Here is a 50,913-nt window from a genome sequence, read left to right on the forward strand (position 1 = left end):
TGATATTTTAGTTGAACAATATTTGCAAAATGATATTGCTAAAAGTGAGGAGAACACGTTACAGGATTACAAGCAGAGATTACTTGAGAAAAAGGATAATTTGTTAGAACTATTGGTAAATAAGACATATAAGACCGATCCTTTAGAAAAAGGTGAATTTGAACGTACTGATGACTTTAATAATCGAGTAAGTATGAAACTTGAAGAAATAAAGGCAGAGATTTCAAGTGGTTTACCTGAATTGGAGAAAGATGTAGAAAGAAAATTGGCCAAAATAGACGCTGCTACAGCAATTGCAAAAAGAAAAGCAGAATATTTATTATCTGACAAAAGTGCAGAAAAATTAAAATGGATAATATTTAAAAATCAATTGCAACAAGTAAATTTAGGTAGATATGATGCCGATGAATCTACATTCGAGTATACCTATGGTGAAGAGAATGTGGAGAACAATGTTGAAGTTCCAATAGAAGTCGCTCAAGAATTTAGGGAAAAATTTTCTTCAGATAATTTTACAGATATTATACTAAGTAAGCCAGCATCTGGAGAATCTAATTCAAAGAAAATAACTGTTGAAGCCAAGTATAATTTTGATGGTAAAGATTATGTATTTAAAATTTGGTCTATTTAGTGCAACTAAATATTTTGTTATTGGATAATTCGAAAATAGTTAAACTAAGTCCTATATGATTGATTAAAGAGCTCTATGCAAATGGCGTAAGTTATTTGTATAGAGCTTTTTTGGTTTGGATTTGTGAAATAACGTATTTTATTTGGAGATATAATGCTAATAGAGACTGGAAAAATCTAAGTGTGAAATTTTAATAGATACATTTAGAGTGAATTTTAGTTATATTGTTGGATAAAACTTATATGCTTTCCGTAAAAAATTTCTATTACAAGGCTTTTAAAGTATTTTTTATGTGCAAATGATATCTTTTTTAGGTAGAATTGCTCAAAAAATTGTAAGAAAATTAAGCAGATATTGAGAATTAAAAAATAAGATGGTGCGTGCTGGCAACATATACTTAAACAGGTCAAAAAAACACCAGTTATAACTATTTAAGTATCAGCAAAAAATTGCTGATACTTTTTTATTTGTACTTTTACAAGGAAAAACACATGTAATTAATCTTGTATATGTACAATATCAAATGAATTTAGTTTTAAATATAATAAACCTAAAACGATTTTACATATATAGGAGGGTATTCAAATGAATTATGAAGATTTATTAGATGTTGATCAAGGCGACGATTTAATGGGTGAAATGTACAATCAGACCAAAGAGCAAAATAAGCAAGTCGTCAAAAGTGCTGATGAAGTAGCAAGTGTGGTCGCTAAACCTGTCACGACAAATGCACCAGCGCCATCAGCAGGTAATGACGTATCGGATCTGTTGGGCAATGATACTGCCAATGTCTCCGTACAAGCAAAGACACCAAAAGTTGAAAAGACGATCTACAACAAGCTAGATGAAAATGATCAAAAATTGGCTGAAAAGCAATCTAAACAGCTCAACTATGCGGAACGTATCACATTGACGAATTACGGTCAAAAAGCCGCTGATAGTATTGATGCCTTTTCCAAGAAATATATGGAAAAAGGTCTTGATGACAGCAATCGTAAATCTGTCAGTGATGATTTGAATATGTTAGCTAATGTAATCAAGAGCATCAACTTACAAGAAGTTGCTGAACAAGTCGAGCGCGAGGAAACACAACAAGAAGATCGTGGAGGATTCTTTGGTCTATTCAAGAAAAAGCCAAGCAAGTTAGTTCCAGAAAAGAAACAAGATATCTTTAAAGCTACTTCTGATCGAATCGATGCTTTGAAAAATAAACTCGGTGTCGATCAACAGATCCTGGTTGAAGATAATAAGCAATTAGATGCCTTTTATACAGAAAATTTGAACTTATTTAGAGTTACCAATATCTTGATCGCAGGTTTAGAAATTTATGAAGAAGAGCTTGTGACTAAGATCATCCCTGAATTAAACGAAGCAAAAAAAGATCCAATGCAAGATGAAGCTAAGATCCAAGAACAGCTGGAAGTCGCTAATAAATACGTTGCAGCGATCGATCGACGGAAATATGATTTTAGGGTCAACCGCCAAATGATCATTCAACGAGCACCGTCAATTCGTTTGATCGAAGAAAATAACGTCAACTTAGCTGAAAAGATCCAAACTACGATCATGACTACCTTACCAGCTTGGCGTACGAACTTTGTGGTCATCATGAGTACATTACGTCAAAAACAAGTTACGGCTACAGAAAAAGGTATCAGTGACCTGACAAATGATTTGTTAGTTCAAGGGGCAGATGCTTTGCATCAAACAAGTGTGGAAACGGCGCGGGAAAATGAAAGAGCGATCGTTGATATCGAATCACTTGAATATGCTCAAAATAAATTGATCCAAACTTTGGATGAAACGATGCAGATCCAAGAAGAAGGTCGACGGATCCGTGAAATTTCGACGCAAAAGCTCAACGAAATGGAAGAAAAAATGAAGCAAAAGGTCAAAGAATATGCAGAAAAAGGACGTTAATGAAAAATGAAGAAAGTAGTATATTGGATAATTGCAATCTTACTGGTTTTATTTTTACCTTGGTACATTGGCATTCCTGGTGCAGTGATCGCATATTTTATTTACAAAGCAAGAAAAAATTCGGTACGTCAAGTTCCCCAACCAAGTGTTCAAGAGCTAGAACGCCAACGAGTAATGCAAAGAAACCGTGCGATCATCAATGGTTATTTAGCTGACCGAACTAAATTTGCCAAAAATGTAAAACGACGCTTTGATTACAATAATGATGATATCGAAAAGTGGCGCACAAGTGTGGATCAGTATTTTGCCCAAGCAAATGCTGTGATGGTCGCGATCACGAACAATCCTACTTTGCGCTACATTGATCCTAAGTACAAATTGCAAAGTTATTTTGATGATATTGCAGTGAAGATCTTAAATGATCCACCCAAGATCTTCACTTTTGAAGGTATGGTAGTAAATATTTTGCCAGAGATGAACAAGACACTCAGTTACTACAATCGTATCTATGACAATAATTTGATCGCCAATGATCCTGAAGTGCAAAAGACTTTATCAAGTACTAAATCCCAGATCGAAGGCTTTGCGCAAAAGATCCAGGTAGAGTATAAGCGCGTCTTGATGGGACAAGTTGCTGATATGCAAAGTCAAACTGCACTTGGTGGAGCAATGGTAAGTGATGTGGCCCAAAATACCACAACCATGCCTAAGAAAGAAATGCCCCAAGTTAACAGCAAAAATGATATCGAAGACATGTTGAAGTAGTATGAATTAAAAGGTGATCGTGAGGGATTAAGATGGGATTCTTTGATGGTATTAAGAAGTTTGCTAATGAGATGGTCGATGATGAGATTTGTCCGCTTGGTGAAAATGCTCAAAGGCGTGAATTAAAGAATAGGATCGCTAAGCAACTAAAACAAAAAAAAATTCCGAATGCATCTACTAAAAAGATCGAGCACAAAAAGATCGATAATTTACGTGAAGTATTCAATGTTGACTATCGAGATCTACTATTCTTTGTAGACACAACAATGATGCGTAATAATGGGACTTTAGGGATCGGTGCGATCGATGAATGGGTATTTTGGAAGTTCAATGATGAACAACGCTTAGCCATGCCTTTAAATGACCTATTATTAGGTTATACTAGTGATGATAAACTTGTACTTGTTAAGTTTGAAAATGAGCAACTTATGTTCAATTCGTTACCAATAGGCGATAAAGCCGAAATGTTTGAGGCAGTTATTACTGCTCTTAACAAGGAACAAAATGCAGTAATGGCCTATCAAAATATGCTAGAGCCACTAGTAGAACGTGACTTAACGATCAATGATGCATTTAGGGTCGATTTATTGAAAGTTTTGAGTCCTGCACAACATGTTCGCTTAGAGAAGTTGCTTATTGAAAAAGCAATCACAGAAAATGATCCAACATTTTGGAGCTATGCAGTACATCAGTTATCTTCCCATGATAGCGATAAATTTGAAACTTTCCGTGGAAAAATCTTAGAACATACAGTCTCGTTATTACAAGAAGACCTACCTAAAGAAAAGATCAATGAATACTTGGATATTGTAAACGAGTTTGATATTGATGGAAAATATACAACGTTAAAACTAGAATGTATGTTGAATTTAGATCGAGTCACTGAAGCTAAAATGTTAGCTTATAAAGAATTACCTGAAGCAGAACGGGAAGAATTTCTTACAAAACAAGAACAAAAAGAAAAAGAGTTACGCTTGAAGATCGAACAAGCTATTGATAAGGGTGAAGATATTTTTGAGGATAACCCCCAATATGTTTATACTTATCTTACTGGTGGGTTGTTGCCAGCGGAGTATGCTGTAACTGTCGGGCAAAGTGTTGAGTATGTGGATGGGATAATCTCTAAGATGGAACATGGAACGCAAATAATCAACAGATATCAGTTCACATTGAATGAATTAGCTGCTAAAAATCATCGCTTCAATTACTTTGCAGAGATCAATCATGAAGAATTACCAACTGAAGGAAGTTGGGCTAAAATCAATAAGTTTATTCTAGGTTATGATACTATAGAGCTTCAAAGAAAGATCGATTATGGGATTGCAAAGGTTGATGAAGTTAAAAGCTATGTAAGACAGTATGAAGAAGTAAGACTTGAAGACGAACAATTAGCGGAAGATCAGCGAAAATGGCGTGAACAAATGAATAAAGCCTTGAAAGAGAATTATACAACATTTTATATGAAAATGTTGGATCCAGTAAAGGCTGAATATATTCATAAAAAATTGATGATAATATATCTAGGTGATGAATTAGAAGGTAACGATATTGAAGACTTAGATCGTTATGTGGCAAAAGTGAGTGCTAAAAATGATGATCTGCTAAATGAGTTAGTCAAAGATAAGTATGCTAAATCTCCATTGGTTCGTGGTGAGTTTGAACGCGCAGAAGATTTTGACAAACGGGTGGCTGATAGGATCGAAGAACTTAAAAATGAGTTCCAAGGCCGGTTGTCGTTAGAAGAAAATCACTTGGATAACAAAATTTCAAAATTAGATGCTGCCGATAAATTAGCTACTAGAGAAATGCAACAATTGATGTCAGATGATCGTGTTGCCAAATTAAATGTCCTATTATTTATGGATCAATTAAAAAATATTAAAATCAAGCAATATGACCCAGATGAATTTAAATTTAAATATATCTATGGTAATGGACAAAAAGGCTTCTTAGAGGTCCCAATAGAAGTCGCACCAAAATTCAGAGATAACTTTAAACCAGAAAAGTGTTCAGATGTAGCTGTTATTCTTGATGAAGATAATGCAGGTAAGCCTTTAGCTGTTACCAAATATCGCTTTATGGATGAAGAATATTATTTTAGAGTTTGTTATATGTAATTAAATTTTCTCTATATGGCAGGGATATATCTCCTAAATTGGATCTTTATCTGATTTGGGAGTTTTTTATAGGATTTTGGTTATAACAGAGTACTTTAAGATTGATTTTTATTGAATTCTTCACAATTTTTTCAGTGTGTGACAGAGTATGTCTGTGTGATGTAGGAAAATAATATAAAAATTTATAATTTTCATTTCACAAGGAGAGTCACAATGAAAAAAGAAGCAAAAAAGATCGTTACTTGGAAGCTAAAAGATCCAGCTGCGCCAATGGTCACGTTATCCCAACCGGCTGGTACGCTATTTGCCAGACGATACTCACAGATGATCATTGCGCTTTATAAATATTATGATCAAGCGATATCTAAGAAGAAAGTTTTTGAGCTGGTGACTAAAGCTATCAACCAAAATTATAGCCCCAGCGTATCTGATCATATCTATAATTTAATACCCATAGTCAATATTTTTCAGAGAAAAGAAACTTTTAACGAACTACTTACAATAGGCGAAAAACTCGGAGATAGCTTGAGCGATGAATTCGAATGCTACGGTAAAGTTGAACTTTCGACTCTCCAAAGTCTTATTGACCAAGCATTTAGATTATCTTAAAAAGAATTTATCTAAAAATGCCAAAAATATTTTAATTGGCTGCAATTTATAGTAAGATATAGCTGATTTTAAAGAATTTCAGCGTGGCATTTGTGCTCTTTGGTGCGGTAGCTTATCTATTTTCGTAGTAAGAAAATAGATAAAGACTACAAATATATAGTAATCATTAATTATTAGTAAAGAGGAGAATTATTATGCAAGGGAGAAAAAAGTGGATCTTGATCGCAGCTTGCATTTTGATCGTTAGCTGTATTGGGCTGACCTTTTTTTACGGTAATGGTCAAAAAAGTGATGTTGTCAAATTCCAAGATGGGACCGTCTATCGGGGAAAGACTGAAAAAGGCAAACTCGTTTCCGGTGAATTACGCTTTAAAAATGGTGATACCTATACGGGGACCTTTAAAGACGGACATTTTGAAGGGCGCGGAGTATATCGCTCACATGAAGGTTGGACTTTTAAAGGGGTCTTTCACCGTGGAGTTGCCCAAGGCCAAGGTAAGTTGGTAAAAGATGGCAAAGTGATCCAGTCTGGAAATTATGATAAAGGAGTGTATCAAGAAAAATGAGAATCAAATGGTTTAGCTTGATCCGGATCACGGGACTGATCTGTGTATTACTTTATCACTTCTTTCAGATGCGTTACACGGGTGGCTTTATCGGGGTCGATATCTTCTTTACCTTTTCAGGGTATTTGATCACCGCCTTAGCCTTAGATGAATTTAGTCGGTCGAATAAATTTGCGTTGCGAGATTTTTATTATCGGCGTGTGATGCGGATCTTACCGCCTTTGATCTTGATGATCTGTCTTGTTTTACCCTTTACGCTTCTGGTCGGAAAAGACTATATTACCGATCTTTTTCATCAAATCGCAGCAGCATTAGGCTTTGTGACTAATCTCTTTGAGATCAACACGGGTGGGACCTACGAATCACGCTTTATCCCCCATTTATTCGTGCATACCTGGTCGTTAGCGATCGAAGTACAATTTTACTTGATCTGGGGCTTTGTGCTCTACTTACTGACAAAGGTCACCGCAACGGTAAAACAATTTCGCAAACGAGTATTTCTAAGTTCAACTGCTTTGGCTATCAGTAGTGCGTTAGTTATGTACCTACGCGCTCAACAACTGACGGAATTTTCGCCGATCTATTTTTCAAGCATTGCCCATATCTTCCCCTTTTTTGTCGGGAGTATGTTAGGGGCACTTGCAGGTATCCAAGATCTGATGCCAGCTTTTAGTGAGAACCTGGCCAAACATTGGACCAAGACCCGGGCTTTGCTCTTTATGAGTGCAAATCTGATCTGTTTGTTCATTTTGGCATATTGCTTGCGCTTTGATCAGCGTGAAACGTACATGTTTGGCTTTTTATTAGCTAGTTTATTTGCAGCAGGAGCGATCTTAGGGGCTAACATCTTACACCGCAAGACCCCAGATACAAAAGAACCCTTTATCTTTGGTTATCTAGCTGATATCAGCTATAGTGTGTATCTTTTCCATTGGCCGCTATTTGTGATCTTTTCCAAACTTTATAGCAACTGGGTCGCAGCTTTGATCACGACGATCTTGTCGGTCCTATTTGCTAGTGTTTCCTATTACTTCATAGAACCACTATTGCGCGGAAAGTCAGTTGAAGTTTTGGATAAAAAGCTTGAATTCAAACACATTATGGCTCCTTTAGGTGGATTTTTAACATTAGCGATCGGTTTTGGTGTATTTCTTTGTTTACAAGCGCCAAAGATCTCTTCGTTGGAACAAAGTCTGCTGCTAGGTGGGATCCAACAAGATGTCGGTAAGCTCGATATGGCGTATGCTAAAGCGACGGCACCTAAAAATGAGCCGTCAGTAGCGCCCGCTCAAAATACAGATATTCCAGCTGGAACAACGATCATTGGAGATAGTGTTACGCTAGGGAGTCGTAGCTATTTGTTAGAACACATGCAAGATGTAGATATCGATGCTGAAGGAAATCGCACGATGAATTTAGCTTATGACATCTTGATGAATTTACAAAATACGGGGCAGTTACGCAAAAATGTCGTGATGTGTATCGGGACTAATTCGCTTGATGATTATCAAGAACAGACGCAAAAAGTCATCGATGATCTAAAACCGGGGCATCACTTGATCTTTATCACGCCACACGATGGACATGCAGATTCTTCGTATAATTCATATAAATTAGGGGTTTGGGAACGGACCTTACCTAAGAAATATGACTTTATCACGATCGGCGACTGGGATGAAGTTGCAAGAGCCCATCCTGAAGTATTTGAGGGGACTGACGGAACGCATTTTGGTGGACGTGAAAATGCCAGTCAACTCTACCTAGAATGTATCCAAGATGCACTCAAGCGAGCTGAGAAGACGCCGGTTAAAAAATAAGAAGCTAAAGATCTGGGCAATGGTCTGTCCAGATCTTTTTAGTTGCTGTTTTTTTGTAGCAGCGCTATGCTTTTTTGGAGGTGAAGAGATGAAAGGTATACCAGAATATGTGATAAAGATGCGACAAAAGATCGGACATGAGCGTTTATTGTTAGTCGGAGCATGTGTTATTTTAGAAAATTCTACAGGAAAGATCTTGTTACAGCAGCGAACTTCAGGTGAATGGGGCTTGCCAGGAGGATTGTTGGAATTAGGCGAAAGTTTAGCGCAGACTGCGATCCGAGAAGTTAAAGAAGAGACGGGTCTAAGCGTAACAGAGCTAAGACAGCTCCATACTTTTTCTGGTGAATATTCGTATGCGACATTAAAGAACCAAGATAAGATCTATATGGTGACGACACTTTATCAAGTGACTAAATATCACGGCACATTGGTAACTGATCGTGATGAAAGTCTCCAATTCAAGTATTTTTCGTATGACAAACTACCTAAAAACTTTGCTGGCAACTATAAAAGATATCTCAACTATTATCTTGAAAATGTCAAAGGCCAAGAATCTAAGGGATCCCCCAAACAATAGATATAAAGCTCCTAATAAATAAACGTTACTGCACTATCCAATTATTCAAGTAATCTTTCTTTGTGAGCCAAATTATAAAAGTAATCAACTAAAGTGTAAAGCTATGATTGCATTAAACATAACTGATCCTTTTGTAAGTCAAGCAAAATAAATGATTACAGCTAACTTTTAGTTATACTATAAAAGAGAAGAAAAAGTAGGAGGTATTATTATGGATAAAAAAGATGAGCAAACAGTTGAAACGCCAAAACAAAAAGCTAACAAAGCTGTGCATACAGCAGCACTTGGGGCAGCTACGGTCGCAGCTACTCCGATCCCATTTGCTGATGCCGTCGCTTTGATGCCGATCCAGACTGCGATGATCGTTCAGATCTACCGTGCCTATGGTAAAAAAGTATCCAAGGGCATGGTCCAAGGTGTACTCAAATCGACTTTTGCAACGACGCTTGGGCGCAGTTTGGCGGGGAATTTATTTAAGCTCGTTCCTGGAGCTGGGAGCATATTGGGTGGTGCGATCAGTGCGGGGGTCGCTGTTTCAGTCACAGAAGCGATCGGGCAAGTGTTGATCAAGGAATTTGAAGATGGAAATGCGATCGATCTTGAAAGTCTGAGTTCTATTATCTTAACAGCCATCGCACTTGCTACTAAGAAAAAATAAAAGGATGTATAATATGAAACGCTATAAGACGCTGCTTTTTGATGTTGATGATACGTTACTTGATTTTCATGCTGCGCAAGACCAAGCCCTCGACCAACTATTTACTTCAGTCGATATCGAGCCGACCGCTACGGTAAAATATGCCTATGCGACGTATAATCAAGGTTTGTGGGAAAAGCTAGAACGAAATGAGATCACACGTGATGAGTTGATGGCGACACGGTTTCCGACTTTTTTTAAGGAGTATTTTGGCAAAGAATTAGCTAACAATAGCTTAAATGATCGTTACTTACAGTTTTTAGCCAATGGTCACCAAGCACTTCCAGGGGCACGGGAATTGTTGGAAGAGCTAGCTGCGCGTGATTATGAGCTGTATATCGTGACTAACGGTGTTAAATTCATCCAAGAAAAACGGCTAAGGGAATCTAAGTTTGAGCAATATTTCAAACAGATCTTTATCTCAGAGACGTTAGGTGCCCAAAAGCCGTCGCAACTCTTTTTTAAACGTGCTTTTGAGCAAATAGCTGGTTTTGATAAAGCTAAAACTTTGATCATTGGTGACTCTTTGAGCTCAGATATGTTAGGCGGACAAAATGCGGGGATCGATACGCTATGGTTGAATCGTAAGCACCAGGTGGCTGACCCTAAGATCAAGATCGATCTGGAAGCTAGTTCGCTTGAGCAGATCAGTGATATTTTAAGCTAAATAAATGAAGTTGTAATCTCTTTGTACGAATGCTATGCTTTGGAAAAAGAAGCAAGAGGGGAAAAATCATGAATTGCATAGTAGAACTATACCATTGTAATTATGAAAGCCGTGTGGAAAGTTTTTTAAAGCATAAAGAGTTACGGATCAGCCACCATAAAGATGACAGTGAGTGGGGCGGAACGGGGATGTATTTTTGGGATAACGAAGGTAATGCAGAATATTGGAAAAAACAAAAAGATGGTAAGGCAGATATTTTTCGTTGTTACGTTAAGTTTGATGCTAGAAATGATTTACTCGATCTGACTGATTTAAATGTTGAAAAGAGATTAGATCAATTTATACGGCTTGCTAGTAAAGAACCAAAACTACAATATTTAAAGAAAGCTTCTATTGGGGATAAAATTGATTTCTTTTGTGAAAAATGTAATGTTAAATTAGTGAAGTTTTTTGGTAAGTATCCTAAAACCCCTCAAACTGAATTGCTTGATTCAGAAAATAGGGTGCAGAAATTAACTAATCAGGTAAAGGTTATATATTGCGTAAAAGAAGGAAATGGTGGAATTTTTACTGGAAACATAGAAAAGAGTTGAATGACATGTCATTGCTTAACAGAATGGATAAGCTGATCGAAGGATTAGAGTCAGGAGATACTAAGTTCCTAGAATCCTTAGATGCTGATTTTTATGAATATGCTCAGCAACAAAAAGAAAAACGGAATAAACAGATAAAAACTAGTATTTTATTAGATACGGTCGTTTCTGCAACATCTAATTCACTTAAAAAGGAAAAAGGTGTTCAACAGGGGATCAAAAAATATACTACAATTAAAGTAGATCTTGATAATTTAACCTATGAAGTAGATGTGGCTTAAGGGAGTAGACTATGAAACCAGCGATAGAATTAGAAAGATATGAAATTGAAGAGTTATCTTATGTTAGAAGTGTAGATAATGAAGACTTAGGATCGGATAATTTGAAGTTGGCAATAGAATCGGGAATGACTGAGGATAGGAAAAACGGCAAGGTCACATTAAAGGCAAAATTTGTTGATCAAGGCGAAAATAAGACGATAGTGGCTCGAGTGAGTGGGTACTTCACGATCAATTCAGAGAGTGAGCAAGAAAATTATTTGGTAGTTAATGGAGCTGCAATCATTTTTCCTTATCTACGAAGTGCCATCTCAATGGTTTCATCTTTAGATAGTTCAGATGCTGTGTTGATCCCCACGGTAAATATACTATCCTTATTAGAAGAACAGGCGAAAGATAAGTGATAAAAAGGTATGTCCAACAATAACGAATTAGTTTTCAGAAAACGCCCAAAAAGTATTGACAGTGTCATCTTTTCTTGCTACACTATATAGATGCAAAAACTGTGAATTTAGTTGTTTGATACGATCTATTGTCCGGATCAGACAAACGAAGAAGCAAAAATAGTGAGGTTTATTTTATTAAACATGATCTGTTTTTGCTTTTTTTTGTCAAAATTCACTGAAAATTTTTGCAAGAAGTTATTTGTAACATAATTGTAATATTAATTTTCAGTTGTAGCAGCGATTTACAGTAAATATTTTGAGAGGTGAACAACTTGGCAGGACATTTAGTAAAATACGGCAAACACCGTGAACGCAGAAGTTATTCTCGAATCAAAGAAGTTCTAGATCTGCCTAACTTGATCGAGATCCAAACAGACTCTTACAAATGGTTCTTAGACGAAGGTTTGCGTGAGATGTTTGAAGACATCATGCCGATCGAAGACTTCGCGGGGAACTTATCACTTGAATTTGTCGATTATCAATTGTTAGAACCAAAGTACACAGTCGATGAAGCACGTGAGCACGACGCTAACTACTCAGCACCATTACACGTTACTTTGCGTTTGATCAACAAAGAAACGGGAGAGATCAAGTCACAAGACGTTTTCTTTGGCGATTTCCCATTAATGACAAAGCAAGGTACATTCATCATCAACGGTGCTGAACGTGTTATTGTCTCACAATTAGTTCGTTCACCCGGCGTATACTTTAACTCTGAATTAGATAAAAATGGCCGTGAAAACTACGGTACAACGGTGATCCCTAACCGTGGTGCTTGGTTGGAATACGAAACAGATGCTAAAAATGTCGCTTATGTACGTATCGACCGCACACGTAAGATCCCATTGACAGAATTGATCCGTGCTTTGGGTTACGAATCAGATTCTCAAATTCTTGAAATGCTCGGTGAAACTGATGCATTGATGAATACTTTGGAAAAAGATATCCACAAGAACATGGAAGATTCCCGTGTTGAAGAATCCTTAAAAGATATCTACGAACGCCTACGTCCAGGTGAACCAAAGACAGCTGATTCTGCCCGTAGTCTTTTGACAGCTCGTTTCTTTGATCCAAAGCGTTACGATCTAGCCGCTGTTGGTCGTTACAAGATCAACAAGAAGCTTGATTTGAAGACACGTTTGTTGAACACACGTGTAGCTGAAACTTTAGCTGATCCAGAAACAGGTGAGATCATCGTCAATAAGGGTGATCTTTTAGATAAGGTCGCTATGGAAAAATTAGCTCCTTACCTCAAGCGTGATGACTTCAAGATGGTAACATTCCATCCATCTGAAGAAGGTGTGGTCCAAGAACCAATGACCTTACAGATCATCAAGGTCTACTCTGAAACAGATCCAGAACGCGTGATCAACGTGATCGGTAACGGCAATGTGCCTTTGGAATACAAGCACATTACACCAGCTGATATCTTGGCTTCTATGAACTACTTCTTCAACTTGCAAGAAGGTCTAGGTAGCGTTGACGATATCGACCACTTGGGTAACCGTCGTATCCGTTCTGTGGGTGAATTATTACAAAACCAATTCCGTATCGGTTTGACACGGATGGAACGTGTGGTTCGTGAAAGAATGTCGATCCAAGACATCGCAACGGTAACACCACAACAATTGATCAATATCCGTCCAGTTGTTGCTTCGATCAAGGAATTCTTTGGTAGTTCCCAGTTATCCCAGTTCATGGATCAAACAAACCCACTTGGCGAACTTACTCATAAACGTCGTCTTTCAGCCTTAGGGCCTGGTGGTTTGACACGTGACCGTGCTGGCTATGAAGTTCGTGACGTTCACTATACGCACTATGGCCGTATGTGTCCGATCGAAACGCCTGAAGGTCCTAACATCGGTTTGATCAACAGTTTGTCCACTTATGCTCGTGTTAACAAATATGGTTTCGTGGAAACACCATATCGTCGTGTTTCTTGGGATACACATAAAGTTACTGATAAGATCGACTACTTGACAGCTGATGAAGAAGATAACTATGTCGTAGCTCAAGCTAACTCACCATTAAACGATGATGGTTCATTCGTTGATAATGTTGTTATGGCGCGTCATAAAGATGAAAACATCGAAATTTCCGTTGATAAAGTCGACTACATGGACGTGTCACCAAAACAAGTTGTTGCGGTCGCTACAGCATGTATTCCTTTCTTGGAAAACGATGACTCTAACCGTGCTTTGATGGGTGCTAACATGCAGCGTCAGGCTGTTCCTTTGATCAAGCCACATGCTCCATTAGTTGGTACTGGTATTGAATATAAAGCCGCTCATGACTCCGGTGATGCTTTGATCGCTGACCATGATGGTACAGTTGAATACGTTGATGCCCGTGAGATCCGCGTGCGTCGTGAAGATGGTTCTTTAGATACTTACAAGCTAATGAAATTCCGTCGTTCTAACGGTGGTAAGAACTACAACCAAACACCGATCGTACGTGTTGGGGACCATGTTGATGCTGATGATGTGTTAGCCGATGGTCCATCAATGGAAGAAGGGGAATTAGCTTTAGGGCAAAACCCACTTATCGCTTTCATGACTTGGGATGGTTACAACTTCGAAGATGCTATCGCTATCAACGAACGTTTAGTTAAAGAAGATGTTTATACTTCGATCCACATTGAAGAACATGAATCCGAAGCTCGTGATACAAAACTTGGACCTGAAGAAATGACACGTGAGATCCCTAACGTTGGTGAAGATGCGTTGAAGAACTTGGATGAGTTCGGTATCGTACGTATCGGGGCTGAAGTTAAGGATGGCGATATCTTAGTTGGTAAAGTTACGCCTAAAGGTATGACTGAATTATCAGCTGAAGAACGCCTATTGCATGCGATCTTTGGTGAAAAAGCACGTGAAGTTCGTGATACTTCCTTACGTGTGCCTCACGGTGGTGGCGGTATCGTCCAAGACGTGAAGATCTTCACGCGAGAAGCTGGCGATGAACTAGCACCTGGTGTTAACATGATGGTTCGTGTTTATATTGCACAAAAACGTAAATTGCAAGTCGGCGATAAGATGGCTGGTCGTCACGGTAACAAGGGTACAGTCTCAGTCGTTATCCCTGAAGAAGATATGCCATTTATGCCAGATGGTACACCGATCGACATCATGCTTTCTCCAATGGGTGTGCCTTCCCGTATGAACATCGGGCAAGTATTAGACTTGCACTTGGGTATGGCTGCACGCAAACTCGGTATCCACGTAACTTCACCAGTTTTCGATGGTGCACGTGACGAAGATATCTGGGCAGCATTGAAAGAAGCTGGTCTTCCATCCGACGGTAAGACAGTTCTTTACGATGGTCGGACAGGTGAAGCCTTTGATAACCGTGTTGCTGTTGGTGTCATGTACTACATGAAACTCGCTCACATGGTCGATGATAAGATCCACGCTCGTTCAATTGGACCTTACTCCTTGGTCACACAACAACCTCTTGGTGGTAAAGCACAATTTGGTGGTCAAAGATTTGGGGAAATGGAAGTTTGGGCCCTTGAAGCTTATGGGGCAGCTTACACCTTACAAGAAATCTTGACTTACAAGTCTGATGACGTGGTCGGTCGTGTTAAGACTTACGAAGCTATCGTTAAGGGTGAACAAATTCCACAACCAGGCGTGCCTGAATCATTCCGCGTTTTAGTTAAGGAATTACAATCACTTGGTCTTGATATGAAAGTGCTTGACGCTCAAAAACAAGAGATCGAATTGCGCGACATGGACGAAGATGATGATGACATCATGAAAGTCGATGCACTAGCTAAAGTTTCTGAAGCAGAAAAAGCTAAGCGCGAAAAAGCAGCAGCTGAAAAAGAAGCAGCAGAAGGCTCAAAACCAGCCGAAGAAGAAACAAAAGTTGAAAAGTAGTAAACACTCGTATTTCAAAATAAGAAAGGGAGGTCGGTCCTTTGATCGATGTCAATAAATTCGATAGCATGCAAATCGGCCTTGCTTCATCCGATAAGATCAGAAGCTGGTCTTATGGTGAAGTCAAGAAGCCAGAAACGATCAACTATCGTACGTTGAAACCAGAAAAAGACGGTCTGTTTGATGAACGGATTTTCGGACCTACAAAAGACTGGGAATGTGCCTGTGGAAAATACAAGAAAGTTAGTTATAAGGGCGTTGTGTGTGACCGCTGTGGCGTTGAAGTCACACGTGCCAAAGTTCGTCGTGAACGGATGGGTCACATCGAACTTGCTGCCCCTGTAACACATATCTGGTATTTCAAAGGTATCCCTAGCCGTATGGGTCTTGTGCTTGACATGAGCCCTCGTGCCCTTGAAGAGATCATCTACTTTGCATCTTATGTGGTTACTGATGGTGGGGACACGCCTTTAGAAAGAAAACAACTCTTAACAGAACGTGAATATCGTGAAAAACGTGAAGAATACGGTGACGGCTTTAAAGCAGCAATGGGTGCTGAAGCTATTCGGACACTTTTACGCGATGTAGATCTAGAAAGAGAATGTGCTGAATTAAAAGAAGAATTAAAAGAAGCCACCGGTCAAAAACGGACACGTGCCGTTCGCCGTTTGGATATTTTAGAAGCCTTCTTGAACTCTGGCAATCATGCTGACTGGATGGTAATGGATGCAATTCCTGTTATTCCACCAGATCTACGTCCAATGGTCCAACTTGAAGGTGGCCGTTTTGCAACAAGTGACTTGAACGACTTATACCGTCGTGTTATCAACCGTAACAACCGTTTGAAACGTTTGCTCGACTTGAATGCACCTGGCATCATCGTGCAAAACGAAAAACGGATGTTGCAAGAAGCTGTTGATGCTTTGATCGATAACGGTCGTCGCGGTCGTCCGGTAACAGGTCCTGGTAACCGTCCATTGAAGTCCTTATCTCATATGCTTAAAGGTAAGCAAGGTCGCTTCCGTCAAAACTTGTTAGGTAAGCGTGTTGACTACTCTGGTCGTTCGGTTATCGACGTTGGTCCTAAGTTGAAACTTAACCAAATGGGTATCCCTCATGAAATGGCTTTGGAATTGTTCAAACCATTCATGATGCGTGAATTGACTAAGCGGGGGATGGCTTCTAACATCAAGAATGCTAAACGTAAGATCGATCGTCGTGACGATGATATCTGGGACGTTTTAGAAGATGTTATCAAAGAACACCCAGTTCTTTTGAACCGCGCCCCTACATTGCACCGTTTGGGTATCCAAGCCTTTGAACCTACATTAGTTGACGGTAAAGCTATGCGCTTGCATCCACTTGCCTGTGAAGCTTACAATGCCGACTTTGACGGGGACCAAATGGCTATCCACGTGCCATTATCTGATGAAGCTCAAGCAGAAGCACGCTTGCTCATGCTTGCTGCGCACCACATCTTGGCACCTAAAGATGGTAAGCCGATCATCTCACCATCTCAAGATATGACGATCGGTAACTACTACATCACGATCGAAGAAAAAGATCGTGAAGGTGAAGGTATGATCTTCAAAGACGTTAACGAAGTTCGCACAGCTTACCAAAACAACTACGTGCACTTGCACACACGTATTGGTTTGCAAGCATCTTCCTTGGCGGCTAAAGGTACACCATTTACAGACTGGCAAAAAGATCGGATCTTGGTGACAACAGCTGGTAAAGCGATCTTTAACGAGATCTTACCAGAAGATTTCCCATACCTTAACGAACCGACTACAGAAAACTTGTCCGGTAAGACGCCAGATAAATATTTCTTAGAACCAGGTCAAGATATTCATGAATACTTGGCAGAAGCAGATCTTGTAGCGCCATTTAAGTCTGGTTTCTTATCAGACATCATCGCTCAAGTCTACAAGGACTACAAAGTTACTGCTACAGCAGAACTTTTGGACCGCATGAAAGATCTAGGTTACTACGAATCAACTAAGTCTGGTTTGACAGTGGGGATCGCTGACGTTACTGATCTTGATGAAAAACCAGAGATCGTTGAACGTGCTCACAAAGAAGTTGCGACAGTTGCTAAGCAATTCCGTCGTGGTTTGATCACAGAAGACGAACGTTACAACCGTGTTATCGCTATTTGGAACAAGGCTAAAGATGATATCCAAGCTAAGCTAGTTGAAAAGATGGATCCATCTAACCCTATCCAAATGATGAGTGATTCCGGTGCTCGTGGTAACATCTCTAACTTTACGCAGCTCGCTGGTATGCGTGGCTTGATGGCTGCTCCTAACGGTAAGACAATGGAACTTCCAGTTATTGCGAACTTCCGTGAAGGTCTTTCTGTGATGGAAATGTTTATCTCCACTCACGGTGCTCGTAAAGGTATGACTGATACGGCGCTTAAGACAGCTGACTCTGGTTACTTGACTCGTCGTTTGGTAGACGTTGCCCAAGATGTTATCATTCGCGAAACAGACTGTGGTACTGACCGTGGTTTAGATGTTACAGCTATCCGTGAAGGTAACGAAATGATCGAACCATTATACGATCGTATCTTAGGTCGTTACACGATGAAGGCTGTTAAACATCCAGAAACAGGCGAAGTTATCGTTCCAGCTGATGTTATGATCGATGAAACAATGGCACAACAAGTTGTTGAAGCTGGAGTTGAAATGGTCACGATCCGTTCAGCCTTCACATGTAACACACGTCATGGTGTTTGTGAACACTGCTACGGCCGTAACATGGCTACGGGTGATGAAGTTGAAGTGGGTGAAGCAGTTGGTACTGTGGCTGCTCAATCTATCGGTGAACCTGGTACTCAGCTTACGATGCGTACGTTCCATACCGGTGGGGTTGCCGGAGACGATATCACACAAGGTCTTCCTCGTGTGCAAGAAATCTTTGAAGCTCGTAATCCTAAGGGTCGTGCAACGATCACAGAAGTTACGGGTGTCATCCAATCAGTTGAAGAAAATCCAGCTGAACGTACAAAAGAAGTTACAGTTCAAGGTGAAACAGATACGAGAACATACTCCTTACCATTTACTTCTGTCTTGAAGGTAAAAGAAGGCGATTATGTTCACCGTGGTGAAGCCTTGACAGTAGGTTCGATCGATCCTAAGGAATTGATCAAAGTGCGTGACGTCTTATCAACAGAAAACTACATCTTGCGTGAAGTTCAAAAAGTTTACCGTATGCAAGGGGTAGAAATTTCTGATAAGCACGTTGAAGTTATGGCGCGTCAAATGTTGCGTAAAGTTCGTATCATGGATCCAGGTGACACCAACATGTTGCCAGGTACATTGATGGATATCAACGACTTTAAGGATAACAACGTTGATACTTTGATCAACGGCGGTATCCCAGCCACAGCACGTCCTGTCCTTCTTGGTATCACCAAGGCTTCCTTGGAAACAAACAGTTTCTTATCTGCTGCTTCCTTCCAAGAAACAACACGTGTCCTAACTGATGCTGCTATCCGTGGTAAGAACGATCCATTGATCGGTTTGAAGGAAAATGTTATCATCGGTAAGATCATCCCTGCTGGTACAGGTATGAAGAAGTACCGTGACATTGTTCCTGAAGAAGTAGGTACTGCTTCTGACAGTGTTTACTCAATTTCCGATGTGGAAAAATCACTTGAAGCAAAAGAAGCGATGGCTGCTGTTAAAGCAGATGATGAAAACTAAGCATCGCTGATATATTAAAAAAGCATCTCGCGATTTTGCGAGATGCTTTTTGTTTGGGCTAATTTTGCATGTTTTGGCTGACCTTATCTAATAACCATTGATTAAAGGCAGCAGTATCAATACCTACACAGACTTTAGCATTAGTTTTACCATTATGATAGGCACCACGGATATCAGCTACAGTTTCCCCAACTGCAGGGCCTTCTGTGACGATATCGACCCAGTAGTCTTTAGTTTCAAAAGCTTCTGGATGTTCGAGATAAAAGAGCGTTTGGAGATCGTGGATCGCCGTTCCTTTTTCATCATGGTCAAAGTCATGCCCGATGATATCATGGAGCATTTGGCCAGCACGCCCAAATTGCTTGAGCTTAGCGGTCGTTTCATCACTGATCCGACCAGCAAGCGTAACATCCAGACCGACCATAACGAGCGGGATCTGTGAACTATACATGATCTGAGCAGCATGCGGATCAGTAAAGACGTTGAATTCAGCAGCACTAGTCATATTGCCCCGGCCTAATGAACCACCCATAGCGATGATCTGCTTGATCTTAGGTTTGATCTCAGGATATTCACGCAGTAAAAGGGCAATGTTGGTATAAGCTCCAGTAGTGATCAAAGTTATTGGCTCTGCGCTGTTTTTGAGCGTTTCATGTAAAGCTTGGACAGCATGCAAAGTAAGTGGCTTGCTTGTTGGTTCGGGGAAGTCATAGCCTGCCATTCCACTTTCACCGTGGATCCGAGCCGCATCCTCGAATTTTTTGATCAATGGATCAGTTGCCCCGGCTGCTACAGGTACGTCTTTGTTGAAAAAGTCGACCAGTTTCAAAGCATTTTTAGTCGTTTTATCAACCGTTACATTCCCAGCAACAGTAGTGATCAAAGCAACATCTAGCTGGGGATCGGTCAGGGCAGTTGAGATCATCACTGCATCATCGATCCCGGGATCAGTATCTAAAATAATTTTGTGTTTCATCAATAATTCACCTCTATATAAAAATATCATTATACACTATAAATTATAATTGAAACCGCTTGATTTTACTTGGATCGACCCTTGGCCTTAACTTTTTTTAAAATTTAGCCCAATTTAAAGCAACAGGCAAACTCAAAAGATACCCTAAAGACAGAAAGGGGACAAAGGGAAGTGCATGTTGTTTAGTGTATTTGACATAGATGAGTGCGGCTAGACTAGCGATAAATAAAATGCTAGCCAAAGTTTGATCGCCTAGTGTTATCCCTAAGACTAAAATAACAAAGGTATCACCATAACCAAGTTTTTTAGTCCAATTTGCCCACAAGAGTACACCTAATAAAACGACTTGAGTAAAAGAAAGTTGCAAGGGAGCAAGTGTTAGTAGGCCAATGGCACCCAATACCAATAGGTAAAGAGAAATAGTCGTATCTTGCCAATCTTCTAGACTCAAGCAGAGAAGCCAAAAACTCGTCAAAATGAAATTAGGCCAGATCTCCCATGGTAAAAAATAGCAGATACTGCCCAATAATAGACCAAAACCTAATTCGATGTAGGTGCTAAAGGGTGAGATCTTTTGGTGGCAAAAATGACAATGCCCTTTTTGTAAAACATAACCTAAAACAGGGATCAGTTGCCACCAAGTCAAGTTATGCTGGCAAGTTTCACAAAAAGAATGCGGGTGGAGCAATGAATAGTGGTATTTAGAGCGGTAAGCTAGGCAAGTCGCAAATGACCCCAGGCATAAACCTAAGATAATTATCAGTGTGATCAGCATATAATATCCCTCCTCACTTTATAGATACGCAAAACCTTTGAAAAAAATTGTGCATAATTTGAAAATATTATTTGACATCCCTTGTTTAAACGTGTTACTCTGTAAAAGGTGCTTTATGTGAACAGTTCTCTTGGGGATCAGCCCAAGATCGTGCTGGCTGTGAGCAAGTTAGCACACATTTAAACGACGTACATCGGGACGTTATTTTTTTATTTATAAAAAAGAAACTCCTGGATGTGTGTACTTAAAAATAATACATGAGACAAGGAAGGAGGAAGCTTTAGATATGCCTACAATTAACCAATTAGTTCGTAAGGGCCGTAAGTCTAAAGGTTCAAAATCTAATTCCCCAGCTTTAAACTTTGGGTATAACAGTTACAAGAAAGTACAAACAAACAATCCTGCTCCTCAAAAACGCGGGGTTGCAACTCGTGTCGGTACAATGACACCTAAGAAACCTAACTCTGCTTTACGTAAGTATGCTCGTGTTCGTTTGTCTAACTTGATCGAAGTTACAGCATACATCCCAGGTATCGGCCACAACTTGCAAGAACACAGTGTTGTGCTTATCCGTGGTGGTCGTGTAAAAGACTTACCAGGGGTTCGTTACCATATCGTTCGTGGTGCTTTAGATACAGCCGGTGTTGACGGTCGTATGCAAAGTCGCTCCAAGTATGGTGCTAAGAAACCTAAGAAATAATTAAACATAAATAACTAAAAAATACTTAATTACGAAGAAGTAGCTAGAATTTGAGGAGGTCATTTTAGATGCCAAGAAAAGGTGCCGTTGCAAAACGCGAAGTGCTCCCAGATCCAATTTACAACTCAAAATTGGTTACACGCTTGATCAACCGTTTGATGTTAGACGGTAAGCGCGGGACTGCATCAAAAATTTTATACGAATCTTTTGATATTATTAAGGAACAAACAGGTAATGATCCATTAGAAGTGTTCGAAGAAGCAATGAAGAACATCATGCCTGTTTTGGAAGTTAAAGCTCGCCGTGTTGGTGGTTCTAACTACCAAGTTCCGATCGAAGTTCGTCCAGAACGTCGTACAACATTAGGTTTGCGTTGGTTAGTTAACTACTCACGTTTACGTGGGGAACACACAATGCCAGAACGCTTAGCTAAAGAAATTATGGACGCTGCTAACAATACAGGTGCATCAGTTAAGAAGCGCGAAGATACACACAAGATGGCAGAAGCCAACCGCGCATTTGCACACTATCGCTGGTAATTTTAGGATGACTATTATATGATTTAGATAGGTAAATCTTATAGTAGTCATTTTTTTGAAAAAAGAACTACAATCTTTATTTTTGGAAGGAGAGAAATCTCAAATGGCAAACAAGCGTGAATTCCCATTGGAAAAAACACGTAACATCGGGATCGTTGCTCATATCGATGCTGGTAAAACAACAACGACTGAACGTATCTTGTATTATACAGGTAAGATCCACAAGATCGGTGAAACACACGATGGTGCTTCACAAATGGACTGGATGGAACAAGAACAAGAACGTGGTATCACGATCACATCTGCTGCTACAACAGCGCAATGGAAGGACAACCGGATCAACATCATCGACACCCCAGGACACGTTGACTTTACTGTCGAAGTAGAACGTTCATTACGTGTTCTTGACGGTGCGGTAGTTGTTTTGGATGCTCAATCTGGTGTAGAACCACAAACAGAAAACGTATGGCGTCAAGCTACAACATACGGTGTTCCACGTATCGTATTCATCAACAAGATGGACAAGATCGGTGCTAACTTTGACTACTCTGTAAGCACGATCAAGGACCGTTTGCAAGCAAACCCATTGCCAGTTCAAATGCCTATCGGTGCTGAAGATCAATTCGAAGGTGTTATCGACTTGGTTGAAATGCAAGCTGACCTTTACGATGAAGATGCTTCCGGTGCTAGCTGGGAAACTGTGCCAGTTCCAGAAGAATACTTAGAAGAAGCACAAACTCGCCGTGAAGAAATGATCGAAGCATTAGCTGATGTTAATGAAGACATCATGGAAAAATACCTTGGTGGGGAAGAAATCTCTAAAGAAGAGATCAAGAAAGCTATTCGTCAAGCTACACTTAGCTTAGATGTATACCCTGTTTTTGCTGGTTCTGCCTTCAAGAACAAAGGTGTTCAAATGATGCTTGATGGTGTTAATGATTACTTACCATCTCCATTAGATGTTAAGCCATATAACGCTACAAACCCAGATACAGACGAAGTTGTTGAACTTGTTGCTGATGATGACAAGCCATTTGCTGGTTTAGCATTTAAGATCGCAACTGACCCATTCGTTGGTCGTTTGACATTCTTCCGTGTTTACACAGGTACTTTAGAAGCTGGTTCATACGTCTTGAACGCTACAAAAGGCAAGCGTGAACGTGTAGGTCGTTTATTGCAAATGCACTCTAACCACCGTAACGAGATCGCTGAAGTATTCTCTGGTGATATTGCTGCTGCTATCGGTTTGAAGGACACAACAACAGGTGACTCCTTGACAGATCCTAAGCACCCATTGATCCTTGAATCCATGGAATTCCCAGAACCAGTTATCCAAGTTTCTGTGGAACCAAAATCCAAAGCTGACCAAGATAAGATGGACGTTGCTTTACAAAAACTTGCTGAAGAAGATCCTACATTCAAGGCTGAAACAAACCCAGAAACAGGCGAAACATTGATCGCTGGTATGGGTGAGTTGCACTTGGATATCATCGTTGATCGTATGAAGCGTGAATTCCACGTTGAAGCTACTGTTGGTGAACCACAAGTTGCTTACCGTGAAACATTTACAAAACAAGTACAATCACAAGGTAAGTTCGTTCGCCAATCTGGTGGTAAAGGTCAATACGGTGACGTTTGGATCGAATTTACACCAAACGAAGAAGGTAAAGGCTTCGAATTCGAAAATGCTATCGTCGGTGGTGTTGTTCCTCGTGAATACATCCCTTCAGTAGAACAAGGTTTGAAGGAAGCTATGCAAAATGGTGTCTTGGCTGGTTACCCATTGATCGACGTTAAGGCTAAGTTATATGATGGTAGCTACCACGATGTTGACTCCTCTGAAGCTGCATTTAAGGTTGCTGCATCACTTTCCTTGCGTAACGCTGCATCCAAGGCTGGCGCTGTAATTCTTGAACCTATCATGAAGGTTGAAGTTGTTGCTCCAGAAGATAACTTGGGTGACGTTATGGGTCACGTAACAGCTCGTCGTGGCCGTGTTGAAGGTATGGAAGCTCGCGGTAACGCACAAGTTGTTAACGCATTTGTTCCATTGTCCGAAATGTTCGGTTACGCAACAACATTGCGTTCTGCAACACAAGGTCGTGGTACATTTACAATGACAATGGATCACTACGAACCAGTGCCAAAGGCTATCCAAGAAGAAATCATCAAGAAAAACGGCGGCAACGCTTAATTATAATTGATGGTATAAGAAAAGACCGTTGGGGTTATCCCAGCGGTCTTTTTGTGATACATAAGATCAACTTTCTAAATAGGCGATCATTTTATCGAAGTTGTTCTCCATATCGGCAGTTCCTACTTGATAGAGTTCATCGAGTTTTTTGACGTTATGTTCTAAACGGCCAACTTTAACAGGTTTTTCTGGTGCTAAAACAAAGATCTTATTGTCTTTTTCTAACTGGTTCAAAGTTTCGACCGACTTATTGTAATTTTCTGGTCGTGCGATCGCAGCCTTGACAAAGTTAGGATAAGTTTTGAAATGGCGGTGATAGATCTTTTGTAAGGCAAAGCTAGTTGGTTTTTTGCGGTAATCTCGCATTCTAGTTCTGACGACCACGATTTTATCAAAACCAGCTTGTTGGGCTAGGTCATAAGGTATCGAATCAGCGATCCCGCCGTCTAGACATAATCCCTTGGCCGTTTGGACTGGTTTTGAGATAAAAGGCATAGAAGATGAAGCTTCTAAAGCATTTATAAATGGTTTACCTGGTTTTGGCTTGTTGAAAGTAACGGCTTTTCCACTTGTCAATTCAGTCGCTACGACCACAAAATTAGTTTCTGAGCGTTCGTATGCTTTTGCATCAAAGTTATGCCAAGTTGGTCCATGATCTGCGAATAAGAAATCAAGGTTGATGATGCTTTCTTTTTTGAGCACATTAGCCATTGAGATGTATTCTTTGTCATCACGGTATTTAGTATTGATATTGTAAGTTCGCTTGTATTGTTTGGAAACATAATTAGCACCACTCAAAGAGCCCGCTGAAACACCGATCACGGTTTTAAATTGAATATCTTTTTTTAGTAAGACATCAAGGATGCCCGAAGTGTAGAGTCCACGCATGGCGCCACCTTCAAGCACTAGTGCTGCATTATAGTACATAATTAATGACCTTCTCTCTTCTTGGTACAACCTAATTTTAAGAAGTTTAAGTTTTTTGTGCAAGGTAAAAGGAAAAATTTGAACTAAATGCTTAAAAATACTATAAATGATAAGAGGCTAAATAATAAGTAAAAGAAGATGTGTGCATATACAAGCAAAAACGACTTGACCGCAGAGCAATTCCACGATCAAGCCGCCTTATATTTGACAGATCCAGTGCCACTAGCATCTTTATTTTTAGTACACTTTTGCACCTAAAGAATTTTCGAAATGACGTAAAGCCCAATCATGCCCGATTTGGTCAAAGCTAGCCACGGCGTTTTTAGGGATCTCAAGGGCATAGTTTAAGTCGTAAGCATCCACGGCGGTATGCAAGACGCAAATGTCGGTGCAGACCCCAGTCAAACAGAGCGTATCGATCTTATGAGTACGTAAAAAGTTATCCAAGCCCGTATTTTGGAAGCTGGAATACCGATCTTTAGAGTATTGCCAGACCAATTCGTTAGCTTGATTATTTTGGTACCACTTTGCCAGTTTACCGTAAAGCTGGTGTCCCCAGGTTTTTTCTATATTATGTGGGGGGAATAATTTACTTTCAGGATGGTACTTATCATTTAACTGATGTGTGTCGGTCGGTAAGATAACATAGTCACCGTTAGCTAGATAGGTATCAGCTAATTTTAAGATAGGCTCTTCGATAGCTTGACCGGGCTCTTTACAAGAGAGTGTGCCGTTATCAGCGATAAAGTCGTTAGTGTAATCAATAATAAGTAGAGCTTTTTTCATGTTAAGATACCTCGAATATATTTTCTTACTATAATAGAAGAAAAGTGATCTAATTGTAAAGTAAAAAACAAATACCGCTTTCACGAAAATATTTTCAAAAAATACTTGATTTGTGTTTTTGTTTGTAATAATATAGAAAAGTACTTGTGCAAGGGACAAGTGCATAATTCAGTTGTTTTATATTTTAAATGAGCTATGATGTGAAAGGTTGCGACACACCCGGGAGCTTTGCCACAGGCGTGACGGGAATTTTCACGGAGCTAGTCTTATTTTTAAAATAGACGAGGGAGGTAACATAATGGCAAAACAAAAAATTCGTATTCGTTTGAAAGCATACGAACACCGCATTTTAGATCAATCCGCTGACAAGATCGTGGAAACAGCTAAGAGAACAGGTGCTCAAATTTCCGGTCCTATTCCGTTGCCAACGGAACGTACAATTTACACGGTTATTCGTTCACCACACAAATACAAAGATTCTCGTGAACAATTTGAAATGCGCACACATAAGCGTTTGATCGATATCGTAAATCCTACACCAAAGACAGTTGATTCATTGATGAAACTTGACTTACCATCTGGTGTTGATATCGAAATCAAATTATAATAAATTACATTAAACTATAAAAATTAATTGGAGGTGTACTCATGACCACTAAAGGAATCTTAGGCAAAAAAGTAGGTATGACACAAGTCTTCACTGAAAACGGCGAATTAGTTCCTGTAACAGTTGTTGAAGTTGGTTCTAACGTTGTATTACAAGTTAAAACAGTTGAAAACGACGGTTACGAAGCTGTTCAATTAGGTTTTGATGACCAACGTGAAGTGAATGCTAACAAACCTGCTAAGGGTCATGCAGCAAAAGCAAATACTGCTCCTAAGCGCTTCGTTCGTGAAATCCGCGATGTTGAGCTTGGAGAATACAAAGTCGGTGACGAAATCAAGGCAGACTTGTTCGAAGCAGGCGACATCGTAGACGTAACAGGTACGTCCAAGGGACATGGTTTCCAAGGTAACATCAAACGTTGGGGTCAAAGTCGTGGACCAATGGCTCACGGTTCCCGTTACCACCGTCGACCAGGTTCGATGGGTGTTATCATCAACCGTGTTATGAAAGGTAAGTTATTACCAGGACGTATGGGTGGCAAACGAGTTACGATCCAAAACTTGGAAATCGTTAAAGCTGATACAGAAAACGGCGTACTTTTGATCAAGGGTAACGTACCAGGCGCTAACAAGTCATTCGTTACAATTAAGAGTACAGTTAAATAATTAGAGGAAGGGAGGAAAAATACACATGCCTACAGTAGCATTATTTAATCAAGACGGTACACAAAACGGCGATGTTCAATTGAACGATGCAGTTTTTGGTATCGAACCAAATGAAAGTGTTGTTTTTGATGCTGTGATCATGCAACGTGCATCACTTCGTCAAGGTACACACGCAGTTAAGAACAGAAGTGCTGTTCGCGGTGGTGGTCGTAAGCCATGGCGTCAAAAGGGTACAGGTCGTGCTCGCCAAGGTTCTATCCGCTCACCACAATGGGTTGGTGGTGGTACCGTATTCGGTCCTACACCTCGCTCATATGCTTACAAGCTTCCACGTAAAGTGCGTCGCTTGGCTATCCGCTCCGTCCTTTCTCAAAAGGTATTGGACAATAGCTTGGTAGTTGTTGAAACATTGAACTTCGACGCTCCAAAGACAAAAGCATTTGCAGAAGTTTTGAACAACTTAGATGTTAAATCCAAAGTTTTAGTAGTTCTTGAAGATGACAACGAAAAAGCTGCATTAGCTGCACGTAACTTAGCTAACGTAACAGTTATCCCAGCTAAAGGCTTGAACGTATTAGACGTCGTAAACAGCGACAAGATGGTCATCACAAAAGGAGCTCTTTCTCAAGTAGAGGAGGTTCTTGCATAATGGAATCACGCGATGTAATCTTACGTCCTATCATCACAGAAGCTTCTATGAATGAAATGGACAACAAACGCTACACATTTGAAGTTGACTTACGTGCTAACAAGACACAAGTTAAAGATGCTGTTGAAGACATCTTTGAAGTTGAAGTTGCTAAAGTTAACATCATGAACGTTAAAGGTAAAAAGAAACGCATGGGTCGTTACGAAGGCTACACACGTAAGCGTCGTAAAGCTATCGTTACTTTGAAACCAGAATCAAAAGATATTCAATTATTCAACGAAGAATAAAATTTTAAATTAATCATAGGAGGGAAATATAGTGGGGATCAAAAAATTCAAACCAACCTCTAACGGTCGTCGTAATATGACTGGTTCAGATTTCGCTGAAATCACAAAAACAACCCCAGAAAAGTCCTTGCTTGCATCCAAGAGTAAGACAGCTGGTCGTAACTCTTACGGTCATATCACAGTTCGTCACCGTGGTGGTGGACACAAACGTCAATACCGTTTGATCGACTTCAAACGTATTAAAGACGATGTTCCTGCAACAGTTAAAGCAATCGAGTATGATCCAAACCGTTCTGCTAACATCGCATTAGTTGTTTATGCTGATGGTGTTAAATCATACATCCTTGCACCAAAAGGCCTTGAAGTTGGCCAAAAAATTCAATCCGGTAAAGATGCTGATATCAAAGTTGGTAACGCATTGCCATTGGAAAACATTCCAGTTGGTACAGTTATCCACAACATCGAATTAAAACCAGGTAAGGGTGGCCAATTGGTTCGTTCTGCTGGTACATCAGCTCAATTACTTGGTAAAGAAGGCAAGTATGCGATCGTTCGTTTGACTTCTGGTGAAGTTCGTATGATCTTAGTTACATGCCGTGCTACGATCGGTGCTGTTGGTAACGAACAACACGAACTTATCAACATCGGTAAAGCTGGTCGTTCCCGCTGGTTGGGCAAGCGTCCACAAAGCCGTGGTTCTGTAATGAACCCTAACGATCACCCACACGGTGGTGGTGAAGGTAAAGCTCCTGTTGGTCGTCCATCTCCAATGTCTCCATGGGGTAAGAAGACTACAGGTCTTAAGACTCGCTCTAAGAAAGCTAAGTCAAATAAATTTATCGTACGTAGTCGTAAAAAGAAATAATCTCCTAATCGCGTAAATTTTATGCGATTATTGTTCCGAAAGGAGGACATACTTTGAGTCGTAGTTTGAAAAAAGGACCTTTCGTCGACGAACACTTGATGAAAAAGGTCGAAGCACAAGCTGATCAAGAAAAGAAATCAGTGATCAAGACATGGTCACGTCGTTCCACGATTTTCCCTAGCTTTATTGGTTACACAATCGCAGTATATGATGGTCGTAAGCATGTGCCGGTTTATATCCAAGAAGATATGGTCGGTCATAAATTAGGTGAATTCGTGCCAACACGTACATTCCATGGTCATGCCGCAGACGATAAGAAGACAGGCAAGAAATAATAAGGGAGGATAAATCATGGCTGAACAAGTAACATCAGCAAAAGCAACTGCCAAGACAGTTCGAATCCCTGCACGTAAAGCACGTCTTGTGATCGATCTTATCCGTGGTAAGAACGTTGCTGAAGCATTCGGTATCTTGAAGTTCACACCAAGATCTGGTGCTTACTTAATCGAAAAAGTTTTGAAATCTGCTGTTGCAAACGCAGAAAACAACTTTGACTTAGATGTTGAAGATCTTTATGTAAGCGAAGCCTATGTTAACGAAGGACCAACTTTGAAGCGTTTCCGTCCTCGTGCAAAGGGTTCTGCTTCCCCAATCAACAAGCGTACAAGTCACATTACAGTTGTGGTATCTGTTAAATAAGGAGGGATAACGCGTGGGTCAAAAAGTAAATCCAACCGGGTTACGTGTCGGTATCATTCGTGACTGGGATGCAAAATGGTATGCTGAAAAAGATTTTGCTTCCAACTTACACGAAGACTTACACATCCGTGAATACATCGAAAAGAAATTAGCCGACGCTGCTGTCTCTACCGTAGAGATCGAACGTGCTGCAAAGCGTGTTAACATTTCTATCCATACTGCAAAACCAGGTATGGTCATCGGTAAAGGCGGTTCTGAAGTTGAAAAGCTTCGTAAAGAATTAAACAACTTGACAGGCAAGCGAGTACACATCAACATTGTGGAAATCAAGAAGCCTGACTTAGAAGCAAAATTAGTTGGTGAAAGCATTGCGCAACAATTGGAAAACCGTGTTGCTTTCCGTCGTGCAATGAAACAAGCTATCCAACGTACAATGCGTGCTGGCGCAAAAGGTATCAAGGTTCAAGTTGCTGGTCGTTTGAACGGTGCTGATATGTCCCGTATCGAACAATTCTCAGAAGGTACTGTTCCTTTGCATACATTACGTGCTGATATCGATTACGCATGGGTAGAAGCTACAACAACATACGGCCAATTGGGCGTTAAAGTTTGGATCTACCGTGGTGAAGTATTGCCAACAAAGAAAAATAACGGTAAAGGAGGGAAATAGTCTATGTTAGTACCAAAACGTGTAAAGCACCGTCGTGAATTCCGCGGTAAAATGCGTGGTGAAGCAAAAGGCGGTAAGGAAGTAACATTCGGCGAATTCGGTTTACAAGCTACTGATTCACATTGGATCACAAACCGTCAAATCGAAGCTGCTCGTATTGCTATGACTCGTTACATGAAGCGTGGTGGGAAAGTTTGGATCAAGATTTTCCCTCACAAGTCTTACACAGCTAAGGCTATTGGTGTTCGTATGGGTTCCGGTAAAGGTGCTCCAGAAGGCTGGGTAGCTCCTGTAAAACGTGGCAAGGTCATGTTTGAAATTGGTGGTGTTTCTGAAGAAGTTGCTCGTGAAGCATTGCGTTTAGCTTCCCACAAACTCCCAGTCAAGACTAAGTTTGTAAAACGTGAGGTAGGTGGCGAATCAAATGAAGATTAATGAAATTAATGAATTAACCACTGCTGAAATGCTCGAAAAAGAAAAGCAATTCAAAGAAGAATTATTTAACTTACGCTTCCAATTAGCTACCGGTCAATTAGAAAACACCGCACGCTTGAAAGAAGTTCGTAAAACGATCGCACGCATCAAGACTGCGTTGCGTCAACAAGAATTGAACAAATAAGAATACGAAAAGGAGGCTAATCGCGCATGAGTGAAGGTCGTAACCAACGCAAAGTCTATCAAGGACGTGTCGTTTCTGACAAAATGGAAAAAACAATCACTGTTGTTGTTGAAACTTACGTGAACGATAAAGTTTACGGTAAACGTGTTAAGTATTCTAAGAAATACAAGGCACATGATGAAAACAATGAAGCTAAAGTTGGCGATATTGTTAAGATCATGGAAACACGTCCGTTGTCAGCTACAAAACGTTTCCGTTTATTAGAAATCGTTGAAAAAGCAGTTATTATCTAATTTCCGATAACTAACAAAGCATTCGTATTCTGATCTATCTAATAGCGAAAGGAGGTCACATACTGTGATCCAACAAGAGAGTCGTTTGAAAGTCGCTGATAACTCCGGTGCCCGCGAAATCTTGGTTATCAAGATTTTGGGTGGTTCCCGTGTGAAGACTGCTAATATCGGTGACATTATTGTTGCTACTGTTAAACAAGCAACACCAGGTGGCGTTGTCAAAAAAGGCGATGTTGTCAAGGCTGTTGTTGTTCGTACAAAATCTGGTGCACACCGTGCTGACGGTTCATACATCAAGTTCGATGAAAATGCTGCTGTTATCATCGGTGATGACAAGTCACCTAAGGGTACACGTATTTTCGGACCTGTTGCACGTGAATTACGTGACGGAAACTTCATGAAGATCGTTTCCTTAGCACCTGAAGTATTATAATATCCGTCTATTTGGCAAGGAGGTGCGCAGAGAAAATGTTCATCAAGAGCAATGACAAAGTTAAAGTTATCGCTGGTAAGGACAAAGGTAAAGAAGGCGTTGTTATCAAGGCTTTCCCAGCAAATGATCGTGTGATCGTAAAAGGTGTAAACATCGTTAAGAAGCATCAAAAACCTAACAACGCAAACCCAAACGGTGGGATCGTTGAAATGGAAGCACCAATTCATGTTTCTAACGTTAAAAAAATCAGTGAATAGTCGAGAAAGGAGGATATTTTCTTCATGGTTAACCGTTTAAAAGAAAAATATACTAATGAAATCGTTCCATCCTTGATGGAAAAATTCAACTACTCATCAATCATGCAAGCACCTAAGGTTGATAAGATCGTTATCAACATGGGTGTTGGTGATGCTGTAAGCAATGCTAAAAATTTGGATGAAGCTGTGGAAGAACTTACGCTTATTTCTGGTCAAAAACCAGTTATTACCCGCGCTAAGAAATCTATCGCTGGCTTCCGTTTACGTGAAGGTATGGCAATCGGTGCCAAGGTTACCTTACGTGGACAACGTATGTACGAATTTTTGGACAAATTAGTTTCAGTTTCATTGCCTCGTGTGCGTGACTTCCATGGTGTAAGCAAGCGTGCATTTGATGGCCGCGGGAACTACACATTGGGCGTACGCGAACAATTGATCTTCCCTGAAATTGATTTTGATAATGTTAACAAGGTTCGTGGTATGGATATCGTTATCGTTACAACTGCTAACACAGACGAAGAATCCAAAGAACTTTTGACACAACTTGGAATGCCATTCGCTAAATAAGGGGGTTTCACATTGGCTAAAAAGTCACAAGTAGCAAAGAATAAGCGCCCAGCTAAGTTCTCAACACAAGAATACACACGTTGCGAACGTTGCGGTCGTCCTCATTCTGTATATCGTAAATTTAAGTTATGCCGTGTTTGCCTGCGAGAACTTGCTCATAAGGGTCAAATCCCTGGCATGAAAAAGGCTAGCTGGTAGTCCATATTAACAAGGAAAAGGAGGCAATAACATGGCAATGACAGATCCTATTGCAGACTTCTTGACACGTATTCGTAATGCTAACATGGTCAAGCATGAATCTGTAGAAGTTCCTGCTTCAAAAATGAAGAAAAACATCGCTGAAATCCTTAAGAACGAAGGATTTGTTCGTGATGTAGAATACATTGAAGATGACAAGCAAGGTATCATCCGTGTATTCTTGAAATACGGTAAAAACAACGAACGCGTTATCTCTGGTATTCGTCGTATCTCAAAACCAGGTTTACGCTCATACGTTAAAGCTGACGAAGTGCCTAAGGTTCTTAACGGTTTAGGTATCGCTATCGTGTCAACATCTGAAGGTGTTATGACAGATAAAGATGCTCGCGCTAAGAAAATCGGTGGCGAAGTAGTCGCTTACGTTTGGTAATATATAAAGTTCAAAAGGAGGTGTCCATCTCGTGAGTCGTATTGGTTATAAGGCAGTTGAATTGCCTGAAGGCGTTGAAGTAAAACAAGACGGAAACGTTGTGACTGTAAAAGGTCCTAAAGGTGAATTAACTCGTGAATTCTCTGATCTTATCAAGATCAACATCGATGGTAACGTTGCAACATTTGAACGTTCAAGCGATGACAAAAAAGCTAAAGCAATGCATGGTACAACCCGTGCTAACTTCCATAACATGGTCGTTGGTGTAACAGAAGGTTACAAGAAAGAACTTGAACTTCGTGGTGTTGGTTACCGTGCTCAAATGCAAGGTAAGAAGCTCGTGTTAAACGTGGGCTACTCTCACCCTGTTGAATTTGAAGAAGAAGATGGAATCAAATTTGAAACTCCATCAGCTACATCAATTATCGTTTCTGGTATCAACAAAGAAGATGTTGGCGATTGCGCAGCTCGCATTCGTGCAACTCGTGCACCAGAACCTTACAAGGGCAAAGGTATTCGTTACGTTGGCGAATATGTACGTCGTAAGGAAGGTAAGACTGGTAAATAATCTTGCAGCATGATCTGCTGTTAAATAAAACTAAGAGGTGAAAAAAGTGATTTCAAAACCAGATAAGAATAAGACGCGTCAAAAGCGCCATACACGTGTTCGTGGTAAGATCTCTGGTACTGCTGAGTGCCCACGCTTAAATGTTTATCGTTCAAACAAAAACATCTACGCTCAAGTTATTGATGACGTAGCGGGTGTGACGCTGGTCAGTGCCTCTACTTTAGACAGTGAAGTTAGCGCTGGTACAAAGACAGCTCAAGCAAGTGCTGTTGGTGAATTAGTTGCTAAACGTGCTGCAGACAAGGGTATCAAAGAAGTTGTATTTGACCGTGGCGGATACCTTTATCATGGTCGTGTGCAAGCTTTGGCTGAAGCTGCTCGCGAAAACGGCTTAGACTTTTAGGAAAAGGAGGAAATAACGTTTATGACTTTTATTGATCCAGCTCAATTAGATTTAGAAGATCGCGTTGTTGCGATCAACCGCATCACTAAAGTTGTTAAGGGTGGACGTCGTCTTCGCTTTGCTGCCTTAGTGATCGTCGGTGACCATAATGGCCACGTGGGCTTCGGTACAGGTAAAGCTCAAGAAGTTCCAGAAGCTATCCGTAAGGCTGTTGATGCTGCTCGTAAGAACTTAGTTAAAGTTCCAATGGTCGGAACAACACTTCCTCACGAAGTTCTCGGTCAATACAGCGGTAGTCGTATTTTACTTAAGCCAGCTGAAGCTGGTTCTGGGGTTGCTGCTGGCGGTGCTGTTCGTGCCGTTATGGAACTCGCCGGAGTTGCTGATGTTACAAGTAAATCATTAGGCTCCAACACACCAATCAACGTTGTTCGTGCAACAATGGATGGTTTAGCTAACATGAAGAGTGCTGAAGAAGTTGCTGCTTTACGTGGCGTTTCTGTTCAACACTTAGCAGAGTAATAAGGAGGACAAATTCATGGCTAACTTAAAAGTTACTTTAGTTCGTTCTGTCATCGGACGTCCTCAAAATCAACGCGAAATCGTTAAGGGCTTAGGCCTTGGACGTGTAAACAGCTCTGTTGTCGTTCCTGACAACGCTGCAATGCGCGGTGCTATTCGCAAGATCAATCATTTAGTGGACGTTGAATTGGCTAAATAATTATTATTTAGATAAATAAGGAGGTGCCAACCCTAATGAAATTACATGAATTAAAGCCAGCTGAAGGCTCACGCCAAGTACGTAACCGCGTAGGTCGTGGTACTTCATCCGGTAACGGTAAAACTGCAGGTCGTGGCCAAAAAGGTCAAAAGGCTCGTAGCAAAGTACGTTTGGGCTTTGAAGGTGGACAAATGCCATTGTTCCGTCGTATGCCAAAACGTGGTTTCAATAACATCAACCGTAAGGAATATGCTATTGTAAACTTAGAAACTTTAAACAAATTCGAAGACGGTGCAGAAGTAACACCAGCATTGATGGTGGAAGCTGGTATCGTTAAGAATGAAAAAGATGGTGTTAAAGTTTTAGGTAATGGTGAATTGAACAAGAAATTAACTGTTAAAGCTAATAAGTTCTCTGCCAGCGCTAAAGCAGCCATCGAAGCAGCAGGCGGTCAAGCAGAGGTGATGTAATACATGCTTAAGACACTAAAGTACGCCTTTGCTGTAAAAGAGATTCGCAATAAAATCTTATTTACCTTAGGTGTCTTGGTTGTATTTCGCTTAGGCACGTATATCACTGTCCCTGGGATCAACGCTAAAGCATTGAATAGTGTTGCGTCTTCAGGGTTAATTAGTATCTTGAACACTTTTAGCGGTGGCGGTTTGACTAACTATTCCATTTTAGCAATGGGTGTTTCTCCATATATTACCGCTCAGATCGTTGTTCAGTTATTACAAATGGACATTGTTCCACGATTTGTTGAATGGAGTAAACAAGGTGAAGTCGGACGGCGCAAGTTAAATCAGTGGACTAGATATCTGACCATTGTGCTCGCGTTTATACAATCAATCGGGATTACAGCTGGGTTCAACTATATGAGTAGTTTGAACTTGGTGAAAGATCCAAGTCCGCAAACATACATCAGTATCGGGTTGATCTTGACTGGTGGTACGATGTTTACGACTTGGTTAGGTGATATGATCACTGATCGTGGCATCGGCAATGGGATCTCAATGATCATTATGGCGGGGATCATCGCCCGTGTTCCAGATGGTATTCGTCAAGTATTTGTTGAAGAATTCCAAGGTGCCTCAGACTTGTGGCAACCGATCTTATATATTGTCATCTTATTATTAGCTATCTTGGCGATCGTTACCTTCGTGACCTATGTCCAACAAGCTAACTATAAGATTCCGATCCAATATACAAGACGCCTCGCTGGTGCTTCAGAGAGTTCATATTTACCATTGAAAGTGAACGTAGCTGGGGTTATTCCAGTTATCTTTGCTAGCTCATTTATCGCAACTCCGCAAACGATCTTGATGTTATTTACACAAAATCACTCGGAAGATAATTGGTACATCATTATGAGCAACTTGTTCAATATGCAAACTGTACCAGGTATGATCTTGTATACAGTCCTTATTGTTGTCTTCACGTTCTTTTATGCCTTTGTGCAAGTTAACCCTGAAAAATTGGCTGAGAACTTGCAAAAACAAGGAAGCTATATTCCTTCTGTTTGGCCAGGGCGGGAAACACAAAAGTATGTTTCAAGCTTATTGATGCGTTTGAGCTCAGTAGGTTCACTTTTCCTAGGGCTCGTTTCATTGATCCCATTAGTGGCTTCGGCTGTTTGGGGCTTGAATGAATCGATCGGTCTAGGTGGTACTAGTCTTTTGATCGTTGTAGGGGTAACTCTTGAAACAATGCGTCAATTGAATGGTATGATGATGAAACGTGAATATATCGGATTTATCAGAGAATAATGAACTGACATTGACAACAAGCAAAGTTGCTCAACTTTGCTTGTTGTTTTTTATATAGAGCATGGATGCATTTTAGCACAGGTAAGTCCTTATTTTTACGGCTATTTAGTGGTATAATCAATATGGACGTTTAAACCGAGCTAGGTATGACATACCTTGGTGATCACGATGTATTTGTGGTTATATAAAACGGGAAAGTTCAAAACGTAATCTTGAAGTATAAAGGAGCATTTTACAATGGCATTAAATCTTATGTTGATGGGTCTGCCAGGTGCGGGTAAGGGTACCCAAGCTGAAAAGATCGTGGACCAATATCACATTCCACACATTTCCACGGGGGATATCTTCCGTGCAGCAATGAAGAACAATACTCCAATGGGGATCGAGGCTAAAAGTTACATAGATAAGGGTGAACTTGTCCCTGATGAAGTAACGAACGGTATCGTTAAAGAACGTTTAGCCAAAGATGATGTTAATGATGGCTACATGCTTGATGGTTTCCCACGTAACATGGCACAAGCTGAAGCTTTAGAAACATTCGGGGCTCAATTAGGTAAACCATTGAACTGTGTGATCAACATTCATGTTGACCCAGAATCTTTGATGGAACGTTTGACAGGCCGTTATATCTGCCGTAACTGTGGCGCAACTTACCACAAGATCTTTAACCCAACTAAGGTCGAAGGTACTTGTGATCGTTGTGGTGAACACGAATTCTATCAACGTGAAGATGACAAACCTGAAACAGTTAAGAACCGGCTTGATGTTAATATCAAGATGAACACACCATTATTAGACTTCTACAAGAAACAAGGTATCTTGCATGAAGTTGATGGTAACCAAGATATCGACAAAGTTTTTGCTGATATCAAGGCTATTTTAGATCAAATCAACTAAAATCAAATAAAAAAGATACACCTGGATTGTCATTTTTTTAAAATAGTGCTTGCATCCAGCTTGACACTATGATATGATAATTTAGGTTTATCTTTTCAATAGGCTCAGTTTGCCATTTTGAGCAAACGGAACTTGCGGAAAAAGGTGGGACTCCATAAAAAGCTTCTCACATTTTTACGTGTAAAGTTTTAAAACCAATTTAAGGAGGTACTTTTGCGTGGCGAAAGATGATGTGATTGAAATTGAGGGTACGATCAAAGAAACGTTGCCAAATGCGATGTTCAAAGTTGAACTTGAAAATGGACATGAGATTTTAGCTCACGTTTCCGGTAAGATCCGCATGCATTATATTCGTATTTTACCAGGAGACAAGGTTACTGTTGAAATGTCCCCTTATGATTTGACTAAGGGTCGCATTACCTATCGCTTTAAATAGATTGTACTTCAAAAATATTTAGGAGGTATAATTCATGAAAGTAAGACCATCAGTTAAACCAATGTGCGAACATTGCAAAGTTATCAAACGCAAAGGTCGCGTTATGGTTATTTGCGATAATCCAAAGCACAAACAACGTCAAGGATAATAATTAATCAGGAGGTGTAATTGTAATGGCTCGTATTGCAGGTGTCGATTTACCACGCGACAAGCGTATCGTTATCGGCTTAACTTATATTTACGGAATCGGTAATACAACAGCTAAGAAGATCTTAGCTGAAGCAGGTGTTTCAGAAGACGTTCGCGTTCGCGATTTAACAGCAGATCAAGAAGACAAGATCCGTGCTGTTGTTGATAACTACAAGGTAGAAGGTGACCTTCGCCGTGAAGTTTCTTTAAACATCAAGCGTCTTTCCGAAATCGGCTCTTACCGTGGTCTACGTCATCGTCGTCATTTACCAGTTCGTGGTCAAAACACGAAGAACAATGCGCGTACACGTAAAGGCCCAGCAGTTTCAATTGCAGGTAAGAAGAAATAATTTAAATAATCTAAAAAGGAGGTTAGCTATTTCATGGCAGTTAAAAAGTCTCGTAAGCGCCGTGTAAAGAAGAATATCGAAAGCGGTGTTGCACATATTCATTCAACATTCAATAACACACTTGTTATGATCACAGACGTTCATGGTAACGCCGTAGCATGGTCATCAGCAGGTTCTTTAGGCTTCAAGGGTTCCCGTAAGTCTACTCCATTTGCTGCCCAAATGGCCGCTGAAGCAGCAGCTAAGGGTGCAATGGATCATGGCATGAAGACTGTTGAAGTTGCAGTTAAAGGTCCTGGTTCTGGTCGTGAAGCTGCTATTCGTGCGCTTCAAACAACAGGTCTTGAAGTTACATCTATCAAGGATGTTACACCAGTTCCTCATAACGGATGCCGTCCTCCAAAACGCCGTCGTGTTTAATGTGGATCAGTATTCATTTTGAGGATAGACTCATAATGTTTTCAACCAGATTACACGTAACGTTTTGAAAGGGGTAAAGATAAGAATGATCGAATTTGAAAAACCAAAAATTCATAAAATCGAAGAAGGTCAAGATTACGGTAAGTTCGTCGTTGAACCGCTTGAACGTGGTTATGGTACAACTTTAGGTAACTCTTTACGTCGTATCTTACTTTCTTCCTTACCAGGTGCAGCGATCACTGATGTTCAAATTGATGGTGTGTTACATGAATTCTCCACTGTAAAAGGTGTTTTAGAAGATGTGACAGCGATCATCTTGAACTTAAAGAAAGTCGCACTTAAACTTGATTCTGAAGATTCTCAAACTTTAGAATTTGATGTTGTTGGGCCAAAAGAAGTTACTGCCGGTGACATTCAAGGTAGCAGTGATGTAGAAATCCTCAACCCAGATCAATATATTTGTACTGTGGCTGATGGCGCTGTGTTCCATGCTAGAATGACTGCTAACAAGGGTCGAGGCTATGTTTCCGCAACGGAAAACAAGGCTAAGGCTGAAGATATGCCTATTGGCGTTTTACCAATCGACTCAATTTATACCCCGATCGAACGTGTCAACTACCAAGTAGAAAAAACACGTGTTGGTCAAAAAAATGATTATGATAAATTAACGTTAGACGTGTGGACAAATGGCTCGATCACACCAAGTGAAGCGATCAGCTTGTCCGCTAAGATCTTAACAGAGCATTTGACATTATTTGTTGATTTGACAGATGAAGCTAAGAATGCTGAGATCATGGTCGAAAAAGAAGAAACACATAAAGAAAAAATGCTTGAAATGACAATCGAAGAACTTGACTTGTCTGTACGTTCATACAACTGCTTGAAGCGTGCTGGTATCAATACTGTGCAAGCTTTGACTAACAAGTCTGAAGCAGACATGATGAAGGTACGTAACCTTGGTCGCAAGTCCTTGGAAGAAGTTAAGGCTAAATTGGCAGATCTTGGCTTGTCATTACGTCATGATGACTAATATAAAATTTAAGGGAGGGAACTGTTCATGGCTTACCGTAAATTAGGTCGCACAAGCGCACACCGTAAATCAATGTTACGCAACTTGACAACTGACTTGATCGTTAACGGTCGTATCGTTACAACAGAAACACGTGCTAAAGAAGTACGTAAGACTGCTGAAAAGATGATCACTTTGGGTAAAAAAGGTGATTTAGCTTCTCGTCGTCGTGCTGCTGCATTCATGATGGATGTTGTTGCAGACGTCAAAGAAGATGGCGATAAGGCAGTTGTTCAAACAGCATTACAAAAGTTGTTTGAAGAAGTTGCACCTCGTTTTGAAGGCCGTAACGGCGGTTACACACGTATCATCAAGATGAACGAACGCCGCGGCGATGCAGCTAAGATGGCTGTTCTTGAATTGGTCGACTAATTTTTATTAATTATTAGCGACGAATATAACTAGTGTCACTTTTATAGCGATAACTGGGCGTTACGATGTTGGGTAAAACCGAGTCTAGTCCTAAGTAGCAGATATTGGATCTGTGAAACCTTCGTTATAAAAAGTGATTTTTTTATTATTTTCATTTAGACTGATCTTCGGGTAGGATCGATTTATTTAAGGGTGCTCTTTGGAGTGCTCTTTTTATTTTGCTAAAAATAATAATGTTTGTTAACTTAATTTGCTTATTTACCGAAATAATTAGAGCGCAATGTTTTAAATCGTTTTTTTGGATTAATAAAAATTTAATATTGGATTATAGAATAAATAACGTAAAGGGTAGACGAAGGCAAAAGCTGCTTTCTAACAAGCAAAAATTTAAGACCAAGAAGTTAAGTGTTGGCGCAGCCTCTGTTTTAGTTGGGACGATCTTTGCAACTTATCTGGTAGACAAGTTCTTAGCTGATAACTCCAACAAGTGCTGAAAACGTAAGAAAGAACAATTAAATTTGTTAGAACTTACTTATTAATTATCAGGCGTAAAAAAATGTGCAACAATGAGCTTTTTGTCTGAGATAAAATAATTGCATTTGAAAAAAGAAAGCGGTAACGTCAACAGTGAAAGGAGTTAAATAAAAAACTTACAAAATGTAAGCATATTGTGTGACAAGTTCGCTAAACTTTGTATAATCAATAGTAGAGACCCGAATAGAAAGTGGGAATGAAAATGGAAAAGGTAAAAAATATCGTTATTGGTTTTGGCAAGGGTGGAAAGACCTTAGCTAAAACATTGGCAAGTAAAGGTGAAGAAGTTTTAGTGATCGAACGTTCTGCTCAGATGTATGGTGGGACATGTATCAATATTGGCTGTTTGCCCTCAAAGCGTTTGATCATTGAGGCCGAGAAAAAAACAGCTTTTGATCAAGCTGTAGTCGGAAAAAATGAGATGACAGCTTTCTTACGTGATAAGAATTACCATATGCTAGCCGATGAGCCGACTGTGCGTGTTTTAGATGGGACAGCTAAATTTAAGTCAGACCATGTAGTTACAGTAACGACGCCGGCTGGTGAGACACTAGATTTTGAAGGGGAACGGATCTTTATCAATACTGGGGCTGAACCAGTGATATTGCCGATCCCAGGTCTAGCTGACAGCAAGTATTTATTGGATTCAACTGGTGCTATGGATCAAAGCGATCTGCCTAAAGAATTAGTGATCATTGGTGCTGGTTACATCGGGCTTGAATTTGCTAGCATGTTTGCTAATTATGGTGCTAAAGTCACTGTTTTGGATGCTTCAGATAAGTTTATTTCAAGAGAAGATGATGATATTTCCCAAATGGTCTTTGATGACTTGAGTGCTTTGGGGATCGATTTCAAGTTGGGGGTCAAGATCAAAAAAGTTTATGACCTTGAGGATAAAGTTGAGATCGTCTACGAAAAAGACGGTGAACATACAGTAACGGCGGATAAAGTTTTAGCTGCGACTGGACGTAAACCTCGGACCAGTGATCTAGGTTTAGAAAATACCGCGATCAAATTGGATGACCGTGGGGCAGTGATCGTTGATGATCAATTGCATACCAGTGTCCCTGGTGTTTGGGCACTTGGCGATGTCAAAGGCGGGCTTCAATTTACCTATATCTCTTTAGATGATTTCCGGATCGTTAAAGATGAACTTTTTGGGGCTGGCAAACGTCGGATCAGTGATCGGAAAAATGTTCCTTATAGTGTCTTTATTGAACCACCACTATCTAAAGTTGGTTTAAATGAAAAAGAGGCTAAGGCAGCAGGAGTCGAATATAAGCTCTTCAAGTTGCCAGTTGCAGCTATCCCTAAGGCACGGGTCTTAAAGGATACACGTGGACTCTTTAAAGTTTTAGTTGATCCTGAAACGGACTTGATCTTAGGGGCTACGATCTATGCTAAGGAATCACACGAGCTGATCAATTTGCTCAGTTTAGCGCTCAATGCTAAATTACCATACACAATGTTGCGTGATCAGATCTATACCCATCCAACAATGAGTGAAGCACTCAATGATGTTTTAAAATAAAGTGAGGTAAAGCAAAAATGAAAATTTTTGTAGTCGGTGCTACAGGTCGAGTTGCATCAGAATTGGTCAAAGATCTAGTGGCTAAGGGACATCAAGTGACCGCAGCTGCACGTCATCCTGAAAATGTCTTGTTGAAAGATTCTCCCCAAGTGACGGCCGTCAAATTAGACTTGCATGCTTCAAAAGAAGAATTGGCAGCGTTGATCGGTCAACAAGATGCGATCTACTTTACAGCTGGTTCACGTGGTAAAGATCTCTTACAAACTGATGCCTTTGGTGCCGTTAAGACGATGCAAGCTGCTGAGTTGAATGGTATCAAACGTTATATCATGTTGAGCTCATTACATGCTTTAGAACCAGAATTTTGGTATGAAGATGGTTTGGCTCAGATCATGGATTATAATATTGCCAAATTCTTTGCAGACCACTATCTGGTGCATAACACGGACTTAGATTATACGATCTTACAACCAACCGCTCTGACTGAAGAACCTGGTACAGGTAAGATCACAGTTGGAGCAAATAAAGTTTCCAAAAATCCGATCCCAGATGTGGCTTTGACCTTAGCGGAGATCTTAGAACATGACAACACGCGCAAAAAAGTTATCATGATGAGTAGTGGTGATACCCCGATCGAGCAAGCTTTGGCAAGCGTATAACAATGGCTAACTAAAAAGTCGACCGTAATTGGTCGGCTTTTTAGTTAGTTTAATTGCACTTGGCGAAAGTGTGATCATCGGTGCTACCGAAAGCACAGGCATTTTGAGCCCTTGCATGACTAAGCGTAAGGCGATCTGGGCTTGAGAGCCCCCGTGTCCGCCAAAAGTGACCAAGCAAGCTGGTTTATCTTGCCATTCGCGATAGAGATAGTCAAGTGCATTTTTCAAGACGGCAGGATAGCCCCAGTTATATTGAGGAACGATGAAGATAAAGCCTGCATAAGTGGCGATCTTTTCACTCCAGCGTTTAGTCGTCTCATGATGGTAAGTACTAGTTTGGGGCATTTCACTTTCATCTAAGAAGGGTAAGTCAAAATCAGCTAGATCGATAATATCGTAGGTTAGTTCAGCTTGAGGTAGATTTTTAGCGAACCATTCAGCGATCAAAGAACTTCGTCGCCCAGGACGCGTACTGCCGATAATGATCCCAATTTTTTCATAGAATTTCACCTCGTAACTTTAAATTTAGAAGTAAAATCTCAGATTGGCAAATAAAAACGTGAGAATGTGGTATATTATTCCTAAAGGGTTGCAGACTAGCAACTAAAATTTCAGTGGGGGAAGCTAAATGAGTGCAATTATTGAGATAAAAGATCTTAGCTTTGCGTACGATGAAGAGAGTCAACAAAAGACATTGTCGCAGATCGATTTAACGATCGAACAAGGACAATGGGTCGCTTTGATCGGTCATAATGGAAGTGGCAAGAGCACTTTGGCTAAATTGCTCGATGGGCTATTGACGCCAACTGAGGGGACGATAACCGTTGCCGGCCTTCCCTTGAATGAAGAAAACATTTGGGCGATCAGAGACCAGATCGGGATGGTCTTTCAGAATCCGGATAATCAATTTGTAGGCGCAGATGTTGAAGGCGATGTGGCTTTTGGCTTAGAAAATCGGGGCGTTTCCTATGAGCAAATGCATCAACGAGTAAAAGAAGCCTTAGAAGCTGTCAACATGCAAGCTTTTGCCAAACACGAACCAGTTCGTCTCTCGGGGGGACAAAAGCAACGTGTTGCGATCGCAGGCGTCTTAGCGATCAGACCCCAGATCGTGATCTTTGATGAATCGACTAGTATGCTTGATCCCGAGGGCCGAGCAGAGTTAGTTGCTTTAATGCGACGTTTGAATAAGGAAGAAGGCTTCACCGTTATTTCGATCACACATGATATCGATGAAGCCGCCTTGGCTGATCGGATCATTGTGCTAGAGAAAGGTAAAGTGATCGATGATGACACGCCAGAAAATATCTTTACTCGAGGAAATGAATTGAGTAAAGTAGGGTTAGATGTGCCTTATCCTGAACGGTTGAAGCATGAGCTAGCTAAGTTGGGGATCAAAGTACCAAAAAAATATTTGACAGAAAAGGAATTGGTGGACTGGTTATGGCAATTCAACTTGAAAAATTAAGCTATACGTATCAAGCCGCGACCCCTTTAGCCCAACAAGCCCTAAAAGACGTAAGCTTTACGATCAAAGATCAAAGTTTTACTGCTATTGTTGGACATACTGGGAGTGGAAAGTCTACCTTGTTACAGCATTTAAATGGACTTTTAAAGCCTACCAGTGGTCGTTTGACGGTCAATGGGCAGGTGATCACGCCAGCGACTAAAAATAAAGAGTTAGCTAAGTTGCGCCAAGAAGTTGGTTTCGTGTTTCAATTTCCCGAAGCCCAACTATTTGAAGAGACGGTCTTAAAAGATATCGCATTTGCGCCGAAAAATTTTGGTGCGACCGAGCAAGAAGCCGAAAAGATCGCGCGTGAAAAAGCCCAACTCGTCAATTTAGATGAAAGTGTGCTAGAGCGTTCGCCCTTTGAGCTTTCTGGGGGCCAGATGCGTCGGGTCGCGATCGCAGGGATCTTGGCGATGTCACCTAAAGTTTTAGTTTTAGATGAACCAACTGCAGGCTTAGATCCAAGTGGACGTGCCGAAATGATGGCATTGTTCAAGCGACTTCATGAAAAAGAAAAATTGACGATCATCTTAGTGACCCATCAAATGAATGATGTAGCTAATTTTGCTGATCAAGTTTTAGTGATGGAATCAGGGCGCTTGCTCGCCGATAAAACGCCGGCAGAGCTTTTTTCAGATCCAGGCTGGCTAAAAAAACATCATTTAAACTTGCCACAAACGACCGCTTTTGCGCAGCGATTAGTTGAACGGGGGATGGAATTTGCTCAGTTACCGTTAACTGAACATGAATTAGCAAAAGTTTTAGCGACAAAAATAAAAGAAGCGGAGGGAGAAAATGGATAAACTGTTACTTGGACGTTACATTCAAGGTGATTCTTTGGTCCATCGCCTTGACCCCCGCGTCAAAATGATCTTATGTTTTTATTTTGTCTTGATCATCTTTTTATGTAACAACTGGCAATCATATCTGTTATTAGGGATCGTGACCTTGCTTAGTGTGTTACTTTCAAAGATCGACCTGAGCTATTTTGTCAAAGGGGTCATGCCGTTGATCTGGCTGATCTTATTTACGGTCCTTTTGCAGGTCTTTTTTACACGTGGAGGCCCGACTTATTGGCAGTTTGGCCCGTTGACTTTGACACAGTTTGGCTTAGTCAATGGTTTTTATGTCTTTTGTCGTTTTGTCTTGATCATTTTTATGTCGACTCTTTTGACTGTGACAACGACACCACTTGCGATCGCGGATGCAACTGAATCGTTGATGCAACCATTAAAGAAATTAAAGGTCCCAGTGCATGAGATCGCCTTGATGTTATCGATCGCGTTGCGTTTTGTGCCGACTTTGATGGATGAGACGACTAAGATCATGAATGCCCAACGTTCACGTGGGGTCGATTTTAGCGAGGGCAGTTTGATCTCCCGGATAAAGGCAGTGATCCCACTATTGATCCCCCTATTTGTCAGTGCCTTGACGCGGGCCGAAGATCTGGCAACTGCGATGGAAGCGCGAGGTTATCGTGGAGGAGAAGGGCGAAGCAAGTATCGGGTGCAAGTTTGGCATTTACAAGATACGCTAGCTTTAGTTTTCTTTTTCCTAGTGACTCTCGCCTTGATATTTTTGAGAAATTGAGGAATTTTAATGACGAAGCGTTATATGATAACTTTAGCCTACGATGGCACTAATTTTGCAGGCTTTCAAGCCCAACCAAAGCAACGGACCGTGCAATCAGTCCTAGAAAAAGCACTCAATAAGATGAGTAAATTTGACGACTATATCACGATCTATGGCTCTGGGCGCACTGATTCGGGTGTTCATGCTTTGGGGCAAGTCATTCACTTTGATTTTCCCCATGATATCTCACCAGAAGGGATGCTCAAGGGATTAAATTCAATGCTGCCCCTTGATTGTGAGGTCATCGACTGCAAGATCGTCAGTGATGACTTTCATGCCCGCTTTACCACCCACGGCAAGCGCTATATGTATCGTGTCAGCCGTTCATGGTTTACCGATCCTTTCAAACGTTTCTACACGGGACATTACAAGTATCCCCTTGATATCAAGCGGATAGAAGAAGCCATGCCCGATGTCGTAGGAACGCATGATTTTTCAAGTTTTGTAGCTTCTGGCAGTCAAACTAAAGATCATGTCCGGACGATCTATGAGGCTACTGTCAGAGAAGACAAAGAAAACAATGAAGTGATCTTTGAATTCTACGGCAACGGCTTTTTGTATAATCAAGTGCGGATCATGGTCGCAACTTTGCTTGAGATCGGCAATGGTAAGCGACCAGTTCATGATTTTTTGCGGTTGTATGAAGTCAAAGACCGCAATGAATGTCGGGAAACAGCACCGGCAAGTGGACTTTATCTGAAGAAAGTATATTATGAATAAAATATGGCTTGATTTTACGATTTATTGAAAGTTATAATTGACTATACCTAAAAAAAATCGTAATATAGTATTTGGTATTGTTTGCCCCACAGTAAGCCCCGTTAATCTTATTGTTTGTCAAACATGTATACATTAAATGGAGGAAATAAACGTGCGTACAACATATATTGCAAAACCAGGCGAAGTAGAACGTAAATGGTATGTCGTAGATGCAACAGATGTTCCTTTGGGACGCTTATCCACAGTGGTAGCATCTGTTTTACGCGGCAAGAACAAGCCTACTTTCACACCAAACGTTGATACAGGTGACTTTGTGATCGTCATCAATGCAGAAAAAGTTGCTTTGACAGGTCGTAAAGCAACAGATAAGATCTATTACCATCACTCAAACCATCCAGGTGGCTTGAAGGAACGTACAGCTGGTGACTACCGTGAAAAGGATCCAGAAAAATTGATCGCATTATCTGTTAAAGGTATGCTTCCAAAGGGTACTCTTGGTCGTGCACAAGCTAAGAAGCTTCACGTTTACCGTGGTGCAGAACACAAGCATGCTGCTCAAAACCCAGAAGTATTAGACATCACAAACTTAATCTAGGAGGAAAACGAATTTGGCACAAGTACAATATCGCGGCACAGGTCGTCGTAAAAACTCAGTTGCACGTGTGATCTTGGTACCAGGTACAGGTAAGATCACAATGAACGGCAAATCTGCAGAAGAATACATTCCATTTGCAAACTTACGCGAAGTTATGGCTCAACCATTCGTTGCCACAGAAACAAAAGACCAATATGACGTATTGGTAAACGTTAACGGTGGTGGCTTCTCAGGTCAAGCTGGCGCTACACGTCATGGTATCGCACGCGCTTTACTTGAAGTAGATCCAGACTTCCGCGGTGTCTTGAAACGTGCAGGTCTCTTGACTCGTGATGCACGTATGAAAGAACGTAAGAAGCCAGGTCTTAAGAAGGCTCGTAAAGCTTCACAATTCTCAAAACGTTAATATCGCGTTATATCAACGTTTCAAACGCATTTCTCACTTTGGTGGGGGATGCGTTTTTTTGTATTGACCTAGATTTTTATTTCGGAATTGTCAAATAAAGTTAGAAAAAAGTGGATACCAAAAAATAGTTAAGGCTGTTTTTTTAAACTGTTCGTGTCTTTAAATATATGTAACACTCACTGTAGAGCCCTTAAGATATTTAGGAGCATATATCTAGCAAAAAATCAATCTTCAGATTAATATTTTTTGTAGTATAATTCAGGGTGAAAACATGGATGCAAAGCTAAGAAGATAGTTGGTGATAAATTACCTACTTTAAAGGGGAAACAGATGTTTATTAAAAGGGGGGATCGTATAAATGAAAAATACAGCGATGTGGGAATATTTTTACCTAATGAATGTAATTATTGGGATCAGTTTTGGCTATTGTATCTTTTTAAAGGTAGCGCTTAAAAGACGTAGCCTAAAAGAGAACATGCTATACTTTTGTCTTACGGTCCCAGTACTAACGTTGGTATATATATCTTGGGGAAATGTGCTAGAGCAATTTATAGAAATAACATTACTATATTTGATCTATCGCAAAAGACCAAAAGATCATCAAACTTTAGGCCGGTTGCTAATTATCGGTTCTATCTCGTATATGGTAGAGTCTCTAATGTTTTTGATCACATTTTCTTTTGGGATAGAACATAGTATAGTCCAAATGATTTTTTTTGATATAGTAGCGTACATGGCCATATATCTAACTATCATGAAGACACCAATTATCCGACTGTTAGATCGAGAAAATGGTAAAGTGTATTTTGGGTTAATGGTGTATATATACATGACCTTTTTAGGTATAAACTATATGGTCTACTTTATAAAGTCAGAAATGGTAGCTTTTCTCATATTGATGCTTTTTTTTATAGTCCAACTTTTTTTTGCGATCTATTTATATCTTACTATCCAAAAAGTAGCAAAAGATAAATTATTCTTACAACAATTAGATAACTTAAAAATATATACAAAACAACTTGAAATAAATCAAAAAAATTTATGCAAGTTCAAACATGATTATCGAAATATGTTAATAAGTTTGCAATTAAGTGCTCAAGATAGACATGATAAAGAATTGATCGCAAGATTGAAAAAGTATTCGAATTTTTATTTAGACAATAAAGGTTTATGGCAGTTTAACGATATTGATAATGTCAGAGATGACTTATTAAAGAGTTTATTGATAAGCAAGTTAAATATTATGTTTCAACAAAATATCGAAAATACTTTTGAATGTCAAACTTTGGTAGAGCAATTACCAGCTAAAGATATCACTTTTGATATTATCCGAATTCTAGGTATCGCTTATGATAATGCTATTGAAGCAAGTTTGATATTAAAAAATGGGGCAAAAGTTAAATCAATGGTATATAGTAAGGAAGGTGAACTAGAATTTGAAATAAAAAATCGATTTAACGATACTGGAAAGTCGATTTTAGAGCTAAAGAAATTAGGCTTTACGACTAAAAAAGGGCATAGTGGTTTGGGATTAGCTAATATTGAGGATATTAAAAAAAAGTATGACGTTATTTTAGTGGAATATCATATATCTGATGGTTGGTTTACGTTTTATATGAGTGTTAGGGTCAAATAAGGGGGATAAATTTATGGAAACTTATGGGATAGTGGTTTGTGAAAATGATCAAGTTCAGTTAAAAAATTTATATGGTTTTGTAAATAGAGCTGTTTGGTCTTTGGAAGATTCGCCGGATAGTAAGGATAAAACCTGTGAAGTAGTATTAGTGACTACTAGCTATCAAGAAGTTGTAAATTATTTGAATAATACGTACATAGACAGTGGAGTATATTTTTTGGATATCGATCTAGGCAAAGCCGATGGTCAAAATGGTATAGATCTGGCTGAATTTATCAAAAGTAAAGATCTAAATGCACAGATCATCTTTATTACAGCCTATGAAAATTTTGCAGCAATGACTTATCGGCGCAGGATAGGGGCTGTGGATTTTATAACTAAGACGGAGCTTGACCAAAAACGTTTAAATGAAGCATTATTTTTAGCGATAAAACGTATTAGAGAGCTACATACTGTAAGAGAACAGACTTTTAGCTATAAAATGGGACGGAGACTTATCAATCAAAATATACGAGATATTCTCTATATTGTTACTACAGAACATTCACATAAATTAAAGATCGTTACGCTCGATAGTGAGGGAGAATTCTTGGGGAATATAAAGAGGATCGATGATGAAAATGAATTTTTAGAAAAGATCTCACAATCATGTTTAGCCAATCCAGACAACATTGTTGAGATCGATCTAAAGTTACGGACCGTAAAATTTAAAGACGGGTATATCGAGGTGTTTCCTAGAAGGAATTCAAGAAAAATTGAAAAGTTGATCGATAAATATAATGTGAAAAAACGGTAGTGAAGCAAAGCTTAGGCATTATTAAATTTATCAGATAGGAATAAAAACTGACAAATAAAGCTTGTGATGTTTTAGTGATATTTATAGAGATGAATAATTTTACAGTACCAGATAGGGATAGAAAAGTGCGAAATTTGAATATTTTAGTGATCCGTTTCATATTGGAGTTATCATGGAGACGTAGATGAAACTTTAAGTGAATAATGTAAGGAGTGATCTACTATGAAAAAATTATGGAATTGGTGGTTAGCTGGAGTGAGGTAACTGTCAATGAAAACGTAGAA

Annotated in this window: 62 protein-coding genes and 1 pseudogene; 58 read left to right on the forward strand and 5 right to left on the reverse strand. The window is 40.0% G+C overall.

The window, feature by feature from the left end; all coding sequences use genetic code 11:
- The 15 genes from LMU01S_RS10545 to rpoC form a co-directional block, all read left to right on the forward strand.
- The coding region (locus LMU01S_RS10545; RefSeq protein WP_169795903.1) for a hypothetical protein at positions 1 to 631 on the forward strand (631 nt) is incomplete at its 5' end.
- 585 nt (positions 632 to 1,216) lie between these two features.
- Positions 1,217 to 2,551, forward strand: coding sequence for a toxic anion resistance protein (locus LMU01S_RS02460; protein ID WP_056959072.1), 1,335 nt, complete (start codon positions 1,217 to 1,219; stop codon positions 2,549 to 2,551).
- A gap of 6 nt (positions 2,552 to 2,557) precedes the next feature.
- Positions 2,558 to 3,316 carry a 5-bromo-4-chloroindolyl phosphate hydrolysis family protein gene (locus tag LMU01S_RS02465; protein ID WP_056959071.1) on the forward strand — a complete coding sequence of 253 codons (759 nt, stop codon included), beginning with the start codon at positions 2,558 to 2,560 and terminating at the stop codon, positions 3,314 to 3,316.
- A 32-nt stretch (positions 3,317 to 3,348) separates the two neighbouring features.
- Entirely contained in the window at positions 3,349 to 5,433 is a 2,085-nt protein-coding gene (locus LMU01S_RS02470; protein WP_056959070.1) for a hypothetical protein, read from the forward strand.
- 213 nt (positions 5,434 to 5,646) lie between these two features.
- Positions 5,647 to 6,042 (forward strand): hypothetical protein, encoded by a 396-nt coding sequence (locus LMU01S_RS02475; protein WP_056959069.1) that lies wholly within the window; start codon positions 5,647 to 5,649, stop codon positions 6,040 to 6,042.
- A 194-nt stretch (positions 6,043 to 6,236) separates the two neighbouring features.
- Positions 6,237 to 6,608 (forward strand): MORN repeat-containing protein, encoded by a 372-nt coding sequence (locus LMU01S_RS02480; RefSeq protein ID WP_056959068.1) that lies wholly within the window; start codon positions 6,237 to 6,239, stop codon positions 6,606 to 6,608.
- A complete protein-coding gene (locus tag LMU01S_RS02485; RefSeq protein WP_056959067.1) occupies positions 6,605 to 8,425 on the forward strand; it encodes an acyltransferase family protein in 1,821 nt (606 codons plus the stop codon). Before LMU01S_RS02480 ends, LMU01S_RS02485 begins: the two co-directional genes overlap by 4 nt.
- Before the next feature lie 88 nt (positions 8,426 to 8,513).
- Complete coding sequence (locus LMU01S_RS02490; RefSeq protein WP_056959066.1) at positions 8,514 to 9,005, forward strand: NUDIX domain-containing protein; 492 nt, start codon at positions 8,514 to 8,516, stop codon at positions 9,003 to 9,005.
- A 211-nt stretch (positions 9,006 to 9,216) separates the two neighbouring features.
- A complete protein-coding gene (locus LMU01S_RS02495) occupies positions 9,217 to 9,663 on the forward strand; it encodes a YcjF family protein (protein ID WP_004050351.1) in 447 nt (148 codons plus the stop codon).
- 13 nt (positions 9,664 to 9,676) lie between these two features.
- Positions 9,677 to 10,369: a YjjG family noncanonical pyrimidine nucleotidase gene (locus LMU01S_RS02500; RefSeq protein WP_056959065.1), complete on the forward strand. Its 693-nt coding sequence runs from the start codon at positions 9,677 to 9,679 to the stop codon at positions 10,367 to 10,369.
- A 68-nt stretch (positions 10,370 to 10,437) separates the two neighbouring features.
- Positions 10,438 to 10,962 (forward strand): hypothetical protein, encoded by a 525-nt coding sequence (locus LMU01S_RS02505; RefSeq protein ID WP_056959064.1) that lies wholly within the window; start codon positions 10,438 to 10,440, stop codon positions 10,960 to 10,962.
- A gap of 5 nt (positions 10,963 to 10,967) precedes the next feature.
- Positions 10,968 to 11,243, forward strand: a complete 276-nt coding sequence (locus LMU01S_RS02510) for a hypothetical protein (protein ID WP_056959063.1) — start codon at positions 10,968 to 10,970, stop codon at positions 11,241 to 11,243.
- A gap of 11 nt (positions 11,244 to 11,254) precedes the next feature.
- Positions 11,255 to 11,644: a protein-export chaperone SecB gene (locus LMU01S_RS02515; RefSeq protein WP_056959062.1), complete on the forward strand. Its 390-nt coding sequence runs from the start codon at positions 11,255 to 11,257 to the stop codon at positions 11,642 to 11,644.
- Positions 11,645 to 11,949: 305 nt separating this feature from the next.
- Positions 11,950 to 15,567 (forward strand): DNA-directed RNA polymerase subunit beta, encoded by a 3,618-nt coding sequence (gene rpoB, locus LMU01S_RS02520; RefSeq protein ID WP_156470373.1) that lies wholly within the window; start codon positions 11,950 to 11,952, stop codon positions 15,565 to 15,567.
- A 41-nt stretch (positions 15,568 to 15,608) separates the two neighbouring features.
- Entirely contained in the window at positions 15,609 to 19,280 is a 3,672-nt protein-coding gene (gene rpoC, locus LMU01S_RS02525; RefSeq protein WP_056959060.1) for a DNA-directed RNA polymerase subunit beta', read from the forward strand.
- Between the two features lie 58 nt (positions 19,281 to 19,338).
- On the opposite strand, the gene rihC is transcribed toward rpoC, so the two are convergent.
- On the reverse strand, positions 19,339 to 20,256 hold the full coding sequence (gene rihC, locus LMU01S_RS02530) for a ribonucleoside hydrolase RihC (protein ID WP_056959059.1): 918 nt from the start codon (positions 20,254 to 20,256) through the stop codon (positions 19,339 to 19,341).
- A 97-nt stretch (positions 20,257 to 20,353) separates the two neighbouring features.
- Positions 20,354 to 21,031 (reverse strand): prepilin peptidase, encoded by a 678-nt coding sequence (locus LMU01S_RS02535; protein WP_056959058.1) that lies wholly within the window; start codon positions 21,029 to 21,031, stop codon positions 20,354 to 20,356.
- A 286-nt stretch (positions 21,032 to 21,317) separates the two neighbouring features.
- Here LMU01S_RS02535 and rpsL point away from each other — a divergent pair, with 286 nt between their 5' ends.
- The 3 genes from rpsL (at position 21,318) to fusA (ending at position 24,464) form a co-directional block, all read left to right on the forward strand.
- Positions 21,318 to 21,731, forward strand: coding sequence for a 30S ribosomal protein S12 (gene rpsL / locus LMU01S_RS02540; protein WP_004050336.1), 414 nt, complete (start codon positions 21,318 to 21,320; stop codon positions 21,729 to 21,731).
- Between the two features lie 68 nt (positions 21,732 to 21,799).
- Entirely contained in the window at positions 21,800 to 22,270 is a 471-nt protein-coding gene (rpsG, locus tag LMU01S_RS02545; RefSeq protein ID WP_004050334.1) for a 30S ribosomal protein S7, read from the forward strand.
- A gap of 103 nt (positions 22,271 to 22,373) precedes the next feature.
- A complete protein-coding gene (gene fusA, locus LMU01S_RS02550) occupies positions 22,374 to 24,464 on the forward strand; it encodes an elongation factor G (protein WP_056959057.1) in 2,091 nt (696 codons plus the stop codon).
- A gap of 66 nt (positions 24,465 to 24,530) precedes the next feature.
- On the opposite strand, the gene LMU01S_RS02555 is transcribed toward fusA, so the two are convergent.
- The gene (locus tag LMU01S_RS02555) at positions 24,531 to 25,391 is read right to left on the reverse strand and encodes a patatin-like phospholipase family protein (protein WP_056959056.1); all 861 of its coding nucleotides are present in this window, start codon (positions 25,389 to 25,391) and stop codon (positions 24,531 to 24,533) included.
- A gap of 237 nt (positions 25,392 to 25,628) precedes the next feature.
- Positions 25,629 to 26,177 (reverse strand): cysteine hydrolase family protein, encoded by a 549-nt coding sequence (locus tag LMU01S_RS02560; RefSeq protein ID WP_056959055.1) that lies wholly within the window; start codon positions 26,175 to 26,177, stop codon positions 25,629 to 25,631.
- 298 nt (positions 26,178 to 26,475) lie between these two features.
- Here LMU01S_RS02560 and rpsJ point away from each other — a divergent pair, with 298 nt between their 5' ends.
- The 32 genes and pseudogenes from rpsJ (at position 26,476) to LMU01S_RS02715 (ending at position 43,331) form a co-directional block, all read left to right on the forward strand.
- The gene (rpsJ, locus tag LMU01S_RS02565; RefSeq protein ID WP_025086710.1) at positions 26,476 to 26,784 is read left to right on the forward strand and encodes a 30S ribosomal protein S10; all 309 of its coding nucleotides are present in this window, start codon (positions 26,476 to 26,478) and stop codon (positions 26,782 to 26,784) included.
- A 41-nt stretch (positions 26,785 to 26,825) separates the two neighbouring features.
- The gene (gene rplC / locus LMU01S_RS02570; protein WP_004050322.1) at positions 26,826 to 27,449 is read left to right on the forward strand and encodes a 50S ribosomal protein L3; all 624 of its coding nucleotides are present in this window, start codon (positions 26,826 to 26,828) and stop codon (positions 27,447 to 27,449) included.
- A gap of 25 nt (positions 27,450 to 27,474) precedes the next feature.
- Positions 27,475 to 28,098: a 50S ribosomal protein L4 gene (gene rplD, locus LMU01S_RS02575; protein ID WP_010688178.1), complete on the forward strand. Its 624-nt coding sequence runs from the start codon at positions 27,475 to 27,477 to the stop codon at positions 28,096 to 28,098.
- Positions 28,098 to 28,385 carry a 50S ribosomal protein L23 gene (gene rplW / locus LMU01S_RS02580; protein ID WP_004050317.1) on the forward strand — a complete coding sequence of 96 codons (288 nt, stop codon included), beginning with the start codon at positions 28,098 to 28,100 and terminating at the stop codon, positions 28,383 to 28,385. The genes rplD and rplW overlap by 1 nt, the downstream gene beginning before the upstream one ends.
- A 31-nt stretch (positions 28,386 to 28,416) precedes the next feature.
- The gene (rplB, locus tag LMU01S_RS02585; protein ID WP_004050315.1) at positions 28,417 to 29,250 is read left to right on the forward strand and encodes a 50S ribosomal protein L2; all 834 of its coding nucleotides are present in this window, start codon (positions 28,417 to 28,419) and stop codon (positions 29,248 to 29,250) included.
- A gap of 53 nt (positions 29,251 to 29,303) precedes the next feature.
- Positions 29,304 to 29,585: a 30S ribosomal protein S19 gene (gene rpsS, locus LMU01S_RS02590; RefSeq protein WP_004050313.1), complete on the forward strand. Its 282-nt coding sequence runs from the start codon at positions 29,304 to 29,306 to the stop codon at positions 29,583 to 29,585.
- A 16-nt stretch (positions 29,586 to 29,601) separates the two neighbouring features.
- Positions 29,602 to 29,949 carry a 50S ribosomal protein L22 gene (rplV, locus tag LMU01S_RS02595; RefSeq protein ID WP_004050311.1) on the forward strand — a complete coding sequence of 116 codons (348 nt, stop codon included), beginning with the start codon at positions 29,602 to 29,604 and terminating at the stop codon, positions 29,947 to 29,949.
- A gap of 13 nt (positions 29,950 to 29,962) precedes the next feature.
- Complete coding sequence (rpsC, locus tag LMU01S_RS02600; RefSeq protein ID WP_004050300.1) at positions 29,963 to 30,619, forward strand: 30S ribosomal protein S3; 657 nt, start codon at positions 29,963 to 29,965, stop codon at positions 30,617 to 30,619.
- Positions 30,620 to 30,622: 3 nt separating this feature from the next.
- On the forward strand, positions 30,623 to 31,054 hold the full coding sequence (gene rplP, locus LMU01S_RS02605) for a 50S ribosomal protein L16 (protein ID WP_004050298.1): 432 nt from the start codon (positions 30,623 to 30,625) through the stop codon (positions 31,052 to 31,054).
- On the forward strand, positions 31,044 to 31,238 hold the full coding sequence (rpmC, locus tag LMU01S_RS02610; RefSeq protein ID WP_004050297.1) for a 50S ribosomal protein L29: 195 nt from the start codon (positions 31,044 to 31,046) through the stop codon (positions 31,236 to 31,238). The genes rplP and rpmC overlap by 11 nt, the downstream gene beginning before the upstream one ends.
- Positions 31,239 to 31,264: 26 nt before the next feature.
- Positions 31,265 to 31,531, forward strand: coding sequence for a 30S ribosomal protein S17 (gene rpsQ, locus LMU01S_RS02615; protein WP_004050295.1), 267 nt, complete (start codon positions 31,265 to 31,267; stop codon positions 31,529 to 31,531).
- Positions 31,532 to 31,595: 64 nt separating this feature from the next.
- Positions 31,596 to 31,964 carry a 50S ribosomal protein L14 gene (rplN, locus tag LMU01S_RS02620; protein WP_004050293.1) on the forward strand — a complete coding sequence of 123 codons (369 nt, stop codon included), beginning with the start codon at positions 31,596 to 31,598 and terminating at the stop codon, positions 31,962 to 31,964.
- Positions 31,965 to 31,999: 35 nt separating this feature from the next.
- A pseudogene (gene rplX / locus LMU01S_RS02625) lies at positions 32,000 to 32,212 on the forward strand (50S ribosomal protein L24); the annotation flags it as partial.
- 33 nt (positions 32,213 to 32,245) lie between these two features.
- The gene (gene rplE, locus LMU01S_RS02630) at positions 32,246 to 32,788 is read left to right on the forward strand and encodes a 50S ribosomal protein L5 (RefSeq protein ID WP_004050289.1); all 543 of its coding nucleotides are present in this window, start codon (positions 32,246 to 32,248) and stop codon (positions 32,786 to 32,788) included.
- A gap of 12 nt (positions 32,789 to 32,800) precedes the next feature.
- Positions 32,801 to 32,986, forward strand: coding sequence for a type Z 30S ribosomal protein S14 (locus tag LMU01S_RS10225; RefSeq protein WP_004050287.1), 186 nt, complete (start codon positions 32,801 to 32,803; stop codon positions 32,984 to 32,986).
- Positions 32,987 to 33,017: 31 nt separating this feature from the next.
- Positions 33,018 to 33,416: a 30S ribosomal protein S8 gene (gene rpsH / locus LMU01S_RS02635; protein WP_010688175.1), complete on the forward strand. Its 399-nt coding sequence runs from the start codon at positions 33,018 to 33,020 to the stop codon at positions 33,414 to 33,416.
- A gap of 31 nt (positions 33,417 to 33,447) precedes the next feature.
- Entirely contained in the window at positions 33,448 to 33,984 is a 537-nt protein-coding gene (gene rplF / locus LMU01S_RS02640) for a 50S ribosomal protein L6 (RefSeq protein WP_010688174.1), read from the forward strand.
- Between the two features lie 37 nt (positions 33,985 to 34,021).
- Positions 34,022 to 34,387 (forward strand): 50S ribosomal protein L18, encoded by a 366-nt coding sequence (rplR, locus tag LMU01S_RS02645; protein ID WP_029507270.1) that lies wholly within the window; start codon positions 34,022 to 34,024, stop codon positions 34,385 to 34,387.
- A 21-nt stretch (positions 34,388 to 34,408) separates the two neighbouring features.
- Positions 34,409 to 34,909 (forward strand): 30S ribosomal protein S5, encoded by a 501-nt coding sequence (gene rpsE / locus LMU01S_RS02650; RefSeq protein ID WP_004050282.1) that lies wholly within the window; start codon positions 34,409 to 34,411, stop codon positions 34,907 to 34,909.
- Between the two features lie 16 nt (positions 34,910 to 34,925).
- On the forward strand, positions 34,926 to 35,108 hold the full coding sequence (gene rpmD / locus LMU01S_RS02655) for a 50S ribosomal protein L30 (RefSeq protein WP_004050281.1): 183 nt from the start codon (positions 34,926 to 34,928) through the stop codon (positions 35,106 to 35,108).
- Positions 35,109 to 35,143: 35 nt separating this feature from the next.
- Positions 35,144 to 35,578 (forward strand): 50S ribosomal protein L15, encoded by a 435-nt coding sequence (gene rplO / locus LMU01S_RS02660; RefSeq protein ID WP_004050280.1) that lies wholly within the window; start codon positions 35,144 to 35,146, stop codon positions 35,576 to 35,578.
- Between the two features lie 3 nt (positions 35,579 to 35,581).
- Positions 35,582 to 36,874, forward strand: a complete 1,293-nt coding sequence (gene secY, locus LMU01S_RS02665; RefSeq protein ID WP_056959054.1) for a preprotein translocase subunit SecY — start codon at positions 35,582 to 35,584, stop codon at positions 36,872 to 36,874.
- Between the two features lie 237 nt (positions 36,875 to 37,111).
- The gene (locus LMU01S_RS02670) at positions 37,112 to 37,771 is read left to right on the forward strand and encodes an adenylate kinase (protein ID WP_056959053.1); all 660 of its coding nucleotides are present in this window, start codon (positions 37,112 to 37,114) and stop codon (positions 37,769 to 37,771) included.
- A 217-nt stretch (positions 37,772 to 37,988) separates the two neighbouring features.
- Positions 37,989 to 38,207 carry a translation initiation factor IF-1 gene (gene infA / locus LMU01S_RS02675; protein WP_003689399.1) on the forward strand — a complete coding sequence of 73 codons (219 nt, stop codon included), beginning with the start codon at positions 37,989 to 37,991 and terminating at the stop codon, positions 38,205 to 38,207.
- Between the two features lie 34 nt (positions 38,208 to 38,241).
- Positions 38,242 to 38,355, forward strand: a complete 114-nt coding sequence (gene rpmJ, locus LMU01S_RS02680; protein WP_003696792.1) for a 50S ribosomal protein L36 — start codon at positions 38,242 to 38,244, stop codon at positions 38,353 to 38,355.
- Positions 38,356 to 38,380: 25 nt separating this feature from the next.
- Positions 38,381 to 38,746 carry a 30S ribosomal protein S13 gene (gene rpsM, locus LMU01S_RS02685; RefSeq protein WP_004050267.1) on the forward strand — a complete coding sequence of 122 codons (366 nt, stop codon included), beginning with the start codon at positions 38,381 to 38,383 and terminating at the stop codon, positions 38,744 to 38,746.
- Between the two features lie 33 nt (positions 38,747 to 38,779).
- Positions 38,780 to 39,166 carry a 30S ribosomal protein S11 gene (gene rpsK, locus LMU01S_RS02690; RefSeq protein WP_004050265.1) on the forward strand — a complete coding sequence of 129 codons (387 nt, stop codon included), beginning with the start codon at positions 38,780 to 38,782 and terminating at the stop codon, positions 39,164 to 39,166.
- 85 nt (positions 39,167 to 39,251) lie between these two features.
- A complete protein-coding gene (locus LMU01S_RS02695; protein ID WP_010688171.1) occupies positions 39,252 to 40,196 on the forward strand; it encodes a DNA-directed RNA polymerase subunit alpha in 945 nt (314 codons plus the stop codon).
- A 27-nt stretch (positions 40,197 to 40,223) separates the two neighbouring features.
- A complete protein-coding gene (gene rplQ, locus LMU01S_RS02700; protein WP_004050261.1) occupies positions 40,224 to 40,607 on the forward strand; it encodes a 50S ribosomal protein L17 in 384 nt (127 codons plus the stop codon).
- Between the two features lie 233 nt (positions 40,608 to 40,840).
- On the forward strand, positions 40,841 to 41,101 hold the full coding sequence (locus tag LMU01S_RS10790; RefSeq protein ID WP_225354587.1) for a YSIRK-type signal peptide-containing protein: 261 nt from the start codon (positions 40,841 to 40,843) through the stop codon (positions 41,099 to 41,101).
- Between the two features lie 242 nt (positions 41,102 to 41,343).
- The gene (locus tag LMU01S_RS02710) at positions 41,344 to 42,672 is read left to right on the forward strand and encodes an FAD-containing oxidoreductase (RefSeq protein WP_056959051.1); all 1,329 of its coding nucleotides are present in this window, start codon (positions 41,344 to 41,346) and stop codon (positions 42,670 to 42,672) included.
- Between the two features lie 17 nt (positions 42,673 to 42,689).
- Positions 42,690 to 43,331: an SDR family oxidoreductase gene (locus tag LMU01S_RS02715; RefSeq protein ID WP_056959050.1), complete on the forward strand. Its 642-nt coding sequence runs from the start codon at positions 42,690 to 42,692 to the stop codon at positions 43,329 to 43,331.
- 6 nt (positions 43,332 to 43,337) lie between these two features.
- Here LMU01S_RS02715 and LMU01S_RS02720 read toward each other — a convergent pair whose 3' ends face one another.
- On the reverse strand, positions 43,338 to 43,841 hold the full coding sequence (locus LMU01S_RS02720) for an NADPH-dependent FMN reductase (RefSeq protein WP_056959049.1): 504 nt from the start codon (positions 43,839 to 43,841) through the stop codon (positions 43,338 to 43,340).
- 118 nt (positions 43,842 to 43,959) lie between these two features.
- On the opposite strand from LMU01S_RS02720, the gene LMU01S_RS02725 reads away from it, so the two are divergent.
- From LMU01S_RS02725 to LMU01S_RS02760, 8 genes are all read left to right on the forward strand, one after another.
- On the forward strand, positions 43,960 to 44,799 hold the full coding sequence (locus tag LMU01S_RS02725; RefSeq protein ID WP_056959048.1) for an energy-coupling factor ABC transporter ATP-binding protein: 840 nt from the start codon (positions 43,960 to 43,962) through the stop codon (positions 44,797 to 44,799).
- The gene (locus LMU01S_RS02730) at positions 44,775 to 45,647 is read left to right on the forward strand and encodes an energy-coupling factor ABC transporter ATP-binding protein (protein ID WP_056959047.1); all 873 of its coding nucleotides are present in this window, start codon (positions 44,775 to 44,777) and stop codon (positions 45,645 to 45,647) included. Before LMU01S_RS02725 ends, LMU01S_RS02730 begins: the two co-directional genes overlap by 25 nt.
- Positions 45,640 to 46,434 carry an energy-coupling factor transporter transmembrane component T family protein gene (locus tag LMU01S_RS02735; protein WP_056959046.1) on the forward strand — a complete coding sequence of 265 codons (795 nt, stop codon included), beginning with the start codon at positions 45,640 to 45,642 and terminating at the stop codon, positions 46,432 to 46,434. Before LMU01S_RS02730 ends, LMU01S_RS02735 begins: the two co-directional genes overlap by 8 nt.
- A gap of 9 nt (positions 46,435 to 46,443) precedes the next feature.
- Entirely contained in the window at positions 46,444 to 47,196 is a 753-nt protein-coding gene (gene truA, locus LMU01S_RS02740; protein ID WP_004050249.1) for a tRNA pseudouridine(38-40) synthase TruA, read from the forward strand.
- Between the two features lie 151 nt (positions 47,197 to 47,347).
- Positions 47,348 to 47,791, forward strand: coding sequence for a 50S ribosomal protein L13 (gene rplM / locus LMU01S_RS02745; protein ID WP_004050247.1), 444 nt, complete (start codon positions 47,348 to 47,350; stop codon positions 47,789 to 47,791).
- A 13-nt stretch (positions 47,792 to 47,804) separates the two neighbouring features.
- Positions 47,805 to 48,197 carry a 30S ribosomal protein S9 gene (gene rpsI, locus LMU01S_RS02750; RefSeq protein ID WP_004050245.1) on the forward strand — a complete coding sequence of 131 codons (393 nt, stop codon included), beginning with the start codon at positions 47,805 to 47,807 and terminating at the stop codon, positions 48,195 to 48,197.
- Between the two features lie 358 nt (positions 48,198 to 48,555).
- Entirely contained in the window at positions 48,556 to 49,833 is a 1,278-nt protein-coding gene (locus LMU01S_RS02755) for a GHKL domain-containing protein (RefSeq protein WP_056959045.1), read from the forward strand.
- Positions 49,834 to 49,846: 13 nt separating this feature from the next.
- Positions 49,847 to 50,629 carry a LytR/AlgR family response regulator transcription factor gene (locus tag LMU01S_RS02760; protein ID WP_056959044.1) on the forward strand — a complete coding sequence of 261 codons (783 nt, stop codon included), beginning with the start codon at positions 49,847 to 49,849 and terminating at the stop codon, positions 50,627 to 50,629.
- Positions 50,630 to 50,913 lie beyond the last annotated feature (284 nt).

Origin of the sequence: Ligilactobacillus murinus DSM 20452 = NBRC 14221 (assembly GCF_001591685.1) — a bacterium.
GTDB lineage: Bacteria > Bacillota > Bacilli > Lactobacillales > Lactobacillaceae > Ligilactobacillus > Ligilactobacillus murinus.

What these genes read in the sequence shown, in the direction of transcription:
- LMU01S_RS02505 (WP_056959064.1), top strand. Translation starts at nt 10,438, where the DNA reads ATGAATTGCATAGTAGAACTATACCATTGTAATTATGAAAGCCGTGTG.
- rplV (WP_004050311.1), top strand. Translation starts at nt 29,602, where the DNA reads ATGGCTGAACAAGTAACATCAGCAAAAGCAACTGCCAAGACAGTTCGA.
- rpsG (WP_004050334.1), top strand. Translation starts at nt 21,800, where the DNA reads ATGCCAAGAAAAGGTGCCGTTGCAAAACGCGAAGTGCTCCCAGATCCA.
- rpmC (WP_004050297.1), top strand. Translation starts at nt 31,044, where the DNA reads ATGAAGATTAATGAAATTAATGAATTAACCACTGCTGAAATGCTCGAA.
- LMU01S_RS02500 (WP_056959065.1), top strand. Translation starts at nt 9,677, where the DNA reads ATGAAACGCTATAAGACGCTGCTTTTTGATGTTGATGATACGTTACTT.
- rplW (WP_004050317.1), top strand. Translation starts at nt 28,098, where the DNA reads ATGGAATCACGCGATGTAATCTTACGTCCTATCATCACAGAAGCTTCT.
- rplD (WP_010688178.1), top strand. Translation starts at nt 27,475, where the DNA reads ATGCCTACAGTAGCATTATTTAATCAAGACGGTACACAAAACGGCGAT.
- rpsJ (WP_025086710.1), top strand. Translation starts at nt 26,476, where the DNA reads ATGGCAAAACAAAAAATTCGTATTCGTTTGAAAGCATACGAACACCGC.
- rplC (WP_004050322.1), top strand. Translation starts at nt 26,826, where the DNA reads ATGACCACTAAAGGAATCTTAGGCAAAAAAGTAGGTATGACACAAGTC.
- LMU01S_RS10790 (WP_225354587.1), top strand. Translation starts at nt 40,841, where the DNA reads ATGTTTGTTAACTTAATTTGCTTATTTACCGAAATAATTAGAGCGCAA.
- LMU01S_RS02725 (WP_056959048.1), top strand. Translation starts at nt 43,960, where the DNA reads ATGAGTGCAATTATTGAGATAAAAGATCTTAGCTTTGCGTACGATGAA.
- LMU01S_RS02760 (WP_056959044.1), top strand. Translation starts at nt 49,847, where the DNA reads ATGGAAACTTATGGGATAGTGGTTTGTGAAAATGATCAAGTTCAGTTA.
- secY (WP_056959054.1), top strand. Translation starts at nt 35,582, where the DNA reads ATGCTTAAGACACTAAAGTACGCCTTTGCTGTAAAAGAGATTCGCAAT.
- rpsM (WP_004050267.1), top strand. Translation starts at nt 38,381, where the DNA reads ATGGCTCGTATTGCAGGTGTCGATTTACCACGCGACAAGCGTATCGTT.
- LMU01S_RS02755 (WP_056959045.1), top strand. Translation starts at nt 48,556, where the DNA reads ATGAAAAATACAGCGATGTGGGAATATTTTTACCTAATGAATGTAATT.
- LMU01S_RS02695 (WP_010688171.1), top strand. Translation starts at nt 39,252, where the DNA reads ATGATCGAATTTGAAAAACCAAAAATTCATAAAATCGAAGAAGGTCAA.
- LMU01S_RS02735 (WP_056959046.1), top strand. Translation starts at nt 45,640, where the DNA reads ATGGATAAACTGTTACTTGGACGTTACATTCAAGGTGATTCTTTGGTC.
- rpmJ (WP_003696792.1), top strand. Translation starts at nt 38,242, where the DNA reads ATGAAAGTAAGACCATCAGTTAAACCAATGTGCGAACATTGCAAAGTT.
- LMU01S_RS02465 (WP_056959071.1), top strand. Translation starts at nt 2,558, where the DNA reads ATGAAGAAAGTAGTATATTGGATAATTGCAATCTTACTGGTTTTATTT.
- LMU01S_RS02715 (WP_056959050.1), top strand. Translation starts at nt 42,690, where the DNA reads ATGAAAATTTTTGTAGTCGGTGCTACAGGTCGAGTTGCATCAGAATTG.
- rplQ (WP_004050261.1), top strand. Translation starts at nt 40,224, where the DNA reads ATGGCTTACCGTAAATTAGGTCGCACAAGCGCACACCGTAAATCAATG.
- rpsL (WP_004050336.1), top strand. Translation starts at nt 21,318, where the DNA reads ATGCCTACAATTAACCAATTAGTTCGTAAGGGCCGTAAGTCTAAAGGT.
- rpsE (WP_004050282.1), top strand. Translation starts at nt 34,409, where the DNA reads ATGACTTTTATTGATCCAGCTCAATTAGATTTAGAAGATCGCGTTGTT.
- LMU01S_RS02475 (WP_056959069.1), top strand. Translation starts at nt 5,647, where the DNA reads ATGAAAAAAGAAGCAAAAAAGATCGTTACTTGGAAGCTAAAAGATCCA.
- LMU01S_RS02555 (WP_056959056.1), bottom strand. Translation starts at nt 25,391, where the DNA reads ATGTACTATAATGCAGCACTAGTGCTTGAAGGTGGCGCCATGCGTGGA.
- LMU01S_RS02560 (WP_056959055.1), bottom strand. Translation starts at nt 26,177, where the DNA reads ATGAAAAAAGCTCTACTTATTATTGATTACACTAACGACTTTATCGCT.
- rplO (WP_004050280.1), top strand. Translation starts at nt 35,144, where the DNA reads ATGAAATTACATGAATTAAAGCCAGCTGAAGGCTCACGCCAAGTACGT.
- LMU01S_RS02730 (WP_056959047.1), top strand. Translation starts at nt 44,775, where the DNA reads ATGGCAATTCAACTTGAAAAATTAAGCTATACGTATCAAGCCGCGACC.
- LMU01S_RS02515 (WP_056959062.1), top strand. Translation starts at nt 11,255, where the DNA reads ATGAAACCAGCGATAGAATTAGAAAGATATGAAATTGAAGAGTTATCT.
- rplP (WP_004050298.1), top strand. Translation starts at nt 30,623, where the DNA reads ATGTTAGTACCAAAACGTGTAAAGCACCGTCGTGAATTCCGCGGTAAA.
- LMU01S_RS02480 (WP_056959068.1), top strand. Translation starts at nt 6,237, where the DNA reads ATGCAAGGGAGAAAAAAGTGGATCTTGATCGCAGCTTGCATTTTGATC.
- rpsQ (WP_004050295.1), top strand. Translation starts at nt 31,265, where the DNA reads ATGAGTGAAGGTCGTAACCAACGCAAAGTCTATCAAGGACGTGTCGTT.
- rpsH (WP_010688175.1), top strand. Translation starts at nt 33,018, where the DNA reads ATGGCAATGACAGATCCTATTGCAGACTTCTTGACACGTATTCGTAAT.
- truA (WP_004050249.1), top strand. Translation starts at nt 46,444, where the DNA reads ATGACGAAGCGTTATATGATAACTTTAGCCTACGATGGCACTAATTTT.
- LMU01S_RS02490 (WP_056959066.1), top strand. Translation starts at nt 8,514, where the DNA reads ATGAAAGGTATACCAGAATATGTGATAAAGATGCGACAAAAGATCGGA.
- LMU01S_RS02535 (WP_056959058.1), bottom strand. Translation starts at nt 21,031, where the DNA reads ATGCTGATCACACTGATAATTATCTTAGGTTTATGCCTGGGGTCATTT.
- LMU01S_RS02495 (WP_004050351.1), top strand. Translation starts at nt 9,217, where the DNA reads ATGGATAAAAAAGATGAGCAAACAGTTGAAACGCCAAAACAAAAAGCT.
- LMU01S_RS02510 (WP_056959063.1), top strand. Translation starts at nt 10,968, where the DNA reads ATGTCATTGCTTAACAGAATGGATAAGCTGATCGAAGGATTAGAGTCA.
- rplE (WP_004050289.1), top strand. Translation starts at nt 32,246, where the DNA reads ATGGTTAACCGTTTAAAAGAAAAATATACTAATGAAATCGTTCCATCC.
- LMU01S_RS02460 (WP_056959072.1), top strand. Translation starts at nt 1,217, where the DNA reads ATGAATTATGAAGATTTATTAGATGTTGATCAAGGCGACGATTTAATG.
- LMU01S_RS02710 (WP_056959051.1), top strand. Translation starts at nt 41,344, where the DNA reads ATGGAAAAGGTAAAAAATATCGTTATTGGTTTTGGCAAGGGTGGAAAG.
- LMU01S_RS02485 (WP_056959067.1), top strand. Translation starts at nt 6,605, where the DNA reads ATGAGAATCAAATGGTTTAGCTTGATCCGGATCACGGGACTGATCTGT.
- rpmD (WP_004050281.1), top strand. Translation starts at nt 34,926, where the DNA reads ATGGCTAACTTAAAAGTTACTTTAGTTCGTTCTGTCATCGGACGTCCT.
- rihC (WP_056959059.1), bottom strand. Translation starts at nt 20,256, where the DNA reads ATGAAACACAAAATTATTTTAGATACTGATCCCGGGATCGATGATGCA.
- fusA (WP_056959057.1), top strand. Translation starts at nt 22,374, where the DNA reads ATGGCAAACAAGCGTGAATTCCCATTGGAAAAAACACGTAACATCGGG.
- LMU01S_RS02670 (WP_056959053.1), top strand. Translation starts at nt 37,112, where the DNA reads ATGGCATTAAATCTTATGTTGATGGGTCTGCCAGGTGCGGGTAAGGGT.
- rpsK (WP_004050265.1), top strand. Translation starts at nt 38,780, where the DNA reads ATGGCAGTTAAAAAGTCTCGTAAGCGCCGTGTAAAGAAGAATATCGAA.
- LMU01S_RS02470 (WP_056959070.1), top strand. Translation starts at nt 3,349, where the DNA reads ATGGGATTCTTTGATGGTATTAAGAAGTTTGCTAATGAGATGGTCGAT.